The organism is Carboxylicivirga marina (assembly GCF_016612505.1).
GTDB lineage: Bacteria > Bacteroidota > Bacteroidia > Bacteroidales > Marinilabiliaceae > Carboxylicivirga > Carboxylicivirga marina.
This window is the reverse complement of sequence record NZ_JAENRR010000011.1, coordinates 57,672-115,342: the sequence shown is the minus strand read 5'-3', so window position 1 is coordinate 115,342 and position 57,671 is coordinate 57,672. Positions and strand designations below refer to the sequence as shown.

Sequence of the window (57,671 nt, the reverse complement as noted above, 5' to 3'; positions counted from 1 at the left end):
ATCCCCATTTACGGGTCATCCGAAATTCAGCAGACAAATCAGGCAAATTAAATTTCGGTTCAACATCATCCATTTCAAAATATCGAACATATTTCCCTTCATCGGCTGTAGCTCCGGGGTTTTCAAGTGCTATCGCCAGTCGATTCCGTCCTTGTATAGGAATATAGCGAAACTGAACGGCCTTACATAATGATAGCCCTACAGGCCCCCAATACTCAATAATATTAGGATAACAACCAATATCACAAAACAAACTCCAATTATGACCGACTCCTACTTTACCTATTTCTGCATAAGCTACTAACATATGAAAAGCTGTTTGACCTGTATTAGACCCAACTCCGAACAAATCAAACAGAAAGTCAATTTTCAAATCGCCTTTTTTTGTGGGCTGAACCACTTCTATACCTAACATGGTTTGACGCACGCTGTAGAATAAATTGCCATCGACTCCATATTGATTTTCATAAGTAGGTAATTGCGAAGGACGCATCACATCAAAAAAGTCTGGATTCGCCTGATGAAAGTTATATCCGGCATCGGTCATTACATGACCATAAATATTAAATGAGCCTTTACTTTCTTCTTGGGCGAATGATGGCATCAACATAGAAAGCAACAGGGCTATTGATACTAATTCTCTCATAGTTAAATCAATTAAGGGTTATAGTGAATGTAAATATTTAGCATTACATAGTGAGAATAACCAATTTAGGGATTTTATTAGTACAAATCCACCCCGAATATTCACGACTACTTCCTAGGAAATCTATTTCTTAGAATCTTAATTATTCAATCCATTAACAATATCAATTCTACATTGTTACTAGCTATGAGAAACCCAAATTCCAACCAGTATGAAAAACAAGGGTATAATAGCACTAATGATGATTGGCTTGGCATTAATAAGCTGCCATGACAAAAAAGCAAATGGGCATAGTACGCTAAAAGGGAATGAGCTATACGACAGTTATTGCATAGGCTGCCACAATGAACATAAATCGCCTTTCACCGAACGTCAATGGCTGTTTGGAGGCAGTAAAGACGAGATAATAAACAGTATAAAATTAGGTCGGGTTTCGTTTGGAATGCCTTCTTTTAAAGAAGGACTTAACGATGACCAAATCGAAGAATTGGCTGACTATATTCTTCTGTTGGCCAAACAAAAAACGCTCACTACAGATAAAACAGCTTCTTCTGCTATTCACCAAAGCGAAGTGCAAACATTCAAAGTTGACACTGTAGTCAGGGGCCTGGATGTACCCTGGGGATTAGAATTCCTACCTGATGGCTCACTGCTTATTTCCGAAAGAAATGGTGATCTTCTTCGTTATTCTTCAGACAAGCAACTCATTAAAATACTACAATCACCAGAAGTGATGGCAAAAGGTCAGGGTGGATTGCTCGATTTAGAATTACACCCAAACTATCAACAAAACGGTTGGATTTACCTGGCTTACTCCTCTCCTAATGAAAATAACAAAAACATTGCCAATACAGCCATCATGCGCGCTCGCTTACACAATGATCAATTAATTGATAAAGAAGTCATATTTAAAGCTTCGCCTGAAACAAACAAACGTCATCATTACGGCTGTAAACTGGAATTTGATACAGAAGGCTACTTATACTTCTCAGTTGGAGATAGAGGTAACAGAGACAAAAATCCCCAATCTCTTGATAATGATTGCGGAAAAATCCACCGTATTTACGACGATGGTAGCATTCCTGAAGATAATCCATTTATTAACGTTAAAGGTGCTAAACCATCCATATATTCCTATGGTCATCGCAATCCACAAGGAGTTTGCATGCACCCTGTTACAGGTCATATCTGGACCGATGAACATGGACCAAAAGGAGGTGATGAAATTAATATTGTAGAGCCTGGTAAAAACTACGGATGGCCAATTATATCATTTGGTATTAATTACAATGGTACCACCTTTACCAATGACACCGCCAAAGTGGGTATGGAACAGCCATTGCATTACTGGGTACCAAGTATAGCACCTTGCGGAATGACCTTTGTAAAAGGTGAGCGTTATCCACAATGGAAAAATGATATTCTCACTGGTTCACTTCGTTTTGAATACCTTCATCGTGTTGTACTTGAGGGTGAAAAAGTCATTCATGAGGAAAAATTACTGGAAGGTATTGGTCGCGTTAGAAACGTTGAAGTAAGTCCTGATGGATATATTTATGTGGCCATTGAGAAACCCGGTAAAATCCTAAGATTAATGCCCCTGTAAATGCGACCTAACTTGCGCCATTTAGTTATTGCCATAAGTTTATTAATTGGTTTAACTACATATTCACAAATTAATCGAGGCGAAATATCGGATACCATTCAGCCAAAGCACTTGTTACTGAATGAAGTTTCGGTGAATGCCCCCTTTAGCATTTGGGCTTTAAAACAGTGGAGCGGAAGCATATCAATAATCGACTCATTGTCTTTGGAAAACGGCAACTCATATCAAATTGCCAATCAGCTTAATGCCATACCTGGTGTATTTATGCAAGAAGGTACATTGAGCACAAGCCGAATCACCATACGGGGCATTGGCTCGCGTACTCCATACAATAGCAATCGCATCAAAGTCTATTGGGGCGATATTCCTATGACCGATGGTGATGGCGTGAGTTCCATTGAAGACATAGGTTTTAATGACATCAATAACATAGTGGTATTAAAAGGCCCGGCATCTGCCCTTTATGGAGCCGGATTAGGAGGAGTTATTGTTATAAACCCATGGGAATTAAATAATAATTCGTATCACCTGAATCTTAAAAGTGAAGTAGCAGCTTATGGTACTTTTTCCAACCAAATATCAATACTACTGTCAGCTAAACGAGGCAAAACCTGGCTCACTGCCGGGCAACTTAAAACGGACGGTTATAGAGATAACAGTGCTTATAAAAGATACAACATCACGCTCAAAGGAAAATATCGATTAGGCAAGCATCATATGCATTATCTATATAATTTTCGCCATTTTAATGGTCAAATCCCCAGCTCATTAGACAGTACTGACTTTCATAATGAGCCAAGCAAAGCGGCTGATTCATGGGCTGCCATTTGCGGCTACGAAAATTCGAATCGACACATTTTTAATATAGCACTGAGCTCAGCATTGAATCAAAACTTAACGCATTCGATCAATCTTTTCAGCATCATCACCAATCTGGATGAGCTTCGCCCTTTTAATCAGCTTGACGAAACAAAACTTGCCATTGGCATACGCGATAAGTTGAGCTACCAATTCGAGAAAATAAAAATGGAAGGTGGTATTGAAGTTATGTTTGAAAAAAACAAGCTCACGCTCCTTGGAGTTAAAGAACACAACAAGGGCACACCATTGAGTAAAAACACTATTGAACGGACATACATCAACACCTTTGGTTTAGCTCATTACTTCTTAACTCCTGAATTAAGTATCCAGGGAGGTTTCAATGTAAATCTCACACAATATAATAACACAGATGAGTTCAACGATTTAAAAACAAGCCATCAATATCCTATTGTTTTTTCACCCAGAATAGGAGCTAACTACCAACTTTACAAGCATTCTAACATTTATATGGCAGCTGGGCATGGTTTTTCCCCACCATCGGTTGAAGAAGCTCAGTTACCTTCTGGAGGGTTTAATGACGAAATTAAACCAGAAGAAGGGTATCACGTCGATTTCGGATACCGTTTTTCATCATCGAGTGGAAACACCAATGCCGAACTAACTGCTTATTGGATGCAGATGAAAAACCTCCTGGTCACAAAACGTGAAAGTGAAGCAGTGTTCTATGGTGTGAATGCTGGTAAGACCGATCATAAAGGAATTGAAACCAGTATCAATCATCGTCTTTTATGGCATGCAAATTCATTGACTCTATCCGGTACGTTTGCCTACTCAATAAACAAGTTTAATGAATTCATCGATGATGGTATTGATTTTAGTGGCAATCATTTGCCAGGTATCCCTCAGTATTCTCTTTTCACACAAGCCACTTACCAAGCAGCAGGTAATACTTTAATATTAAACTACCGCCAGTATGGTGAACAATTTCTAAACGATAGTAATAACAAATCATATACTCCTTTTGGTGTATTAAATGCAAAAGTAAGTCGAAAACTTAAATGGAAATCCTTGGCAGCGAACATCTATTTAGGTGCTAACAACCTTCTGAATACACATTATGCTTCAATGCTACTCATAAATGCACCATCTTTTGGAAACAATCAGCCCAGATATTATTACCCTGCATTGCCGTTTAATCTATACGGAGGTTTTAGCATTACCTTATAAGAACCCCCTATTATTCAAGAGAATTTTCTTTAATCAATTACTGATTTTTTTCTTTATAAATCTTTTAACACCAATAAATTAGCCGCACTCAGCTTCAATATTGCTTAATAATAGCTAATTAACTGTAAGTACTCCTCCTTATTTTAATTCATTCTAAATACAAATATCTTTTAACATATGCGACAATTCCATTACTTCGCTACATTTGTCACCCTACGTATATGGCAGACTTAGATTACATAGAGCATGAAGGCATAGTGACAGAGCTTAATCCTCAACACATTAAAGTGAGGATTGTGAACGAATCAGCTTGCGCATCGTGCCATGCTAAAGGCTCGTGCACAGCAGCCGATTTACAGGATAAACTCATTGACATCTATCAATCAGAAACCGGCTTTCAAACGGGTCAAAAGGTAATGCTCATGGGTAAAAAGTCCTTGGCTCCTAAGGCGGTTCTTTTGGCCTACATCTACCCTATACTTTTAATTTTAGCAGCCTTAATAAGTACATTTTTCATAACAGGTAATGAATTATTAGCTGGCGGTTTAGCATTGGCTATTTTGGTTCCTTACTATGCTGGTATTTATCTGCTAAAAGATAAACTAAAACGAACTTTTTCATTTACTATAAAACATCAAATCAACTAAATATGAATGTTGTTCTGATAACTATAATCTCGTTAGGTGTGTTAGGGGCTTTGGCCGCTATCATACTTTATTTTGTAGCACAGAAATTCAAAGTTTTTGAAGATCCCCGGATTGATCAGGTTGAAGAAGCTTTACCTGCAGCCAACTGTGGTGGTTGTGGCTTCCCCGGTTGTCGGGCCTTTGCTGAAGCGATGGTAAAAGCGGATGACATTTCTGACTTGAACTGTCCGGTTGGAGGTGCTGATACCATGAGTGCTACCGCTGCCATCTTAGGCAAGGAAGTAGCAGCTGCTGACCCAATGGTGGCAGTTGTTCGCTGTAATGGCACTTGCGAAAACCGCCCACGTATTACTGAATATGATGGTGCAACCTCATGTACAATTGCGTCTTCACTCTATGGAGGTGACACAGGTTGTTCCAATGGTTGTTTAGGCCTGGGAGAATGTGTCGATGCTTGTGATTTCAATGCCATGTACATGGATGAAAAAACAGGACTACCTGTCATCATCGAAGACAATTGTGTATCGTGTGGTGCTTGTGTTACTGCTTGTCCGAAAGACATTATTGAGTTACGCAAAAAAGGGCCTAAGAGTCGTCGCATCTTTGTTTCTTGTATTAATACAGATAAAGGTGGTGCTGCTAAAAAAGCATGTTCGGCTGCTTGTATTGGCTGTAAAAAGTGTCAGAAAATCTGTCCTTTTGATGCCATTGAAGTGGAAAACAATCTGGCCTACATCGACTACAACAAATGTAAGTTATGTCGCAAGTGTGTAGCTGAATGCCCAACCAATGCCATTCACATGGTCAATTTCCCACCTCCAAAACCAAAGGTGGAAAAGCCAGTGGAAGAAAAAGCAGAATAGAAATGCTACTAGCGCTTAATCAATAGCGTATATAGAGATAAGAAAAATGATTAAAAACATTATAAAATAGGAGGACCAATCGTGTTAAAAACATTCTCATTAGGAGGGGTTCACCCGGCAGAAAACAAATTCTCAGCCGGACAAAAGATTGAGATCTTGCCCGTTCCCGAGCAAGTTTCGGTTCCTATTGCCCAACATATTGGAGCACCTTCAGAGCCTGTTGTTAATAAAGGCGACGAGGTAAAAGTGGGTCAGTTAATTGCCAAGTCAACTGGTTTTGTATCAGCTAACATCCATTCACCTGTTTCAGGAAAAGTATTTAAAATAGATGAGGTACTAGATGCCAGTGGATACAAACGTAAAGCCATCATCATCAAAACGGAAGGTGATGAATGGGACGAAAGCATAGATCGTTCTGAAGATTTAGTAACAGAAATCACAGCTACACCCGAAGAAATAGTTAAGAAGGTAGGAGAAGCAGGAATTGTAGGACTTGGTGGTGCTACTTTCCCGGCCCATGTTAAGCTTTCAGTGCCTCCAGGTAAAAAATGTGAGGTACTAATATTAAATGGTGTCGAATGTGAGCCTTACTTAACTGCCGACCATCAATTAATGATGGAAAAAGGTGATGAAATGATGGTGGGTACACAAATATTAATGAAGGCTCTTAAAGTAGACAAGGCCATCATTGGTATTGAAAACAACAAGCCTGATGCCATCAAGCATATGAAAGACCTGGCATCTAAGTATGAAGGCATCAGCATCCAACCACTTAAAGTACAATACCCTCAAGGTGGCGAAAAACAATTAATTGACGCCTGTATTCAACGTCAGATTCCTTCAGGTAAATTACCGATTGAAGTTGGCGCAGTAGTACAAAACGTTGGCACGACAGTAGCTGTATATGAGGCTATTCAGAAGAATAAACCTCTGTTTGAACGTGTGGTTACCGTTACTGGTAAATCAGTTTCAAAACCTTCTAACTTCATGACTCGTGTTGGAACACCTCTAAACCAACTAATTGAAGCAGCTGGCGGTTTACCTGAGGACACCGGCAAAGTGATTGGTGGCGGTCCTATGATGGGTAAAGCACTATCATCAACAGAGGTGCCAATTACCAAAGGAAGTTCAGGGGTACTAATTATGCCTGATAAAATCGCCAAGCGTCCGAAAATGGAAGCTTGTATTCGTTGCTCTAAGTGTGTTACTGTTTGCCCAATGGGACTTTCGCCTTACTTGCTAAGTACGGTCTCTGATAAAGCTATTTGGGACAGAGCAGAAGAGGAAAAAATTATGGACTGTATTGAATGTGGATCGTGCAGCTACACATGCCCTGCCGGACGTCCACTATTGGATTATATCCGATTGGGCAAAGGCAATGTCGGTCGAATCATGCGAAGCAGAACTAAATAACTAAGAATAAAATAATACGATATAAAATGAATAGGTTAACCGTATCACCATCCCCGCATGTACACAGTGGCGACTCTGTGAAAAAGAACATGTATGGGGTGATTATAGCCCTGGTTCCTGCACTGGCAGCTTCGTTGTACTATTTTGGCCTGGGCGCTGCAATAGTTACAATCACAGCGGTATTGTCGTGTGTATTTTTTGAGTGGGCCATTCAAAAGTTCCTGTTAAAAACTGAAGCCACCATTATGGATGGTTCAGCTGCATTAACAGGCCTTCTACTCGCATTTAACATGCCAAGTAATTTACCAATATGGATTATCATCATCGGTAGCTTGGTAGCTATTGGCATTGGTAAAATGTCATTTGGCGGATTGGGTAATAACCCTTTTAACCCGGCATTGGTTGGTCGAATATTCTTACTTATCTCCTTTCCGGTGCAAATGACCTTGTGGCCTAAACCAATTGCCTCGCAAGCACATTATTTAGATGCAGAAACAGGAGCTACTCCTCTATCTATTATGAAAGAAGGTTTAGCTAATGGCGAATCAGTGAGCAGCTTAATGAACCACGTTGATATGCCATCGATCAGGGAATTATTTTTTGGCCTGTCGGGCGGTTCGGCGGGTGAGGTGGCCGCAGCAGCTTTACTAATTGGCTTAATCTTTATGCTCATTCGTAAGATTATTACCTGGCATATTCCTGTTGCAGTCATTGGCTCAATAGCTGTCTTCACAGGCATTCTTAATCTGGTAAGCCCGGAGCAATTTGCAGGTCCATTATTCCACTTATTAACAGGAGGTGTAATGCTAGGGGCTATTTTTATGGCAACCGACTATGTTAGCTCACCAATGGCCAACAAAGGAATGATAATATATGGAATCGGAATTGGAGTCATCACAGTTGTGATTCGTGTATTTGGTGCTTATCCCGAAGGTGTTTCATTCGCCATCCTGATTATGAACGGATTTGTACCATTAATTGATAAATATGTGAAACCTAAGCGTTTTGGCGAAGTTGCAAAACCAGCTAAAGCTTAATGCAGGAAATATAAAAATCATGGCAAAAACAGAATCGACGCTTAAAAATATGGTTTTAACCCTGCTGGTCATCACATGTGTGGCAGGGGCTTCGCTGGGCGGTATGTATGAGCTCACCAAAGGACCTATTGCAGCGGCTAAAATGGCTAAACAGCAAGCCGCAATTAAAGAAGTAGTCTCAGGATTTGACAATAACCCTGGTGACGAAATGTATGAACTCACATCAAAAGAGGGATTTGTACTAAAATTTTTCCCAGCTAAAAAAGGCGATGAATTAATAGGTGTAGCTATCGAATCTCAAACCAACAAAGGATTTAGTGGCAACATCAAAATTATGGTTGGCCTAAAGCCTGATGGCACAATCATTAACTATCAGGTGTTGGAACACAAAGAAACACCGGGGCTGGGAACAAAAATGGCTGATTGGTTTAAAACCGACAAAGGAAACCAGAGTATTTTGGGCAAACACCCAAAGAACAACAAGCTTACCGTGAGCAAGGATGGTGGTGAGGTAGATGCCATTACTGCGGCAACTATTAGTTCGCGTGCCTTTTTAGATGCGATACGCATTGCTTTCGAAACATATACTGAAAACCAAAGCAGCCTGCCGGTTGCTTCAAATACCTCAACTGAGGAAGGAGGTACAGAATGAACCAGTTAAAAAACTTTTCAAAAGGCTTTTTTAAGGAGAACGCGGTATTCACGCTTCTGCTAGGAATGTGTCCGACGCTTGGTGTGACTTCATCTGCCATTGACGGATTAGGAATGGGATTGGCAACAACATTTGTTTTAGTGATGTCAAACCTTGTAGTGGCTTTAATCAAGGATTTCATTCCAGATAAAGTACGTATCCCTTCTTTTATTGTTGTAATCGCTACATTCGTAACCATTGTTGAAATGACGATGCAAGCCTATGTACCAGCTCTATTCGATTCATTGGGATTATTTATTCCATTAATCGTAGTGAACTGTTTGGTATTAGGACGTGCAGAAGCGTTTGCATCAAAAAACAACCTGGGCTCATCTATCGTTGATGGATTAGGAATGGGACTAGGATTTGCCATGGCTTTAACCATGTTAGGTTCTATTCGTGAATTATTAGGTAGTGGTAAATTATTCGGAACAGCCATTTTCCCTGAAGACTATGGTATGCTGGTATTTGTATTAGCACCGGGTGCATTTATTGCCTTAGGTTACCTTATCGCTTTTATTAACCACGTTAAAAAGGAGGCATAAGCATGGAATATATTTTAATCGTTATATCGGCCATCTTTGTTAACAACATTGTACTGAGCCAGTTTCTGGGGATTTGTCCGTTCCTTGGTGTTTCTAAGAAAATCTCTACGGGTATTGGAATGACCGGTGCCGTAACTTTTGTAATGGTAATTGCTACCATCGTTACCTTTTTCATTCAAAAAGCAGTATTGGAGCCGTTTGGTGTACAATACCTGCAAACCATTACCTTTATTTTGGTAATTGCTTCATTGGTACAATTGGTAGAAATTATTCTTAAAAAAGTAAGCCCTCCTTTGTATCAGGCGTTAGGAGTATTCTTACCATTAATTACCACTAACTGTGCGATATTAGGTGTGGCAATTTTGGCCCTTGGCCTGGAAGACACCAACATTGTTAAGTCGGTTGTATTTGCTATATCACACGCCATTGGTTTTGGATTGGCATTAATCACCTTTGCCGGAATTCGCGAACAATTAGATTTGATGGACATTCCTAAAGGTATGAAAGGCACTCCAATTGCTTTAGTGGTTGCCGGACTATTGGCATTAGCTTTTATGGGCTTTGCCGGAATTGTATAAAAACAATCAATTATCAGAATATATAAAGAGAAGTTCAGTTGAGCTTCTCTTTTTTTATTTCAAAGTTTTAGGAATCACAAAACTAAAGCGTGTTCCAATCTCTCTTTGCGACTCCACTTTTATATGACCTCCAAGCAACTCGACGTAGGCTTTGGTTATAGCTAGCCCCAGGCCTGTACCACCGCGCTTCACATCCGAATCTTTAGCCTGCCAAAACCTATCAAAAATAAACTCAACATCATTGGTATCAATTCCAATGCCTGAATCTTGCACAAACAACTCAAGTTCTACCTGATTGACAATTGAAAAACCAAATACAACCTCCCCGCTCGCGGTAAATTTAATGGCATTGGAAATTAAGTTCGTTAATACTTGTCTTAGTTTAACTTCATCAGAATAAATTTCAAATTCATGTTTATTACTATGCTCAAAAACCAAATCAATTCCTTTGCCAGTTGACGAATCAAGAAAGAATGCATGTAAATCATCACCTAATCGAACCAAGTCAAAATAGCCTGAATGAACATCAATCTGACCCGATTCAATTTTCGAAATATCAATTATATCGTTGATAATATTCAATAACTGACTCGAACTTTGATGAATTAAACGTACATACTCTCGCCTATCGTCAGGAGTTAAACCATCAAACTGCAGTAATTCAGAAAAACCAACAATACCGTTCATAGGTGTTCGAATCTCATGCGATAGGTTAGCAAGAAAAGCAGACTTTAAGCGATCACTCTCTTCTGCATTCTGCTTCGATTCACGTAATTTCTTCTCTAAATGAACATGTTGATTAATTGTTTTGGCCAATTTCAAATTCTTATAACCCATGGCCGACAATTCAATGGTTAGTACATTTAGCAGGTTAAGTATTTTCTCGAAGTGGTCTGGAGCTATTTCAACTAAATTCCTAAAATCACTGATAATCCCTTCGTCTTCCAATCCTAATTTTCGTGTATATTCCAGTAAATGTTCCAAATCTAAATCATCAGGCCTCACTTGCCCAATCAGCCAATTGCCAATATGATGACCATCAACGATAATAGGAGAAGCTGCATCAATGAAACCACAGGATAAACATGGGCTTGACACGGGTTTAAGCACTGCATTTGCTCGTTCGCCTAAATCACGACTACTTTCCATACACATTTGCTGTCCTTTGGCTGTCGAACGAACTTTAGCACAAACATGATTTGAGAAAGACATTCTGGTCATTGGCTTGCCATTGACGTCAGTTATCAAGGATGATATCCCCATTGCAAACGAAAAAGCATCCTGCATTTTCTGCAGTTGATCCAACTCAAAAACATTTAATAAGGTAAGCTGGCTACTGTCTTCTACTGGACGAACAATGGTATCTATCTCCTTTTTTAAAATACGCTGATTATCAATTAAGTCACTCACTGCACGCTTATACTCACTAACATCTCTAAAGATGCTAATCACCAAGCGTTCATCACCTCTTTTGAAGCTATTTAAACTTATCTCAGCATCAAATTCAGTTGCATCAAAACGCTTTAATCGCCAGTCAAAGGTTTGTGGAAATCCTTTCTCAGCTTCACTTACATAAACATTTGAATAGGTAGGAGATTTTCCATTGGGTTGCATGGTAGCAGATAATTCTACAGTGGTTTTTCCAACTATTTGTGCCAATGAACAACGCATCTCTCTTAGTGCTTTAGCATTAGCATCAATACAAACACCATTTTTAAAGACACCAATTCCCTCATTGGCTGCCTCAAACAATGTTTGATACATGTTTCTATTATCAACGATTAATCGTTCATTACGCATTCGAACCAATAAATTGGCAAACGTTCTTGCTAACAACTTCAGATTCGATACTTCACTTTTTGTCCATTCTTTTGAAATATGAACGTGATCGAGCCCAACAAATCCTATTGGTCGTTCGCCTTCACTAAATGGAATTAATAAAATAGACTGGATACCCTCTTTTGCAAATTCTTCACGCTCTTCAATAGCTTCTGGCGGCAAGGTATTGATATCATTTAGGCAAACCAGCTCCATTTTCAGCAAACGTTTCTTCAGGTATGGAAACGAATTGATTGGTATATTTTGTAAATCATCAATGTATGGGTCTACTCCGCTGGCACACCATTCGTTGATGTTACTCTTAAATTTTAAATCTTCGCTATACTCAAAAACATAACTTCTGTCGCAAGCAAAGTAATTACCAACCATCTCAAGCGATTGGTCAATTATTTGGGGTATATCAATAACATTTACATTGGTATTATAAGCCAACAGTTTATCGAGCATTTCTCGATAGGCAATCATATTATCGAGCTTCAGAAGGCTTTCTTTAGGAAGGGTATTATCCCTAAACACAACTAAAACATAATCGACTCCACCATTATTCACTAATTGAATATAAGCCGATAGCCAATGTACTTCACCTAATCGAACAGGCCAGTCTCTTTGTACTGGCTGATTATACTCAAGATTATCAAACACTTCCAAAGCCGCACTCTGATTAAACAAATCAGCCCTGCTACAAAAAGAACGTAATGAATAGTTGTGTGATTTTTCGAAGCCAAAAAAGTCAAATGCCTTGTCATTTAGAAGTGCTACGTCATAACCAGGTCTCTCAAAGGCTACCGTAGGTTCAATGGCAGTTTGTAATATTAAATCTATACTATGTTCCAGATGCTTCATATTAATACAAAGAGGACCTTCAATGTATTAAATAAATTACCATTAACCAAACAAGGTCAAACAACTAAAGTTTCACAACGCCGCTACACACTGATTAACAAAACATTTTGAGCTATTACTATATTTATAGTCATAAAACTATATAAATAATTTGCTGACTATTTTTATAGTTATATATTTGTAGCAAACATTTTGGGAAAATGATTGAATTAACGAAAGCAGAAGAACAGGTAATGCAATATCTGTGGAATATAGACAAAGGTTTTTTAAAGGATATAGTCGAACAATATCCCGAACCTAAGCCAGCTTACACAACCGTTTCGACTGTTGTACGCGTTTTAGTTAAAAAGAAAGCTATTGGCTTTAACACCTACGGTAAGGTCAATGAGTATTTTCCTCTAATTAAAAAAACGGCTTACTCAAAGCGATACATGACTAACCTGGTTCAAAACTTTTTCAACAACTCACAGCAACAATTTGCCTCTTTCTTTACCAAAGAAAGTGACCTCTCCGTTTCTGAATTAGAAGAACTAAAAGCATTGATTGACCAGAAAATTTCAGATAAGAAAAAATAATGGAAGAAGTTGGTTTATATCTTTTAAAGAGTAGCGTTGTATCAGGTATCTTTTTCCTGATATACTACCTATTGCTACAAAAAGAGTCATTTTTTAAGCTGAGTCGGTTTTACCTGTTAGCAAGCTTATCATTTTCATATATTTTCCCGTTTATAAGGATAAATATTACCAATAGCACAGTCGAACCACTTCCGATTATTGAAACCCTGCAGTCAACTGTTAATCAATTCAGTTTCATTGAAGAACAAAGTATTCCAACAACAGTTGTACAAGAACCATCGCTTATAGAGCATTATTGGTGGTTAGTATTTCCTATACTTCTATCTTCAGTTTTCTTATACAGATTTCTTAATAACATTATTCATTTATTGAAAACGATTCATGCCAATGAAAAAGTAAATCAAAATAAATTCACCCTGGTATTATTTAACCAGCCTCATGCCTTTTCTTTCTTTCGTTATATCTTCATTTCCCCGAAAGTATGGCGTTCACCCAAAGGGCACAGCATTATCACACACGAATTGAGCCATTTAAAACATAAACATTCGCTCGATCGTCTGCTATTGGAAATACTGCTTATCATCTTTTGGATGAACCCGTTTATTTATCTGTACCGAAAGGCTTTAGAAGAGGTTCATGAATTTCAGGCAGATAGTGATGCCACTCAAAACACTTCTATTAAAGAGTATTTTAACCTGGTATTACAGCAATCATCTGCCCACAACTATTCGCCTCTAATGAGTCCTTTCTCTTATAAACTCATTAAAAAACGAATAAAAATGGCAAAGTATAAATCAAATCCACTTATCAAACTGGTATTAATCATCCCAATTATTATAGGAGTTGCAATAGTTTCTACATCAGCTATTAAGATCAAACCTCTACAATTTGAGATGAATGAGTATGCATTAAGTGATAAAGTAATGACACCCAACGATTCATCAAACACAAACTCTACTACGTTCATTATTCCTATCAATAATTACAAAAGAACTGCTAGCGGATGGGGCTACAGAATCCATCCTATTCATAAAACTAAACGATTTCATCCCGGTTTAGACTTTACAGCAAACATGGACACCCCGGTACTCGCAAGTCAATCAGGCAAAGTGTCAAAAATTTCAACAGATGCTGGTTATGGAAAACGAATTGAAATTCAACACTTCAATGAATACAAGACTGTTTATGCACACCTTAATAGTTTTAATGTAGCAGAAGGTCAGAGTGTAAATCAGGGCGACGTTATTGCTTTCGTAGGTAACACAGGTAAAACCACAGCTCCGCATTTGCATTTCGAGATTTATGAAAATGGGAAAAATGTTAACCCAAATAATTTTCTAAATTTTAAAGCAACAAAACAAAGAAAAAAAGATAATACTATTGAGTTTGATTCTCCCATAAAAAAAGAAGATTTAACAAGAATTTCATCAGGCTTCGGCATACGCAAACACCCCATAACCAAGAAGATGAAGCAACACAATGGTGTTGACTATGTAGCCCCTTTAAACACAAAAGTCTTAGCTATTGGTGATGGAACAGTACGTAAGGTTAAACACGAATTTATCGATGGCAAAGGCCATGGCCGTTTTGTAATAGTCGACCATGAGAATGGATACTCTTCACTATACTCGCAGCTTAATGCCTACAAGGTAAAAGAAGGACAAAAAGTAAAGCAAGGTGATATAGTTGGATTATTAGGCAGCAGTGGTATTTCAACCGGATCGCATTTACATTTAGAGATTAAAAAAGATGGAAAGTTTGTTGATCCGGCAACAGTTATAAAATAATAATTGGAGAAGAGTCGAAAGACTCTTCTTTTTTTGTCTTTTATACAAACATTTTTGATTTACTGGCGTAGTACTACTACCTGCCACACATCAATAAATAATACAGAGTGTTAATAAGTAATGCGGCACGCTTTTTGGTTTGTATGAGCTAAATTTTAATTTTGGTGTCCATTGAAAAATTTGAGAAAGAGAGAGGTTATGAAAGCGAGTTTTTTCACTAAGTTATTATCCGTTTCACTGGCAGTTATTGCCATCATTATGGTGTCACAATTATTTATTCATTCTTCAGAGCCTGCTGTTATTATTGAAGATGAAAGTTCAAGTGAAAGCAGTTATGCAATCTCATCTCTGGATATCCCTACAGCTATTAACTTCGCGGGCGAACAAGCTCCAATCTCACGTTACGATGTAAAGGAAAGCTTCGATCGTGAGTTATTGGTCAACACCTACTGGCAATCACAAACCATCTTATTTATCAAACGCGCTAATCGCTATTTCCCAATTATCGAACCCATACTAAAGGAACAGGGTATTCCTGACGATTTCAAATACCTTTCGTTAATTGAAAGTAACTTTATGCCTCGGGCCAAGTCACCTGCCGGAGCCGTTGGTCTTTGGCAATTTATGAGAGCTACTGCCCGCGAATATGGTTTAGAAGTTACAAAAGAGGTTGATGAACGATACCATATCGAAAAATCAACAGTGGCTGCTTGTAAGTATTTAAAGAAAATGCACGACTACTATGGTAGTTGGACATTAGCTGCTGCGGCTTATAACGCAGGACGAACAGGTGTTAATCGCCAATTGGATCGTCAAAAAACCAAAAGCTATTACGACCTGTTATTAGGTGAAGAAACAGGGCGATATGTTTATCGTATCCTGGCAATTAAAGAAATCCTATCACATCCCGAGATATACGGTTTTCATGTCAAAAATGAAGATTTATATCCAGGCATTCAAACTTCTAGCATCGAAGTAAAAACAGGTGTTAAAAACTTCGCTGACTTTGCCATCGAACACGGTACAACATACAAGGAATTAAAGGATTTAAATCCTTGGTTACGCGAGGCTTATCTTACTAATTCAAGTAAAAAAACTTATGTACTTGATTTACCCTCTAATTCGGTTCAAAGTATAAATAAGAATCTTACAAGCGACAAAGACAGTATTTAAAAGCATTGACATACATAATTGAAAAGCAACCTGATTTCAGGTTGCTTTTTTTTGCTAGAAATTATCATGCGTATTCCTTGACACATCCCATAGCATAGTATAAAAAACGATTGGCATAGATATTGTTTATCAGCAAGCTCCATCCCAAATCTTCATATTAATAATTCATGGTTTCAATCTCACAATTGAAACCATATCGAATAACGAAGAAGAGGTGATGAAAAAAACATATACTCGCCCAAGCATAACAACCTTTTACAATGACTTATCAGTATCCATTGCGATGTCATCGGATTGGAGTCCGGGAGATGGCAAACCTCCTTGGTCCGGAGGTGGTGACAACGGAGGTCGACCCAAACAAAAGGAAAATTCACCCTTTGGTGGCAACAGCCCGTTTACGGATACTCCATTTGATTCAAACCCATTTTAGCCAATCATTTGACATAAAAGTCACACTCTAAAGCGCACTTTAAAAGAAGCCACTCTAACCATTCGAACTATTCATTATCTTTGGGTGTTTTTTTGAAAACATAGAATTCACCGCTATTATCTGCATAATGAAGGACGAAGGAATAAGAACCATTGAGCAAGTAGACGAAACTGAAAGAATAGATGTATTAGGTGCGCGTGTGCATAACCTTCAAAACATTGATGTATCAATTCCGCGAAACAAACTGGTAGTCGTTACTGGTTTAAGTGGAAGTGGTAAATCTTCATTGGCCTTCGATACTATTTATGCCGAAGGGCAGCGACGGTATATTGAAACCTTTTCAGCCTATGCCCGACAGTTTTTGGGCAACATGGAACGTCCTGATGTTGATAAAATAACAGGCTTAAGCCCTGTAATCTCCATTGAACAAAAAACAACAGGTAAAAACCCACGCTCAACGGTTGGCACTATTACAGAAATATATGATTTCCTTCGTCTGTTTTTCGCTCGTGCAGGTGAAGCTTTCTCCTATAACACTGGTGAAAAAATGGTCAAATATACTGATGACCAGATTCTGGATCTTATACTTGAGCAATTCACCGGCCGAAAGGTATACATTGCAGCTCCTCTCGTAAAAGGACGCAAGGGACACTACAAAGAGTTATTTGAGCAGATAAGAAAAAAGGGCTTTTTGCACGTTCGCATTGACGGTGAAATACAGGAAGTGGTGCATGGCATGAAAGTCGATCGATACAAAAACCATTTTATTGAAATGGTAATTGATCGCATTGCCGTATCAAACAAAGACACAAAACGACTAAAAGAGAGTATCCGACTAGCCATGCAGCATGGCAAAGGCATTATGATGCTTGTTGACAAAGATTCGGATGAGCAACGCTTTTACAGCCGCCAATTGATGTGTCCTTCATCTGGCTTATCATACAATGAACCGGCTCCTCACTCCTTTTCTTTTAACTCTCCACAGGGAGCTTGCCCTAAATGTAAAGGACTGGGCACTATTGACGAAGTAGACTTTGATAAAATAGTACCTGATGCTAACTCAACAATTAAAAAAGGCGGCATTGCTCCATTGGGCAAATACAAAAACAATCTGATATTTTGGCAAATAGAAGCTATTGGCGAGAAATATGGATTCTCGGTAAACACAGCCATTAAAAACATACCCGAAGAAGCGTTGGATGTTATCCTGCATGGCTCAAGCGAACCTTTAACACTCAAAAACACTCCACTAGGCAGTGCTTCAAACTACTACCTAAGTTTTGAAGGGGTAATTAAGTATATACTTGAGCAACAAGATAATGACACCTCGATGAAAGCCCGTAAATGGGCCAATCAATTTATTAAAAACAATACATGTTCAGAATGTGAAGGTCAGCGTTTAAACAAGGAAGCACTTCATTTTAAAATTGATAATAAAAACATTGCCGAATTGGCCGATTTAGACTTAGGCCTTTTGCATGAATGGTTTCAAGGACTCGAAGATCGAATGAGCGAAAAGCAAAAAACCATCGGTTATGAGGTACTAAAAGAGATTCGCAATCGACTTGGCTTTTTAATTAATGTAGGACTCGAATACTTATCTCTCAATCGCAGTGCCATGACCCTTTCAGGTGGTGAGAGTCAACGAATAAGGCTAGCTACTCAAATAGGCTCTCAACTGGTTAATGTACTGTACATACTAGACGAACCGAGCATCGGCTTGCACCAGCGCGATAACCACCGCCTGATTAATTCACTTTGCCAATTACGCGACACGGGTAACAGTGTTTTGGTAGTCGAACACGACCACGACATGATGATGGCTGCAGACTATGTAATAGACATGGGGCCACATGCCGGACGACATGGCGGTGAAGTGGTAGCTCATGGTACACCTTTGGAAATATTGCAGTCAAACTCACTAACAGCCGATTACCTGACTGGCAAAAAGAAAATTGCAATACCAAAAGAACGTCGTAATGGAAATGACAAGATCATCTCTATAAAGGGTGCAAGTGGTCATAACCTTCAAAATATCAATGTCGATTTTCCACTTGGCAAACTTATCTGTGTAACTGGCGTCTCGGGCAGCGGCAAGTCAACCTTAGTTAACGAAACCCTATACCCAATTCTGAATCAGCACTTTTACAAGGCAGTAAAAGATCCACTCCCCTATAAATCGGTTAGCGGCATTGAGCATTTGGATAAGGTGGTGGATGTCGACCAAAAACCTTTGGGCAGAACACCTCGTTCTAACCCGGCAACATACACTAAAATATTTGACGAAATCAGAAAGCTGTTTGCTGAACTGCCTGAATCAAAAATAAGAGCCTATAAACCTGGGCGTTTTTCATTTAATGTGGCTGGCGGACGTTGCGAAACCTGTAAAGGAGGTGGCGTGCAAGTGATTGAAATGAATTTCTTGCCCGATGTAATGGTCGAATGCCCCGATTGCGGCGGTCGACGATACAATCGTGAAACATGTGAGGTACGCTACAAAGGAAAATCTATCAGCGATGTACTGGATATGACCATCAACCAGGCTGTTAATTTCTTTGAGCATATACCAAAACTATCGAAAATACTCAAAACCCTTCAGGATGTAGGCTTGGGATATATCACACTCGGGCAACCATCAACTACGCTATCAGGTGGTGAAAGCCAACGTGTTAAACTAGCTGCTGAACTGGCCAAGAGAGACACTGGTAAAACCATTTACATATTGGATGAACCAACCACTGGTCTTCACTTTGAGGACATCCGGGTGCTATTGGATGTATTGCATCGCCTGGTAGCTAAAGGCAATAGCGTTTTGGTTATAGAGCACAACCTAGATGTTATTAAAGTAGCTGACCATATTATTGACATTGGCCCCGATGGCGGACGTTTTGGTGGTCAGTTAATGGCAGCCGGAACGCCCGAAGAAGTAGCTAGAAAGAAAAAAAGCTATACAGCAAAGTATTTGAAGGAAGAGTTGAAAAAGTAATAAAATACTTGCCTGGCATCAACAAGAGACTAAGAGAATTCATAAAAAAGGATGTCATCTTTATCTGTTAATACAAATAAAGATGACATCCTTTTTTTCTTCAGCCTTATAACTAGCTAGTTCTATTATAAATTACGGAACAAGTAATCTGCTTTCATTCGATATAAGTGATTACGTACGTTACCTCCATAGATACTATGTTTACGGTTCGGGTAAGCAAACATATCAAACTGCTTACCTGCCTGTACCAGCCGGTCTACATACTCCATCACATTTTGAAAATGCACATTGTCATCTGCTGTACCATGAATCAGGAATAAGCGTCCACTCAAATTATCAACATGATTAATTGGGCTATTATCATCGTAACCTTTAGGGTTTTCCTGTGGTTTACGCATATAACGCTCAGTATATACCGAATCGTAATAACGCCAGTTGGTTACCGGAGCAACAGCAATACCTACTTTGAACACATCTGACTTACTTAAACACAGTGAAGTCATAAAACCACCATAACTCCAACCCCATATTCCAATTCTTGAAGCATCAACATAAGCTAAAGAACCAAGGTATTTAGCCGCTTCAATTTGATCGTCTGATTCGTATTTACCTAGCTTACGGTAAGTACACTTACGAAACTCCTCACCCCGAGCACCTGTTCCGCGCGGATCAACACAAGCCACCATGTAACCTTCGGCTGCCAGATATTGCTCCCAACCCACACGCCAGTTATCAAGCACTTGCTGTGAATTTGGTCCACTATATTGTGTCATCAAAACCGGGTATTCTTTATTTGGATCGAAGTTTAAGGGTTTTACCATCCAGCCATTCAACTCAACACCTTCACTTGTTTTGAAAGAGAAGAATTCTTTAGGACTCATTTCAAAACCCTCAACTCTGGCTTTTAAATCTTTATTATCTTCCAAAACACGAATCTGCTTACCATTACTATCGTGCAAAGTAACCAAGGTTGGAGTTGTTGTGTTTGACAGGTAATTGATATAATATTTAAAGCCTTTACTAAAATCAGCTTTATTGGTACCTGCAACAGTAGAAAATTGCAGACTCTTTTTACCATCGTTACGCACAGCGTATACTTCGCGTTGCATCGGCGACTTAGCAGCTGCCTGATAGTAGAACATGCGGGTTTTAGCATTATAACCAAGGTAATCGGTCACATCCCACTCCCCTTTTGTAATCTGACGAACCTGCCGTCCAGCCATTGTGTAGAGGTAAATATGATTGTAACCATCCATCTCACCAACATACACAAAGTGCTTTCCATCTTCGAGGAATTGAAGGTTATCCAACACGTCCTGCCCAATATAACGCTCATTTCTGTCAGTAAATACAGTATTACAAACACCTGAATTGGTATTGGCAATCATCAACTCCATAAAGTTCTGATGACGATTCAACTTAATAATACCCAATTTACCACCTTCGTGAGTAAAGCGCACACGTGGGATATAAATATCGGTTTCTTTACCAATATCCATGGCTTTCGTCTTGCGGTTTTTAATATTATAAACATGTACACTAACAATTGAATTGTCTTGCCCAGCCTTAGGATATTTGAATTTATACTGTCCGGGATACAAACTATACGCTTCGTTATTTGGGTACGATGCCTCATAAATTGGGAACGCAAATTCTTTAACATTCGTTTCATCAAAACGAATAAAAGCTATTTCCTTACTATCGGGCGACCAGTCATAAGCCTTATTAAAGCCAAACTCCTCTTCGTACACCCAATCAGGCATTCCGTTTATTATCTCATTAAACTCTCCATCATCAGTAATGGCACTTTCAGTACCAAATTTAAGCTTTGATAAGTGTAAGTCGTTTTCACGAACAAAGGCCACCATTTCACCATTTGGTGAAAAAGAAGCAATCTGTTGCTTACCTCCTTCTGACAATGGCTTCAACTCTTTATACTGAATGTCATACACATAATAATCAGCTTTAAAAGAGTGACGATATATATACTCCGCATTGGTATAAATCAATATTTTTGTTTCACTGCCATTAAACTCATATCCTTCAATGGTTTTAATATCTGATTCCTCTTTCAATGCCTCCAAATCAAAAACATCAGCCACTTTTTTTCCCGTTGAATACTGATACTTCACAATTCTTTTACCTCCTTCAAGGGTTGTATAATGTACACCATCAACCATTGAGCGCAATCCTCTAACCGACTTAGCGTTAAAAGTTCCTTTCGCAGTAATATCCTCCAACGACACTGTCTGCTTTTGTGCAAATACAACTACTGATATCAACAGCAGTGCAGATAAAATACTTAAGTGCTTCATTTGTAAATTGTTTATCGTATTAATCTATTTCTATTCTTTTAAACCTGTATATAATTTATCTTTGAGCAATTAAATTCACCACTCTGACAATGTTGATGCCAATATGATTGCTATCTGAAGATTTCTTTAGCAATGTGCTCACCAAAATTTATCTTAATTATCAAACCTAAACAGCTTCATAAAGTCAAAGCTAACAAATTACATAGCTATAAAACAATGGAATTTGACAGCATTTTAAAATTAGCATTAATTTAAAGTAAAAAAAGCAGCTTCCCACCTTTGTTTTAGTGGGTTTTATATATCTTTGCATGTTTTTAAAATCTAAGCGATAGTAGCATGATAAATATTACCTTTCCAGACCAGAGTGTCAGAGAGTTTGAAGCAGGCGTAACTGGTTTAGAAATTGCGCAAAGTATTAGCCCACGCTTGGCTAAAGAGGTTTTATCCATTACGGTGAATGACACCTTAACAGATTTGACGCGCCCAATAACCACAGATGCCAGCATTAAATTGCACAAATGGGACGATGAGGAAGGAAAACATGCTTTTTGGCATTCATCAGCTCACCTTATGGCTGAAGCTATTGAGGCTTTATACCCTAGTACCAAGTTCGGTATTGGCCCCACCATTGAAAATGGCTTCTACTATGACATTGATACAGGCGATCAGGTTATTAAAGACTCCGATCTGCCAAAAATCGAAAAGAAATTTAAAGAGCTGGTTAGTCAGAAAAATGCCTATGTCCGAAGTGAAGTTTCAAAAGCAGAGGCTTTAGGTTATTTCACAAAAAAGAACGATGAGTACAAGTTGGAGTTGATTAATGAACTGGAAGACGGTACTATCTCATTCTATAAGCAGGGCAACTTCACAGATCTTTGCCGTGGACCTCACTTGCCATCAACTTCACCAATTAAAGCAATTAAGTTACTGAGTGTAGCCGGCGCTTATTGGAGAGGTGATGAAACACGGAAGCAGTTGACTCGCATCTATGCCATATCATTTCCAAAAGCCAAGTTATTGGAAGAATACCTGGTATTGCTTGAAGAGGCACAAAAACGCGATCATCGTAAAATTGGTAAGGAATTGGAATTATTTGCCTTCTCACAAAAAGTAGGACAAGGCCTTCCGTTATGGCTACCAAAAGGAGCCAAACTTCGTGAGCGCTTGGAAAACTTCCTGAAGCGCGTACAAATGAAATATGGTTACGAGCCAGTTATCACGCCTCATATTGGAAACAAAGAGCTTTATGTGACTTCTGGTCACTACGCTAAATACGGTAAGGATTCATTCCAGCCCATTAACACCCCGGCTGAAGGTGAAGAGTTCTTGTTAAAACCAATGAACTGCCCTCACCATTGTGAGATTTACAAAACAAAGCCTCGTTCATATAAAGATTTACCAATTCGTTTTGCCGAATTTGGTACAGTATATCGTTATGAGCAGAGCGGTGAGTTGCATGGATTAACTAGAGTACGTGGTTTTACCCAGGATGACGCTCACTTATTCTGTCGCCCGGACCAGCTAAAAGACGAATTCAAGAAAGTAATTGACATTATATTATACATCTTTAAAGCACTTGACTTTAAAGACTATGTCACTCAGGTATCATTGCGCGATCGAAATGATCATTCAAAATACATTGGTACTGAAGACAATTGGAATAAAGCTGAACAAGCAATTATTGAGGCATGCGAAGAAAAAGGCATGAACACCATTGTTGAATATGGTGAGGCCGCGTTCTATGGTCCTAAGCTTGACTTTATGGTTAAAGATGCCCTTGGTCGCAAATGGCAACTAGGGACCATTCAGGTTGATTACAACTTACCTGAGCGCTTTGAGTTGGAATACATAGGTAGCGACAACCAAAAGCATCGTCCGGTAATGATTCACCGTGCTCCATTTGGCAGTATGGAACGTTTCGTCGCCGTCTTGATTGAGCATACAGCAGGTAAATTCCCGTTGTGGCTAACACCTGAACAAGTGGTTATTTTGCCAATCAGCGAAAAATATAATGATTACGCAGAAAAAGTTTTAAATTTCCTAAATAATTCCGATATTCGTGCCGTTCTAGACGACCGCAATGAGAAAATCGGTAAGAAGATAAGGGACAACGAGTTAAAGCGAATTCCATATCTTCTAATTGTAGGAGAAAAGGAAGCAGCGGAAGGCAAAATTGCCGTTCGCAAGCAGGGAGAAGGAGATAAAGGCGCCATGACTCAACAAGATTTTGTTGATTTTATTAATCAGGAAGTAGAAAAAATGCTTTCTGAGATCGAACAATAAGTATTAATTAATCAAAGGAGGGTTTAACAATAGCTAGACCAAACAGAAGGCATGTGCGTCCGGTAAAACAGGAGCCTGCTCACAGAATTAACAGAAATATTAGGGTACCTCAGGTTCGACTTGTTGGCGACAATATCGAGAACCCAGGCGTTTACCCTACAATGGAAGCCATTAAGATTGCTGACGAGTTAGACTTGGATTTGGTAGAAATTTCACCAAATGCAGATCCACCCGTATGTAAGATAACGGATTACCAAAAGTTCCTTTATCAACAAAAACGCAAGCAAAAAGAGCTGAAAGCCAAAGCTGTTAAAGTTGTTGTTAAGGAAATTCGTTTCGGCCCAAATACTGATGATCATGATTATCAGTTTAAATTAAAACACGCTGAGAAGTTCCTTGGAGAAGGTGCAAAAGTAAAAGCGTTTGTATTCTTTAAAGGTCGTTCGATCTTATTTAAGGATAAAGGCGAGATTCTTTTGTTACGTTTCGCACAAGACCTTGAAGAGATTGGCAAAGTTGAGCAATTACCTAAGTTAGAAGGTAAGCGCATGACCATGTTTATTTCGCCAAAGGTAAGCGCCAAGAACAAATAGCTTATTTTTTATAACTAAATATATAGGAATAATGCCAAAAATGAAGACAAATTCCAGTGCTAAAAAGCGTTTTACAATCACTGGAAGCGGAAAAATCAAGAGGAAGCATGCCTTCAAAAGTCACATCTTAACTAAGAAGACTACGAAGCAGAAGAGAAATTTGACGTATGCTGGCACTGTTCATAAAGCTGATGAATCAAACATCAAGCTATTATTAACAATGAAGTAGACCATTTCTCAACGAGGAGAAGGAAAGATTTTTTATTTAACCAGAGTGAATTAGCTGTAAAGATTCCCGAAGGGGGCGCTAACCATTCGAAAATGATTTTAAAATGCCAAGATCAGTCAATCATGTAGCGTCAAGAGAACGACGCAGAAAGCTTTTAAAGCAAACCAAAGGTTACTTTGGACGTAGAAAAAATGTATGGACAGTTGCTAAAAACGCATACGAAAAAGGTCTTTCATACGCTTACCGCGACAGAAAGAAGAAAAAGAGTACATTCCGTGCATTATGGATTCAGCGTATCAATGCTGCTGCACGTCTTGAAGGTGTATCATACAGTAAATTAATGGGTATGTTACATGCTCAAAACATTGAAATCAACCGTAAAGTTCTTGCTGACCTAGCAATGAACCACCCGGAAGCTTTCAAAGCTATCGTTAAGAAAGCAACAAACGCTTAATATTTAATTAAGCCAAAAATACAGAAGGAGACCAAACGGTCTCCTTTTTTATTATCCATACTTTTTGATTCAGGCTTATTTACTATCTTGTGTGCTTTACATATGAAGCATGAAACAACTCAACCTGACTACACAAATAGAAGTATACGAAAACAGCAAAGAACTCAGTCAGCCAGAACAATTACTAATTGATTCAGCTAAAGAGGTTTGCCTTAAAGCTTATGCACCATACTCCGAGTTTAAAGTTGGCGCTGCCGTTCTTCTTAAAAATGGCAAGATAATTACTGGTAGTAATCAGGAAAATGCCGCTTACCCCTCAGGACTTTGTGCTGAACGCACAGCGATGTTTTATGCCAATACCCAATACCCGGAAACTCCGGTTGTTTCGATGGCCATTATCGCCATGAATAAAAATGGCATTTTAGAAAATCCGGTTGCTCCATGCGGGGCATGCCGTCAGGTTTTACTAGAAACAGAATTGAGATTTAAGCAAGCTTATAATATCCTACTAGTTGGTAAGTCATCTATCCAAAAAGTAAAAAGCAGCAAAGATTTGCTGCCGTTATCATTTGTTGGTGAAGGTTTGTTAAAGTCCGAAGACTAACAGATTACCCATTCACATTACGAAATTCCTTCCACAAATTCTCTGTCTCAGGTGTAGATGCCACAATGGTGATTGGTTCCTTTTTAACAGGATGTTCAAATTCAATTTTACGCGCATGTAACGAAATGCTTCCATCCTTATTAGAACGAGGGAAACCGTATTTTAGATCGCCACGAATAGGACAGCCTATTTTTGCTAATTGACAGCGAATCTGATGATGACGGCCCGTCTCCAAATTAACCTCGAGCATGTAATAGTTTTTCAAACCTGAAACTAATCGGTAATTCAAAATAGCTTCTTTAGAGCCATTACGAGGCTTTGGAAAAGCATAGGATTTATTCTTTTCTGAGTTTTTAAGAATGTGATGAACCAATCGACCAGTATCATTAGCAGGCAATTCAGCAACCAAAGCCCAATACGTTTTCTTAATGGTTTTTTCCTGAAACATCTTATTAAGTCGGCTCAACGCCTTGCTGGTTCGAGCAAACAAAACAACTCCACTCACAGGCCTGTCTAATCGGTGTACAACTCCTAAGAAAACATCACCAGGTTTGTTATATTTCTTTTTAATATAGGCCTTTACCCTATCGCTTAAAGTCTCATCACCCGTTTTATCACCTTGCACAATATCTGACGACGACTTATTAATCGCAATAATGTGATTATCTTCGAAAAGTATATCCAGTTTCTTCATTTTATTAACTTCCTTATCGGCCTACATTTAACTCACTTATTATTAGGCCGCAAAAATACAACTTATACTAGCAACAACAGCATATTTATTGCATTATCAATCACACAAATAATTAATACTGCTCTCTTTCATTAGGGAAGTCAACACTTTTCACATCTTCAATGTAATTTCCAACAGCCCCTCTTACCTCAGCAAACAAATTATGATAGCGTCGTAAAAAACGAGGTGAGAACTCCTGGTTAATACCTAGCATATCGTGCAGCACCAACACTTGGCCATCTACCTGATTACCTGCACCAATTCCAATAATCGGAATCTTAACTTCTTTTGCAACCTGCCCGGCCAAAGACGCTGGAATTTTCTCCAAAACAATACCAAAGCACCCGGTATCTTCCAATAAGTGTGCATCTTGTATTAATTTTTCTGCTTCCTCCTCCTGCTTGGCTCGTACCGTATATGTTCCGAACTTATGAATTGATTGTGGCGTAAGTCCTAAATGCCCCATCACAGGTATACCAGCTGATAAAATGCGCTCAACAGATTCTATAATTTCACTTCCGCCTTCTAATTTCACCGCATCAGCAGCCGTTTCTTTCATTATCCTAATTGCGGAAGTTAAAGCCTCTTTGGAGTTTCCCTGATAGGTACCAAATGGCATATCAACCACCACTAAGGAACGCTGAACCGCTCGCACAACCGAAGCGCCATGATAAATCATCTGATCAAGCGTAATCGGAAGCGTGGTTTCCCAACCTGCCATCACATTTGAAGCGGAATCACCTACTAATATGACATCCACACCTGCACTATCAACAATCTTTGCCAATGAATAATCATAAGCTGTGAGCATGGCAATCTTTTCATCACGCATTTTCATCTCACTCAAAACATGAGTAGTAACCTTCTTACGTCTCTCTTGTGCTACTGACATAACTATGTTTTATCAAATAGGTGAATAATTACAAATAGACATTGTATTCTTAGTATTGATAGCATTTTCATCTATCAAAGGCGACAAAGTTAATAATTTGTTATGAGCAAAACAGAGTAATCAATGTTCAAAATCAATAATAAAACATGAATTAGAAACACATTTACAGCTCTACATCATTACACAACCCATCCTTATTTACTTACAATGAGCAGTACATATATAAATAGCCCGCACCACTCTTCGTCTATAATTAATGGTTACAATCAAAATAAAAACAAAACGGGCAACTACTTATACACAATAGCACTCTGATTTTGTCAGATGGCCAAACGACTAATTCTCAAATTATATGCACCAACAAGCATCCTTTGACACCAAGATGAAAACATACATCCCAACATTGAAGTAGATTATCGAAAAATCATTGCTGTTTTTTAATAAAAATGACACTCACACACGATTTCAAGCCTTTTTTAAATGAACTTTCAAAACTCAAATCATCGAGCATAGCAATTGCATGATACTTTCAGTAACTTTATTAACCAGCAGAGTGATGTAAGTTATGTTATTATCTGGATATTTATCAATCTAAATTTGAATAAAAAACACAACATTTGCCATCTCATAAAACACTAAAAAATGTCAACCTCAAAACAAGATGCCTTGCATTACCACGAAAATGGAAGGCCTGGAAAAATAGAAGTTATTCCAACCAAACCGTACAGCTCTCAACTGGATTTATCTTTAGCATATTCACCTGGTGTAGCTGAGCCGTGCAAAGAAATCGAACAAAACCCAGATGATGCCTATCGTTATACAGCCAAAGGAAACTTGGTAGGTGTGATATCAAATGGAACTGCAGTACTCGGACTGGGAGATATTGGGGCGCTTGCAGGTAAACCGGTAATGGAAGGCAAAGGATTACTTTTTAAGGTATTTTCCGATGTTGACGTATTTGACATTGAAGTAGATGAAAAGAATGTAGATGACTTTGTGAAAGTTGCCAAAGCTATAGCTCCCACTTTCGGGGGTATCAACCTGGAGGACATTAAGGCTCCTGAATGCTTCGAGATTGAAACCCGACTGCAGGAAGAACTGGACATCCCGGTTTTTCATGATGACCAGCACGGAACAGCCATTATCTCAGCTGCCGGCCTTCTTAATGCTGTTGAAGTCGCGGGCAAAAAACTGGAAAACATTAAAGTGGTAGTTAACGGCGCAGGTGCCTCAGCCATTATGTGTTCAAAACTTTATATCAGCCTGGGCGTTAAGCGTGAAAATGTGTGGATGCTTGACAGTAAAGGCTTGATGACCAAAAGCAGAACCAACCTGAACAAATATAAAATTGAATTTGCTCAGGACAGTGAACTGTCAAACCTTGAAGATGTGATTAAAGGAGCTGATATGTTTCTTGGCTTATCAAAAGGGAACATCCTAAGTAAAGATATGATCAAAAGCATGGCTGCCAATCCTATTGTTTTTGCCTTGGCCAATCCGGTACCAGAAATCGATTATGAAGATGCCATTTCGGCAAGACCCGATATAATTGTAGCAACAGGCCGTTCTGATTACCCTAATCAGGTGAACAATGTTTTGGGATTTCCTTTTATATTCAGAGGAGCATTAGATGTAAGAGCTAAAGCCATTAATGAAGACATGAAAAAGGCGGCGGTGTATGCATTGGCCGAATTAGCAAAAAAAGACGTACCAGATCAGGTTAATGCAGCTTACAAGAGTCAGAACCTCATCTTTGGCAAAGACTACATCATACCCAAACCTCTTGATCCAAGACTAATAACAGAAGTAGCTCCGGCTGTAGCTAAAGCCGCCATGGAATCAGGTGTGGCTCGTCTTGACATTGTTGATTGGGACCAATATAAGATTGAACTGATGAAGCGCATGGGCATCTACAATAAGCTTGTTCGTGACATTAGAACACGCGCTAAATCTGATAAAAAACGCATCATCTTCTCGGATGCCGACAACTTTAAAGTTCTTAAAGCCGTTGAAGTGGTTCGCTCACAAAAGATTGCTGAGCCGATTTTATTAGGTGATCGTCAAAAAATTGAGGAGATTGCCAATGAAAACAACCTCAATGTACTTGACTTACCAATTATTGACAATAAAGCAAAAGAGCAGGCCGAGAAAAGAAGAGAATACGCTGAAATCCTCTATCAGAAACGTCAGAGGAAAGGATTAAACAGAGAAGAGGCATTGTATCAGATGCTCGATCGGAACTACTTTGGTACCATGATGGTTGAAGTGGGTGAAGCCGATGGTTTTATAGGTGGTTTTTCCAATAAGTATGCAGACACCATTCGACCTGCATTACAAATATCTGGTACTAACAATACACTGAACCATATTGCAGGCATGTACATAGTAATGACCAAAAAAGGGCCTTACTTTTTTGCCGACACAACAGTAAACTATCAACCAGCAACACGCACTTTGGCAGATACAACACTACTGACTGTTAATGAGGTTAAGAAGTTTAACATTGAACCTGTTGTAGCCATGGTTTCATATTCGAATTTTGGTTCAACACGCGAAGGAAGCCCTAAACGTGTTCGAAATGCTGTTGATTACCTACATGAAAATTATCCGGATATATTAGTAGATGGAGAAATGCAAGCCAACTATGCCTTTAATGCCGAATTAAGAGCTAAACGCTTTCCTTTTTCTAAGTTAGGAAATAAAGAGGTCAATACCGTTATCTTTCCGAGCTTGAGTTCTGGTAATATTGCTTATAAAATGATGCACGAATTAGGCCAGGTTGAAATTATCGGCCCTATCTTGCTTGGTATCAGAAAACCAATTCACGTGCTACAACAGCAAAGTTCGGTACGCGAGATTGTTGACATGGCCGCCATCACAGTAGTTGATGCACAAACCAAAGAAGACAAAATTATTGAATTATAATAAAAAAACTGAGCTTAAGTAATTACTTAAGCTCAGTTAAATTCCCTATCTATTATTTTTAGTCCAGTGCCCTAAAGCTACTTTCGATTTCAGCCGATACGCGCCCCATCACATCTTCAAAACAATCTGTACCGTTCACGACGGCAACGTCATGAATTTCTTTATACTTCTCAATTACCGGAATCGTTTTGTTGGTATGATCTTCTAGCCGCTGAACGATTTTAGCAGTACTCGAATCGTAAGGCATGCACTGATCAGTTTTACTGCGATTATCAAGCCTTCGAACCAATTCAAGCGTTTCTACATCCAATTCAATAATCTTATTTATAATGGCATCGTGCTTCATTAAAATACCATCCAAGATATAGGACTGCACCAGGGTTCGCGGATAACCTTTAAAAATGAAACCCTTGGCATTATTCGACTGCTTCATTTTTCGCTCAATCAACTGAATCACAATCTCATCAGAAACCAATTGCCCATTATCATACTTTTCCTTAACCTGCTTTCCCAGCTCCGTTCCTTTTGATATCTCCTCATCCAGCATGTCACCGGTCGAAACAAATTCAAGGTTGTATTTTTCAGCAATCGCTCTTCCTAATGAACCACGACCAGAACCCGGCGAACCAAACAGCACAATATTCAGCTGCTTTTTCTCTACTTCCTTATTGACGGCAATACTTATTTCGGTGGTTACTTTTTTAATCTCCTGTACACCATCTATCGCTTTATAATTTCCCTTCTCTCGGTAAAAATCTAATACCGGCTTGGTTTTCTCATCATATTCTCGCAATCGATTACGAATCACCTCATCGTTATCATCTAAACGACCAGAAGTTTCGCCACGCAACAACAAACGCTTAACCGACTCCTCTTCCGGAACCTCAATGCTAATCAGCAAATCTAGCTTTGTATTCAACTTAATCATCAAACCTTCAAGTATATAAGCTTGTACGAAAGTTCGAGGGAAGCCATCAAACAAGAATCCATTAGCGTCAGGATTATTCTTAATCGTTTTTTCGATTATCTGAACGATTATCTCATCAGATACCAGGCCTCCGCGTGCAATAATGGTCTTAGCCTCAAGACCCAGCTTTGTTTCTTCAGCGAGTTCCTTACGAAGAATATCACCTGTGGAAATGTAGAAAAGATTATACTTTTTAATTAAGAATTCGGATTGAGTGCCTTTACCCGCACCCGGTGGGCCAAAAAGAGCAATGTTTAGCATAGCACTGATTTTTAGGATGTACGTGATTAAAATTGAGACACTTGAATATATTAATTTATTTTGACGCAAGCAAGACAACTGTAAGTTGAAAGTTTACGACACTCAATTTTGGGTAAAGAATGCGCTACGATAGAGCTATTATGGCGATAGTCGATGTGTTTTTACTTAGTACGTAGTTGACAAAAAAGCCTGATAAAAAAATGCTTTACTCCCGGGCTTTAATCAGTCTGACTTTAGGGATTACTTATTACTTAACCTGACAGCACTGGCTTTAATGCAAATTAGAACCATCCATCAAGCTCTAAAAACGATTATATGGATTACGAGGGAACACCATGGGCGTAAAACCAGGAGTAGGGTTGTAAAATACCGGGTTCTTACTTACACCAAAGGAAACCTCTGCTCTAAAATTATCGGTAAAACGATACCCCACATAAGTAGAAGCCCCATAATTATTTAAACCTTGTAAACTAGAGTTATTGCTTTCGGGAATGTTCGTATTAAGAAAAACAGCAGCTCCTGCATACACTTTATCGCTAATAAGGTAAGTTCCTTGCGCATAAACACCGAACTGCAACATGGTCTCGTCTAACGTTAGCTTTGTAGCATCTACCTGACCTAATGCCGGAATGTTATAATAATTGGTTCGACTAAGGTAAGGCATTATATCTACCTGAAATTTTTTAGCGGGCATAATTGACCACTGCGGTGCCAGGTATGTATTAAAACCATACATGCCTTCTAAATTCGAAAATGCACTTATACCTACATTCATACTAAAATCAGCAACAGGCAATGAATCTTTACTTAATTGCAGTTCATCAGCAGAAACACCAAGAAGCTTATTATCAAACTGCTCTTCTTGTGCACTCACCAAGCTAATCAATCCAAATAATATTATTCCAATGAAGCTTAATCGCATGTGTTACTTTCTTTTAAGAATTGAGCCATAAACTTACAAAAATCACACCAAGCACCAATTATTCAGTTGTAATTTTCAAACCCGAATCATCCAATCCAAAATGAAATTCCGACATTTATTTCTACTATTATTCACGTCACCCTGTTTTATTCATCTATCTATAGTATATTTTTTGTTTTTTTATCCTCCCTACCCTATTTGTATGCTTAATAACATGTTCATTTTTCATCATTACTGACTTTCATCATCAAATACAGATTTTTCTATTAGCATCTTGCATGCATCAAAATATTAATAGACAACCATGAATCGATCAGTTACTTTAAATCCCAATCCTCTTGCCAGATATTTACAGAAGTCAGCTTCTGAATTTACCAAAGAGGACATTATACAATATATGGAGGCCAACGAAATAAGAATGCTCAACTTCAGATATGTTGCTGAAGATGGACGTTTGAAAAGCCTCAACTTTGTTGCTTCAAGCCGCGAACATCTTGACGCTATATTATCAGCGGGTGAGCGTGTTGACGGCTCAAGTCTGTTTTCATTTATGGAAGCAGGCAGCAGTGACTTATATGTAGTCCCACGCTACAGAACAGCCTTTCTAAATCCATTCTCCGAAATTCCATCAATTGAAATATTATGCTCGTTTTACGATCATAAAGGCCAGGCCTTAGAGTCAGCCCCTGAAAACATTCTGCGGAAAGCCCACAAGCACTTCATGACTTCGACAGGCATGAGCATGAAGTTCTTAGGCGAATTAGAATACTACGTCAATAGCGAGCGCACCAGCAACTTCCCCGCATCTGATCAAAAGGGATATCACGAATCAGAGCCCTTTGCCAAATTTGAATCCATGCGTAAAGAAGCTTTGAAGCTGATTGCCCAATGTGGTGGTCAAATTAAGTATGGACATGCCGAAGTGGGCACTTTCACAGCTGGCAATGAAGCATATGAACAACACGAAATAGAGTTTCTGCCAACAGAGCCTGAGTTTGCAGCCGACCAAATGTTGATTGCCAAATGGGTACTGCGTATGTTGGCTGAGAAACTCAATGTTGAAATTAGTTTTGCACCTAAAATCACTGTTGGTAAAGCGGGTAGCGGACTACACTTCCACATGTTGGTTGAAAAAGATGGCAAAAACATCATGCTGGCCGAAACAGGTCTTAGCGACGTGGCCCAAAAAGTGATTGCTGGAATTTTAGATATGGCTGATGCCTTAACAGCCTTTGGTAATACCATTCCTACTTCATACCTACGCCTTGTACCTCATCAGGAAGCGCCAACGAATATTTGCTGGGGCGACAGAAACCGTTCTGCACTTGTTCGTGTACCACTCGGGTGGACTGGCGGTGTTGAGAAGATGATTTTTGATGCTAACCCTAACATTGATTTAAAACCAGCCGATACAGACAGCAAGCAAACTGTCGAGTTTCGTGCTCCTGATGGTTCAGCCAATATTCACTTAACCATAGCAGGCCTGATTACTGCCGCTGAGCATGGTCTTAATTTACCAGATGGATTAGAAAGAGCCGAAAAACTATATGTTAACGGTAACATTTTTAATCAGATGCCAGAAGGCGGCTTGGAGCAATTACCTACATCGTGTTTTGAATCGGCAGAGCGACTTGAAGCTAAACGTCAGCTATTTGAAGCTAACAATGTATTTCCTGAACGTGTTATCAGCCATACTATTGAAAAGCTAAAGCAATTTGATGATAAGGACTTGAGTGAGCGCTTATATGGAAAAAATGATGCTATTAAAGAATTAGTATTGGAGTACATTCATTGTCAATAATAAAACCAGAATCTTTATATATTCCGCATTGCGAGGCAATGCTTTATTTACTTAGTATTTGCACAACTAAACCTGTTGAGGGTCGGGAAATAATTGCCCGACCCTTTACATTTTTATAGCCTAATGAAGGATGCCAAAAGACGAAAGAGAGAAGCCCCTGGCCATTAAGTATTCTACTACCCTACCTTAAGCTAAGTAACTCTTGCCACCTTAACTTATCAACTCATTCCAAAATACACTATCTTTGATTGCAACCTTAAAATTATTACAATGGCAATTATTGGCACACTAGCAACACTGAACAAACAAAGTTCCGAACACTTTCGTAAGGCACTCAACTATCTTGAAAATACCGATTTGGATGCCCTATTCAATAAGGTAGCAATTGATAAACCACTGGAAGTAGAGATTGATGGCCGCTCTGTTTTTGCCATCTTTCAAACCTACGAAACAAAAGGTATAGAAGAGGCCAACATGGAAGGTCATCGGAAATACATCGACCTGCAATACATCCACAAGGGCATTGAGCAAATATTGGTGTCACCAACTAGCCGAATGGTCAAAGAAGGCCCATATAGTGAAGACAAAGATCTACATTTTTCAAAAGTGGCCGATTACTCCAGCTTCAGACTAAGCAACGGCATGGGTTGCATTCTTTTTCCGGAAGATTTGCATGCTCCCTGCATTAACATTGATGCACCAAGTAAAGTAGAGAAAATTGTGATAAAAATTGCTATTGATAAATAAAAAGAAAACCCGGTAAGCCATTACACTTAACCGGGTTAATATTATCAGCCATAAGTGCAATTAGCGATAATCGTCCTACTTATTAATGCAAACCTTTAGTTTTTCTCTGGGTAAGAAAACACAAATAAACTCACATCACATTAATAAAATCATGACATTCGTCACAGACCACTTGGTCGCCCTACAGCCACTGCGATAGAACAACATAAGCAACTCACATTTTTTCCTATCGCACAAAATTGGTGTATATTTTCGCTTCTTGTTCGGGTGCTTCAACACTTGCTTTACCCGCCTCAATCAGTTTTAAAAGATAGGCCATATTCTTACCCAACACGCGCATTATCTGAACACCTTCTTTATCTTGCAACACTTCCCCGGGCGTTGTTCCGTGAATCACATTCCAATAGTTGGAAGTTGGAATGAACATTTCGGCATAATTAAGGAAATTATTCATCTCATTAAACGTAGGCAATCCGCCTGAGCGCCGAACGGCTGCTAGACTGGCTCCCACTTTATGACGAAACAAGTTACCGTTTGAACCGGATACATAAAAAGCACGATCGAGAAATGCTTTTATATTAGCACTTAAGGCAGCATAGTGCACCGGCGAGCCAAAGAGCATTCCATCAGCATTTTTCATCAACTGAATCCATTCATTTACACCATCTGTTTTGATGATGCATTTTTCATCTTTATTCTCGCGACACTTGCCACAGGCCAAGCAGCCTTTAATACCTTTATTGCCCAAGTGAACAATTTCTGTTTCAATACCCTGCATCTCCAACTGCTCACATACAATTTTTAAGGCGTGATAAGTATTTCCTTCCTTCTTGGGACTTCCGTTAAATGCGACTACCTTCATCATTTTGTTTGGTTAATTGATTAAACACTAACTATTCAATGCAAAATTAGAGATTAATAAACGCATGTCAAATAATAAGGCACCAATGGATAATAGCTAATCCCTAGTTAATCAGCTAAGGGCAATGTAAAATAGAAGCCCGAACCTTCGCCAACAACTGATTCTACCCATATTTTCCCTCCCATCAATTCAACATGTGCTTTTGAAATAGCTAAACCTAAACCCGTGCCACCATCATTATCGCCGTAGTTTATTTTACTAAAACGATTAAAAATTAGCTTATGACTTTCAGGCTCTATACCCCTTCCACTATCTTTCACAAAAAACTTCACCATCCCATCCTTCGGTTCACAAACACCGAACTTCACATATCCTTTTTTAGTATTCTTAAGTGCATTGCCTATCAAGTTAGTCAAGACCTGCCTGAGTTTAACCTCATCGGTATGCATCAATAAAGCACTGCCTTGCTTACACTCATATGACAGCTCTATTTCCTTGTTATAAAACTGCACCTTAAAGGCAGCTATCAATTCTTCCAGCATTTTGTTTATATCTACTTCACACACCTCAACATCTACCATGTTAGCCTCAATCTTTGATATATTCACCAAATCATTAATAATGGAAAGCAGCTGATTGGCACTACTCAGAATAAGACCAAGGTATTGCGATTGTTCTTCCCTGCTAAACATATCATGCTGCAGGACTTCTGAAAATCCTACTATACTATTCATTGGTGTTCGAATCTCATGACTGATATTAGCCAAAAATGCCGATTTTAAACGATCACTCTCCTCTGCTTTTTCTTTCGCCCCTATCAATTGAACCTCTGCTTCTTTGCGCCTCTGAAGCTCTAAATGAAGCTCTTTGATTTTTTTATTGACCATGAGTTTTAATGACCAGGTCCATAGGCTCACCAGCAATACAATAGCAATTAATACAGCTATCGTTATGTAGTAAAATCGATAATTTTGTTTTGGTGAGAAGCGCAACCATTTATTTTGAATCTCGAGTCGTTCCTTTGCCGATATCTTATTAATTGCCTTGTTAAGTATATTCAATAACACTTCAGAATCGTTCCTGACTGCTATACGAGCACCTGCTTCAGCAGGCTCAACAAAGGCGACCTTCAAATGGCTATAACCCTGAGATGATATAATATGGTAGAGTGGTGCCAGGTCGTCATAGATGCCATCGATTTTTTTGGCCGATAAAAGCTCAATCCCTTCATCTAGAGTTTGAATGGGGATTACAAGGTGCTCTGGAATTTTATTACGAATAGCGATTAAATGCTGACTCCCACGCTTGGCCGCGATACGCTGATATTGTATATTATCAAAATTCTGAATTGTATTTTCCTTATAAGTGACCAGAGCTAAGGGATCTTTAAAAAAGGCATCCGTAAAGTTTAGCCTGCTTTTTCTTTCCTCTAACGGCGTGGCATTAATCACACCATCAACTTCATGATTCATGGCTTTACCTAAAGCTTCATCCCAGGTAGAACCCTCAAGTCTGATTTGAACACCAATATGCTTTTGGATAAGTTGAATTAAATCAATATTCAATCCTTTTAACTGACCATCATTATCCATATAATTGAGTGGTGCATAGGTATTATCCACAGCTAGTACAATCTCATTATGCTGTTTGAGCCATTTCTGCTCCTCATCGCTCAACTTTAAAGCTCCCTTCTCCCCTGAATCACAGGCATACTGCACACCAACAAGAATCAAACACACAACAAGAACCGTCTGACTAAGTCGATTGAATATCATTTTTCCAGTTTTTTTCATGAGACGTACTGAACATACTAACAATATCAATAAAATCAAAGCCTTAGCTCATTTTTCCCTTAAAATGAATTGTTGCAGAAATGTTTTGAAATCAGCATTCAATTCTGAAGAGCAAAAGGACATGAAGACGAACACCGAATATAATTTAACACTGCTGACTGAACAACACATAGCGACTCAATACAGATGATTACCTGATACATACCTACACAACACACCATCAACAACCTTGCTATACCAGCATGACTTTGAACTGGTTTTCTACACGAAAGTCTCACCAAAGCCATACACTACCAACGTTAGTCAAACAAAATCATATTTTTATCAAAATATTAGAGGCGTTAATCAAGGTAAGCCAAATCGATATTAATATTTATTGTTAATTTAATAATCAATAAAAAGCACGAATCACAGCTGCCCTTCGGTCTGCAAACTATCCGGTCAGCGTGGTTCGCGCTCATTGTAGAACTGTAAAGATAAATAAAATGAAAAACATGCATGACGAAAGCATCCCGAAGGATGTGATTGATCAGGTTAAAGTAAAAGTAGAAGAGATTCAGACCTTGATGAGTCCCTTCTTTATTACCCTGACTACTGAACAAAGACAGAAAATGTTAAAGATGGGCGAAAAGGCTTTGAGCTTTGTAACTAACGCCAATAGCTTAAGTAAAGAGCACCCTGAATTGATACCATCGTTTATTACTCAGGAAGATTTTGACATTGATGTAGCAGACGCAACAGAGTTGCTACCCCTGGAAAATAATTTATTAACGCTGGCCAGTCAGGTTAACGACACAGCCATGATTGCAGGTAGCGAAGCCTATAACAATGCCTTGCTATTTTATAACAACGTAAAGCTGGGCGCTAAAAACAATGTACCGGGCGCCAAAGAAGTTTACGATGAATTAAAAACGCATTTCCCTCGCCGAAAGCGTAAAGTTGAAACCGAAGAAGTTTAAGTAATTAAATCCGGAAGCAGACCTCCGGATTTTTTTGTTTTATACCAATTGTATTTTAAAAAACTTAGTGCTAGTGCGAATTTGTAATTCGTGCTTATTTTGAAGAAGGCACTGATTCCAAATCAGCGCTAGCAGCTTATCTCACTCCTTGCAACTTTTATCAATACCTCTTTATAAGCCCATAAGTCATCTTGGTGCACTATTAAACAGACGAAAAACCTGACATGCTCTTACTCAACCAACATCAACATATAGGCTATTGAAGCTGACATACGACCTTACTTTGACCAAAATTTTATCCACATTAGCATCAACCAAGATGCCATTTTAGCTCAAAGTTGAACCTAAAAAGACCAAATTATTTGCTAAGAAGATCAGGTTTACCTCATCGAGGCTATTGGAATTATATCTTGTGAAGGTCAAAGTAGGGGTTATTACCCATCAATCGTGAGATTATACAGCATCAATCTTGAAGCAAAACCTGACAAGCATGGTGCAACTACACAGACTCTTGAATTTGCAGGGGATATAAACTGGCCATGCCCTACATCACCACTGAACTTAAAACAGATTGATTTCGAACGTAATACAGTCAGTACTTTGAGCTTAACCAAGACTGTCACTGAGCTTTTGAAAGAGTACTATGTGGACACCAGGGGTAAAGTTCACTCCAATCAATATAATAAAATCCAGTTCACATTTTGCTAATCGGATACCGACTTCACGGCAATCGCATTTAAAAGGAATTTATTTTTTGTATTGTATAATACCGACATAAGCAGCGTAGTTTGGGCCCCATTGACATAAACGGAGGGAAGAAAAATTTGATGCCAAGCTGTTAATCTTTAAATTTTTCCCGTAGAGTTGTCATAATGGGTAAACGAGTGCTTCGGTCGGCGGCTTTTTTCTCCCCTTTTTTGAGCTGGAGGGAAAAAGGGGAAGCCTCAACGGCTTGAGTTGTAAAACAATTTCTTAAATGCGATTGCCGTGATACCGACTTTGCCAACCATGTATTAGCAGATGGAACACTATAGTTTTGAACGGCATATAATTTAGGAAAGATCAGTATTGAGTCTAAGGGGTATTTGTTCTTTACTCTAAAAAACCTTTAACTATCTGGCATCACCATCACATCTTTTTAAAAGTGAAAAAAGACCAGTTCAACAGTCTTAATAAATCGTATATTCATGCATCATTTACTAAACTCAGAAGAAAAATATAAACATACTATCATGAAACAGTTTTTAATACTATCAACACTCTTTTTATTAGTTTCTGCATCCTACGCACAAGAGAAGAAACCATTGACCTATGATGATATTCTTAAGTGGAACAGGATTACGGAAAAATCAATCTCTAATGATGGGAATTATATAGTTTATAAAGCTGAACCATGGAAGGGTGATGCAGTTTTAAAAATTATTGATAAGCTTGGTGCTGAACTGAGCGCGGTTGCTGGAGGAAACGATGCTGCCATTAGTCATCATTCAACGCATGTTGCTTTTAAAATTGAACCCGAAAAGGATGTGGTAAGAGACTTAAAGTTGAAAAAAACGAAGAAGGATAAGATGCCGTTGAATAAGCTGGGCATCTACAATCTGAAAACGAAAGCATTGGACACCGTTCCAAACTTAAAATCCTTCAAGCTACCAAAGCAATGGGATGGTTTTATGGCTTATCAAACCCAAACGGAAATTTTGAATGACACAACTTTACAGGAAGTAAAAGAGGAGTCGAAGGAAAATGGCTTTATGCTTAATGTCAGAAATCTGACAAGCGGAGAAATAATGCAGTTTCCCTATGTCACAGATTATATTTTTGCCAAGCACAAAGAAGTGATTGCTTTTGTGTCGACAGGCGCTGACAACGAAATGGAACCAGGCATCTACTATTATAACTTATTGGATGCAGTTCAAACAGCCGTCTTAACCGGAAAAGGAAAATATAAACAGCTTACTTTAAATAAAACGGGAAGTAGCCTGGCATTTTTAGCGGATACAAGCCAAAGCAAAAAGCCAGCTTATCAGCTGTATTTATGGAACCAGAATGACGGTTTGAACGAATTAGCATCAACCAATACCAAAGGCATTGAAGAGGGGTGGCAGATTAGTGAGCATGGTCAATTAAAAATTGCCGATAAAACAAAGCGCGTTTATTTTGGCCTTGCTCCGGTTAAACCTGAAAAAGATACAACGAAATTGGATGAAGAAATTCCTGAATTGGACGTATGGCACTGGAATGAACCCATATTACATACCGAACAGCTTACTACTAAAAAAGATGATTTAACAAAATCCTATTTAGCGGTTTATCATCTGGATAATAATAAGATCGTTCAGCTGGAGCAAAAATCAGATTCTGATATTGAATGGATTAACGAAGGTAATTCCGATTACCTGGTAGCCTATTCGAATTTGCCATATGCAGTACAAAGAATGTGGGAAGGTTACCCTGAGCATAACGACTTCTACCTGGTCAATATCAATACCGGCGAACGGAAAATGTTTAAGCAAGATGTCAGAGCTTATCCAAGTGCTTCTCCAAACGGCAAGTATATATATTGGTACAATGCCATGGATACAACATGGAATACTTATCATATCAATAAGGGCATTGAGTATAAAATAAGCACAGCAAATGCTATTCAGTGTGCTGACGAAATCAATGACATACCTAATCCGGCTAGCAGCTACGGCACTGGTGGCTGGTTAGTAAATGACGAAGCGTTATTGCTCTACGATAGATTTGATATCTGGAAGGTTGATCCTGAAAATAAAACGGCACCTGTAAACATAACTGTTGATGGCGGAGAATCTAAAACCTCCTATCGATTGATTGATTACGATAAGGCCTATCACGGTTTAATTGATGAAGACTATAAAGGCATTGATGTTTCTAAACCGCTTTATTTAATAGGCCATAATGAAGTTTCAAGAGAGGATGGGTTTTATAAAACAACTATTAAAAACAGAAAATCGCCTAAAGTTCTTCTATCGGGTCAATATCGATTAACAGCACCAACCAGGGCGAAAGATGCCAATGTCTTAGTTTATACAAAAGAGGATTTCCAGGAGTTTCCAAACCTTTCAGTGACTGAAAATGACTTCAAGAAATCAAAAGCTGTCAGTGATGTCAATCTAAAGCAAAAAGATTTCCTTTGGGGCACAAAGGAATTATACACCTGGACATCACTTGACGGACAACAACTGGAAGGCTTATTGGTAAAACCTGCCAACTTTGATCCCAATAAAAAGTATCCGTTGATAGTAAATTTCTATGAAAAATCATCGCAACGCTTGTATCATCATCAGATTCCTGAAGCGCATCGCTCAACCATCGATTATCATTACTATGCGAGTCATGATTATGTGATATTTAATCCGGATGTTTATTATAAGGAAGGGTATCCGGGAGAATCGGCTTTCAACTGTGTGATGCCGGGTATTTCGCAATTAATAGCAGAAGGGTTTATTGATGAAAAAGCCATAGCCGCTCAGGGACATAGCTGGGGAGGTTACCAGGTCGCTTATCTGGCTACCAGAACAAACCTGTTTGCAGCCATTGAATCAGGTGCGCCGGTTGTTAACATGTTCAGTGCCTATGGCGGCATACGATTATGGACAGGCAGGAACCGTTCGTTCCAGTACGAACACACACAAAGCCGGATTGGTAAATCAATCTGGGAATCTCCTCTAAGATACCTTGAAAACTCACCTTTGTTTACAGCTGATAAGATTACAACGCCCATGTTAATCATGCACAATGAAGACGATGGCGCTGTCCCATTTAGCCAGGGTGTTGAGTTTTTTATTGCTTTAAGACGATTAAAGAAAGAAGCATGGCTACTAAATTATAATGATGCTGATCATTGGCCGACTTTAGTGCGCGACAAGTATGATTTCCAGGTAAGATTAGCACAGTTTTTTGATCATTATCTAAAAGGAGAACCCATGCCAAGATGGATGAAAAAAGGCATTCCGGCGGTAGATAAAGGATTGGATTTAGGATATTAGTGAGCATTCAAAGTTCTAGTAGAAAAAGCGCAGATCAATTTGATTTGCGCTTTTTGGTATCTCTTTAGGACATGTAGTTATCAATGTTGAGGAATCTCAGTGAACGGATATTTCTAGAGTTCAATATTATAACATATATTTTACTGCATAAGAGTTAGAGACCTATAAATATCATAGCATAACATTCAATCCTCAATCACACCTGATACCTTTTGTAACAAATGAGATTCCCTGTTGTCCGGTTGTTGATATCATTACAGCTTCAAACAAGGGTTCGATAGATTGATGAGTTGCGCTCCAGTCAAATAAAAAATGGTTCTGTATGGATTAGAGTGGGTAAGCCCAAGAATTACCCTATGGCCTTGGCTGGTGAGCCATAAAACAAGGTTGTATTTGACGTTTAAGAATCGTTTTCTGTTCGAACGAAGTGAGTTTAAACGATTCCAGTCATTCAACCGTAGTTTTATGAGCTTATGCAGGCGTAGCCAAAGATTTTTTTGCTTGCGTTTTTTCATCTGTGAAAAAATGAAGTCGGGGTTTGGGGTTGAAAACCCCAGAATGATAGTAAGAATATTACCCACTAAATATCATATTGAGCCAATAATTAAATCTTCAATGGGAACACGTTTTCGCGGTGCAGGCGCTTCGGCCGGATAGCCAATTGGCAAAAGCGCAACCGGAACAATGTTATTATCCCAGCCAAACAGTTGCTGAATAGCCTGTTCATTCATTAGTTTCATCCAACAGGTGCCTAGTCCGAAATCAAGTGCCCGCAGCACAATGTGCTCAATGGCAATGGCCACATTAAAAGCAACCGAATGAGAAAGCACGTTAAAACCGAGTGCCGACTTTTTATGAGTCGTTTCATTTAGTATCGTTGTTAACCTATTATCGAACACACCAATGTCTGCCAAATCCTGCACTCCTGAGGTACGTCCATCAATATAGCCTTGCACATCGGCACAAACCACAAGCACCACAGGCGCCTGTGAAACAAACTTTTGATCATAGGCCAAGGCCTGAAGCTGCTCCTTGGTGGCTTTATCTTTTACAATTTTAAAGCGCCAGGGTTGCGAATTACAACCCGACGGCGCTAAGCGTGCAGACTCTAGTAACTCCATGATGATACTATCGTTAATGGCTTCCGGTTTAAACTGTCGAATACTACGGCGACTCTCAATGGCTTCTTTAGTACTTAATACTTGCATCGTTTCTGTTCAACTGATTTGCCTGCAAAGAAAATAAAAATGAAGATGAGATGGCTTATCGTCATATAAAAACGCCAGCGCTTCAAACGAAATAATTATACATTACCATGGTTTGGAAAGACAATTTTCCATTCCGTAAACTACACTTCCATTGACAGGCTTATAAACTGGTTTTATAAATTAATTTCACTGCATTACTTTAATAGAAACTACTACGCAAGCGTATTTATTCGCTCAATATTTGGAGGCACAAGTAGTAGCTTATTAATAACCTGAGTTCGATTAAAATTAACCAGCTCATATTTTATTAAATGATTGATATACAATATAAATTTTTGAAGCATAGCGAGCTATGGTGATAAAATTTGACGCTGTAGAACAGTTTTTTATTCAAAGCGTAGCAATTCCACTTACCAACAGCAATTTTCTTCGTGTAATCGACTCAAAATAGCCCGCTATTCTTTCGTCAATGCACTTGAAACTCACTATTTGTAAGCGTTATGAGTTCAAAATTTTACGTTGAACTCAGGATAGCAAACATGCTGCAAAAGAAGTAACGTCGAAAACGAAATGTATAGTTATGTGGACGTAATGGTTGACTTTTAAAGTATATTATTCTAAAATTATATTTTACTACTACTTCTACAATTTAAATTCAACATTTTTAACTATAAAAAAATAACTATGAGACTATTAGCATTATTTATTCTAGCTGTGTTTATAACATCAAGCAGCTATGCTCAAGAAAAGCCTAACATTGTTTTAGTTTTCCTCGACAACTTCGGCTATGGGGAACCTGGTTTTAATGGCGGCGGAATTACGCGTGGAGCTGCCACTCCCAATATGGATCAACTAGCTTCTGAAGGAATGCGTTTAACCAATTTCAATGTAGAAGTACAGTGCACGCCTTCCCGATCTGCAATTATGACGGGACGCTATGCAATCAGAAGTGGAAACGCAACCGTTCCTTTGGGAGAAGGCATTTACGGTTTGGTTAAGTGGGAAGTTACTATGGCTGAAATGCTCTCAGACGTAGGTTATGCTACCGGAATGTATGGTAAATGGCACCTTGGAAGAACCGAAGGTCGATTCCCAACCGATCAGGGCTTTGATGAATGGTATGGTATCCCAAATTCTACCGATGAGTCAGCTTATACTTCGTTGGATGGTTTTGCAGAAAGTGGACTGCCGGAAACGTATGTGATGGAAGCTAAAAAAGGGAAAACTCCAAAGAAAGTAAGACCTTATCGCTTAGATTATCGTCCATTAATTGACCGAGACTTAACCAACAAGGCAATTGATTTTATGGAGCGACAAGCAAAAAAGAAAAAACCATTCTTTTTATATCTGCCTTATACAGCTACTCACTTTCCAACTATGCCACATCCCGATTATGATGGCAAAACCGGGAATGGTCCCTGGGCTGATTTGTTGACCCAGATTGATGATTACACAGGTGAGCTTTTGGCAAAGATTGATGACTTGGGAATAGCTGAAAATACCATATTTATTTTCACTGCCGACAATGGACCTGAAGCTCTTGATTTTCAAAATACAAGCATTACTCTTGAAAGTGCTATCAACGGTTCGGCCGGACCTTGGAGAAGTACTCTTTTTTCAAGTTTTGAAGGTGCTTTGCGTGTACCTTTTGTTGTGCGATGGCCCAATAAAATTCCAGCAGGTTCTGTGAGTGATGAAATAGTGCATGCCATGGATTTATTTCCAACTTTTGCCAAGATAGCCGGGGGTACTGTACCTGACGACCGCGTGATTGATGGTATTGAAATGTCTGATTTCTTTTTAGGTAAGCAGCAAAAATCCGGACGCGATGGATTTATTGTATACATGGGTAAGGATATCTTTGCAGTTAAATGGAAAAATTGGAAACTTCATTTTAAAGAACAAAGCGCATGGAACGGTAAATTAGATACCTACACCATGCCAAGGGTTTATAATCTTTATACCGATCCGCAGGAAAAAAATAATGTGCTCTTCCCACACACCTGGGTTCCAAAAGCCGCACTTGGTCAATTAACGGAACATATAATTTCTTTGAAAAAATATCCGGCAATCATGACAGGTCAAAAAGACCCATATAAGCCACAAAAGTAATCTGTAAATCCAAAATTTGATCCTATGAATTCAAATAAACTCATACTACTTCTTGTGCTAGGTGTATTTACCTTTGCACTTGGAGATGCCCAAGAAAAAAAAGATAATACAGGAACCAATCCTGCTAACTTTACCTACGATACCAGGTTTTATTCCGAAATGGCTAGCCTACCTAATTCGGCAGGTTCATACCTAACTAATTTCTTTGAGTTTCGTTGGCCCCTGGGCAAAGACTTGGCAAAGGCAGCAGGCGTTGAAAACGACCACATGCTCAACAACTTAGGCAAGAAGTTCGGAACAAGAATGCGCTTTAGGTATAGAGATCTTAATATCAATTCTCCGGAGGGTGCTTTTGGCAACTCAAACATATCGGGTATTGGCGACATGGATATGCGTTTGTTATGGATGGCTTATGCAAGTTCTAATGTGATTATTGTACCAGGACTTGAAGCAACTTTTAATACATCAAGCCATGAAGCTCTAGGTTTTGATGCCAATGTACTTGCTCCAACCTTGTTTTTCGTTTTCCCTGGCTTACTCGGAAAAGGAAGTCTTTTTGCTCCAGGTTATCAGTATTTATTCGACATGGATGGCGGAGATAATAATAAAATTAGCCGAAGCCAGTTAGATTTATACTTTGTCTGGCTTTTGGGCAAAGGAGCTAATTGGCTGATTGTTGATCCACAAATCATTGTTGATCATGACACAGACATGTTCCCTGCATTGGTCGAAGTGGAATATGGCTACATGATTAAAGCCTTACCTGGCGCTAGTGTTTATGTGAGACCTGGTGCTGGCATAGGAAGTGACCGTCCTTACGATTGGAACTGTGAATTTGGTCTTAAATTTATTTGGCGATAAATAATTCGATGTTGTTTGGTTTTATAAACGACATATACTGATGAAATACGCGAAGTGCATGAATTTCAATTATACTCAAGTATAATTGACGTTCATGCATGTTTCGTTTCTTATTTATTAAAAAAAATGACGATGAAAAAAGCCTTTAGAAATATAGTAGTGCTACTGTTTTTGATTCTATATTGTTCGAGTACAAGTATTGCTCTAGGTAAAAAACAGGATACCGTTCAAGACAGTACAGCTGTTAAAAAATACCCATATGTATTACCTATCTGGGGACAAAAGGTTGCAGATCGGAATATTGATTTACAATTGCCATTTGGCTTTAACGTTAGCTATGTATACAACCAAATGACACTAGATTTAACTCATTTTAGCATGAACTTTTATGATGGCCTAAGCGTGCAGACTCCAGTAACTCCATGATGATGCTATCGTCAATCGCATCTGGCTTAAACTGTCTAATACTGCGACGATACTCAATGGCTTCTTTAGTACTTAATGCTTGCATCGTTTCTGTTCAACTGATTTGCCTGCAAAGAAAATAAAAATGAAGATGTGATTGCCAACCGTCATATAAAAACGCCAACGCTTCAAACGAAATAATTGCACATTACCGCGGTTTGGTGAGACAAATTACCATCCCGTAATACGCACTATAATTGGCAGCCTTATAAACTGGTTTTATAAATGTGTTTCGCGGTTTAACCTTATTCGATACATTTCAAAAAGTTAACTGGTCGAATAATGCCAGTTTCCTTTGTATCAAAAGTTTTAATGTTTAGTTCTTCTAAAGTCTTCCATATTTCCTAAATCCTTGAATCGTTTGATAATATCCATAACCAATAAAAATACGCCATATATTATCCCAAATATATGTTATAGCCCTAGGATTGTAATCACCCAAGAAATTAATGCTATGAGCTGGATTTATAAAATTAATCCATAATTTAATAGTAGTTCCAATAGCCAATAATTGACTTTCAAATCCATACCAACCCCATTCAAAGTAACTATCCTTCAATACTAATAATTGTGGAAAGAATCCAATGATAGATACACTTAAAACAAACACTATTCCTACCCAAGGATTTGTTCCATGAGAGTTAGAAATACTGTTAAGAAGAAGAATCAATTTGTCTGGATTATACCATTTCCTTTTTTCTATTTCAGTCCTAAATGCATTCATTTCTAATTTGTGAAATTCCAATGCATCAATTTTGTTATTATTTATTAGCATCTGGTGCTTAAGTTGTCTAAAGACCTCTCTAGCTCCCTGTCTGAATGACACTTGATTTGTTTCAATCGTAGAATTGAAAATTGTAGCGGACAGAAAAAGCTCTCGCAAATGAACAAAACTAAGAGATAGAATGGATTCAAACTTGCATGAGTTTAACGATAGGTATTGATCATCTATGTTTCTAAAATAAACTTTGTCTTTGAAGGTTGTGTCGTAAAAAAAGAGACCTTCGTTATCATTGACTTTTGTTAGGTTAGAAAAGGTTGCTTCACCGACAAATTGATTTTCTATAAAGAATTCAACGCTTTTGTGAATTGTGATATTCTGAAAATAGAAGCCTTTTAAGCACGTCAAACGACTGATCGATGATGCTTGATGGAAAGTAACTGTTCGAAAGTCACTATTTTCTTTTAATGTCCCTCTGATACTTAATCGTTCATTGAACTCAACGATATTGAAGGATATGCAATTAGTGGACTTAAAATCCACAACAAATTGACTAGAGAAGATTGTATTAGTGCATCTCAAGAATAAAATATTTTGAAAGTGTTCATACGGAATTTCGCAATCAATTACTGCATTTTCTATCTCATAATAGATGTTTCCTCTTGAATCTTTTCTCTGGAAAAGATCATCGAAAGTAGCAATATCAAGTATAACTTTTGTCTGTGATGGCGATACTATATTGTTATGCATACTCAAATCAAGTTTGAAATTACTTAGTTTACCAAAAGTAGCTTTTGACTAAAAATTACATATGCTTATGTCTCTCAAAACCCACAAATAACCCCACCTTAAACCAGGTTCAGGAAATCAAAATAACGATATCGTCATAGAATTGTTTGACTTTACATCACTTAAGAAAAGTCAAACAATTCTATGAAATATTATAAGGTGGAATATATAATGAAGTTATGGTAAGTTATACCAAATGTATAACAAAATGATTGATAAAGCATTTTGTTTATTACATGGGTTAATATGCCGAAACAGAATCACAGATTGATTTTTTATCAATCGTTTTGATTCGTAATCGGTATTATTTAACCAGATGACCAAGGCCCACTTCTTTTAACCACTGTGGATTGAAAATTTTGCTCAGGTATTTAAAACCACTATCGGGCAAAACAGTTACAATCTTAGCAGGAGCTTCCATCCTTTTTGCAACTTCCAGGGCAGCCCAAACATTACCACCACTTGAACCACCAGCCATCAGGCCTTCCTCGCGGGCAAGCCGATGCACCATAGCTATTGCTTTCTCATCATTAAATGCAATTGTTTCATCCACTATGTCAAAATTCATGGTTGCACATAGTTTAGTCTTACCGGCACCTTCTACATGAAACGACTCAATATAAGAAAGATAATCTTCTTTGCCCTCCAGGTACGGTTTATAAACAGAGCCTTCCGGATCTGCCAGAATAGCTTTTATATCAGGATTATTTTCTTTTAATCGTTTTGCAACACCTGATAATGTACCACCTGTTGATGCGGCTGCTACAAAGGCATCAATCTCCCCATTCATATCATCCCATATCTCCTTTCCTAAGGTCATATAATGGGCCTCAGGGTTATAAATGTTGTTATATTGATCAATGTGATAGTAGTCTTCACTTTCGCTGGCCTTTATTGCTGGAAATTTTCCATATGTCAGCTCAGGCTTTACAATAACTTCAGCTCCATATGATTTAATTATTGCAATCTTCTCCTCACTGCATTTATCAGGAACAAAAATAATTGATTTCAGTCCCATAGTGGAAGCAATCATAGCAACTGAGGCACCAGTATTACCGGAGCTTCCCTCAACAATTGTCGTGTTCTCATTGATTTTCCCTTCCTCAACACCTTTCTGAATCATATAAGCAATAATTCGGTCTTTCATACTTCCCGTAGGATTCATGTACTCGAGTTTTGCATGTATCTCAACACCCGGTTTGGGATCAAGTGTTTTTAAATGCACCATTGGGGTGCTACCTATTAGATTTAAGGCTTCAATTTTTGACATAGCTGTTCTTTTCCGGTTTTTTAATAAGCCATAAAAATATAATATACATCGGGATAAACCATAAGCTATTAAGAAACAAAAAATGTTTGTGCGATATTTTGAAAAAAACATGATCAGTCATTATACAGTCATTGGTTCTGGAAGTTCCCGATATCATCTTTTATAGAATTGAATTATTATTTGAAGGTTTGTATAGGATACTCTAATAATAAGCAGGTAGGATGGGAGAAAATAGTCTCTCAAAATGTACCATTAATAAGTTGCTATCGGAGTGTGTCATGTCTCTTGTTTTTAAGTTTTATAAAGTGAGAAGGTGTTATATTGAGAAATGCACGAGTTTAAAAATTAGCAGCCTGTATTATATGTTGTTTAGTGAGAATTCCATTATTTTTTCGCTAACTTGTTGGTAGAGTCAGCAACTTTTTAAACGTTTTTTTTGTGCTACTATCAAGCTCTCGGATTTAATAATTTATTTATCCAGCATAATGAAACAGAGATTAAACTCAATTCGATGAAAAGTCTTTCCTCCGATGGTTATATTCAAAAATTAGAAAAGCAAAATGCTGATCTAAAACTAATTGTCAACGAACAACAGCGAAAAATTGAAGAAATTGTTAATGGCAGAATAAACGATCTTGAGGAGCTAATAAAAGCACGTGATAAATTCTATCGGATAATTGCACATGAACTAAGAAACCCTTTTAATGGAATTTTAGGGTTGGTAGAGTTGCTAATTAATGACTTTCAGAGTTATACATTAGAGGAAATTGAAAGCTTCCTGAAAATGTTATACCGGTCGTCTAAAATAACATACGAATTACTTATTAGCTTATCAGAATGGTTAAATGTTCAAAACGATAAGATGCCATTTAAACCGTCACGCATCAACATCTCTCCCATTCTAACCGAAGCCATCAATTCAGCGCAATTAAATGCTCATAAAAAAAAGATTACCATTCATAACTTTATCAACAAGGATATTGTTGCCTATTTAGATAGGCATATGATTGCCACAGTTTTCAGGAACTTGATTAATAATGCTATAAAATTCACTGACAACAAAGGTACTATTGAAGTTACCGCACTAACTAAGAATGATTTTATTGAAATTGTAGTGAAGGATAATGGAATAGGTTTGCATGAAGATGCTTTGCGTAAGATATTTAAGCAGGAAGCTATTCACTCGAGCTATGGTACCGCACAAGAGCCTGGAACAGGTTTAGGTTTGCTACTCTGTAAAGAATTTATTGAAATTGAAGGAGGCAAAATTTGGGTGGAAAGTAATTTGGGGCAAGGCAGCGAATTCAAATTTACTTTACCTTGCCATATGAATGGTAACAGGTAATTTTGCAAGGGGGCACATAATACCATTACTAACATGTAACAGCCCCTAATCAAAAAACTAAGAAAATATGATTCCTGAAAAGTTTAAAAATTACTATCTGGGAACAAACAAGCTATTCTTTCCTGAATATGAGTTTGTGATTAAACTAAGCTTCCCCAGTGTCTTTATTCGTTTTAAACACACTGAAGGCTATTATACTGATTTTGATAAGTTTTTCAAAAGTGTTGCTGAAGTGCAATACCTCGATGGCATTAAGCCGCAGAAGAGTGAAGAGCGTCAAATTTTAAATGAGGTCTGGGATTTTCTTACTATGGTAAAGAGTCCCAATAAAGATGACTTTTGGGCAGGTAACCAAAATGGGGATTAGCAAATAGTCATTTCAAACTACACACTCTTGATAGTTTATTTGCTTGTATTTATAATTACTCCACAGCTTACTTCTTTGAGATATATTTTACTTTATTTTTCACATAAATCAACTTATACCTGCTATTTGGACTGTCTCTTTGTTCAATCTCAAATCGGCCAATGGAGTCAATCAAAGGAGTTAATTTTTGAAAACCGTAATTTCTGGGATCAAAGTTTGGTCGTTTTTTTTGCAATAAGCTTCCTACATCACCTAAAAATGCCCACCCTTCATCATCAGAAAGATCTGTAATTGTTGCAGCAATTAGTTTTATTTCCTTTGAGGAAATTTTATCAAATAGTTCTTTCTCCGAATCTTTATCGTCTTCAGACTCTTTATCCTTAGCTCTGGTTTTTAAAATTTCGATATAAATGAATTTATCACATGCCACTATAAAAGGGGTTGGCGTCTTTTTCTCCCCAATGCCAATTACTTGCATGCCAGCTTCTCTTAATCTGGTTGCTAATTTGGTAAAATCACTATCGCTTGACACTAAGCAGAATCCATTGACTTTTTCAGAATAAAGGATATCCATGGCATCAATTATCATGGCCGAATCCGTAGCATTCTTTCCCGAAGTATAGGCATATTGCTGAATTGGAGTAATTGCATTCTCCAGTAATATCTTTTTCCAATTATTTAAATCAGGTTTAGTCCAGTCGCCATATATTCTTTTAATGGTAGGGTTTCCATATTTTGCAATTTCCTCCATCATCTCCTTTACATTGGCGGATGGTATATTGTCCCCATCAATTAGTACTGCTATATTAATATTCATCAGACTCTATTTAATGTACATCTACAAAATCGCTTGTTGACAATCTCAGTGATTTGTGAAGTTAATGATTTATAAGCCAAGACTCGAATGCAACACGATAAATCCCAGCAAAATCTAATGTCTTCACGCTAACCGCGTTCAGTATTTAGATCTACACACTGTTTGATAATGGATGATTACACTTGAACAAAGAAAAATGGGACGACAAACAAGTTGTTTCGTTGGAGTGGATGAAAGAAGTATTTAATCCGTTTATCATGGGTCACGGTAAAAAGTTATGGACTAAATGAATCTTCAGATCAGTATGTAGAATAAAAGAATATATAAAATAAATGAACCTGGCATTGCTTACGCTTCGTATTCTAAACTAGTATTATTAAATATCGGGACATGTGAGATTTATAATATTGAAATACGTTTAATCGTTGCTACGCTGAAGTAATCATGAAATCTCTTTACTCTTTCTTTGGCATTGCCCCAAAAGAAACAAAAGGCTAGCCGGAAAGAAAGCCGCCCGCTCGTTTCAATTGTTAATAATTCTACCGAAGTAAGGCCTTTTATCAAAGGCAAAGGCAAGCCTCTTCTTGGAATTATATATAACAATTGAAACTTCACCCCGCCGTTGGCCATCGCTTTCCGGCAGGCCAACGCACAAGTGCATACTAATTACATATATCTATTCATCTTAATCGAAATGGAATTTCGACAGTGGGTTGGCCTGTTCCATTTGCGAGCGGGCGATGGAGTGAATAAGGGTTAATTTAGTTGAACAATAAAGAGGCTTGTTCTACTTTGTTTGTGAAACTCATTAACCCTTAGAGCGCGGGGAAGCATAAATGGGACTAGCTTTTTCCTTCCCTTTTTGGCAATGAAAAAAGGGAAACCCGTCTGGTAAGACGAATTAATGCAAAATTGATAGCAAATAACTTGTCGTTCCTTTTTGTAAATTTCATTGAGCATCCACTACTATTAAGTATGAGCCTTTATCAATTTTAAACCTCCGCTATATCGTTGTAGTCAGTGGCAAATGGTAAAAACAGAATATGGCTTTAATTCTTGGTTAATTCGACAAATTATAAATGTTGCTCCTGATTTAAATTTGGTAATGAAAATAAATGCAGACAATAGAGGTATTTAGAAAGAAAAGTGAACACCTTTAGAGTATTTAATTAAAGAACATTTTTATGCTGAACGAAATACACTACTTATCTATACCTGGTTCAACAGAAACCATCCATAAATACATGTAAGAGTCATGACATAAATAACTAAAGCATAAACCCATTTCCCTCCAAATTTAGGTGTTGCGATTGAAGATAAGTTGAGAGCTGCAAGCAACATCAAGAGCGTATAAATTGTAATAGAAAAAATAGTTTGCGAAAACAAGCCCTCAAACAAAAATACAAATGCCAAAATAAGCACATTATTATCTAGCGGAAAACCTTTGTATGTTTTACTATCTATAAGTCCGTATACATTGAAATAAGTGAGACGAATGGCGCTGGATGCAATAATTACAAAAGCACCAGGTAAAAACCAAATATTGTAGTTGCCATAACTTAATAGGATGATAGCAGGTAAAATACCAAAGCTTACAATATCAATCATTGAATCAAGCTGGGCGCCAAATTCGCCTTGTACCTTGGTTCTTCCTTTCATGTTTCGGGCAATAATACCATCAAACCAATCGAATAGCACTGCCCATAGCACGCCGATTATTGCTGCCGGAAAGTTTCCTTGTATGGCAAAATAAATTCCTATTACAGCACTAAATAAGCCTAAAAGAGAACAAACATTTGGCAAATCTTTAATAAAGCTAAATACACTTATTTGTTTATCCCTATCCATACATAACCTCCTTTAATACAGTAATAAGCTTAATATTTTCCGCCTGAGTTCTACTGGCAATACGAAGGTATCGGTCGGCATCGGGTTGAGTTTTTCCTGCACTATCTTTTATGTAAATATTGTGCTTAATAAACAAGCGTTTTACCACCTCAGGTCCGTTTAAAGCATCACCGGGCAAACGACAATAAATATAATTTGCATCGGGTTTAAAAACGGTCATCCCATCAATTGCACTTAGCTGACTATAAAACAAGTCTCTATCTGCTTTTACTTTTTCACAGCTCGCCTCAAACTCTTGTTTATATTGTGGTAGAATTCTGAGAAATTCTTCAGCAAAGCCATTAATATTCCATATGTGAATGCCATTACGAACTGCCTGAGCAAATTCAGGATTAGCCGTTAACATATATCCAATTCTTAAGCCGCAAATGCCATAGGCTTTACTCATACTTTTAAGAATAGCCAAATTCGGATATCTATCAATATCTTGCTCCAGACTAATTTGTTCTTTGTTATCAGCAAAATCAAGAAACGATTCATCTACAACAAGCATGCACTTGCTTGGTTCAAGCTTTTTCGCCAAGCGAATTAAATCGGCTTTTGGCACCAGCATCGATGTCGGGTTGTTGGGCGTTACTACAACAGCTATATCGGCACCAACTTTAATTGCCTCATCGGCAAACTTATCAACATCAAGCTGAAATGAAGGGAAATCCAGCGGAAATTCCACCACCCTACCTTCAGGTGCAGCATTTGCATACTCGTTAAAAGAGGGAACTGGTACTATTAGTTTCTTTGCTAAACTTCCCGAAAGAATTTTTATAATCTCAGCGGCTCCGTTGCCAACAATAATTCTTTCTGTAGGTTGGATAATAATACTCCCAATAAGTTCGGCAAGGGCATCTTGCGCCATAGGATAATTCAAAACAAGGTTGTTTATATTATCTTTTAAATGGGTAAAGACTTCCTTGGGCGGAAAATATAAATTATACAAGTAAGCATGGTCGGTAAAATCATGCCGATAATATCCACCATGCTGTTTTGCTATGTATTCGTATTTTTCTTCTTGAGTGTTATAATGATTTTTCATTGTATTTTAAGCTTAATTACTACTATATTCCCTATTTCATTTATGCCATTACATTTTCATGCATAAATACCTTTTTTTCGTGCTTCGAGAATAGTAATTCCGCCTTAGCTAAATCTTTAATCGTATCAATTTCGTACCATGGTTTGTGGTCAAATGAAACCGAATTGAAAGAAAGACTATTATTATCAACCATTTCAGAAAAAACAGTTTCGTAATAACAGTTTACCCTATCTGCTAAAATATATCGGTTCAATTGTTTAATGATTGCTTGCCACGACTGAAGGGAAAAACTGTAAATATTCACTGTTTTATATCGGATATCAGAATAGGAATCAGAGCTTCCTTTTTGAAACTGAGTAACCCTATTATCCTTGTCGATGGTTACCGTTGTCCCGTTTAGCCATGGCTGCATTAGTGCTATAGCCATTCTATCGGGGTAAACCATTTCATCGAGCAAACCGGAGTTTAATACCAAATCGCTTTCAAAAAGCACAAAAGGCTCATTTATAATAGTTCGAGCCATCCAAAGCGAATATATATTATTGGTTGTTTTATATAAAGGACTATGAATGTATTCTATGGAGATATCTCCCGATTTATCACCAAGGTAATCCATGATACATTCTTTTAGGTGCCCGGTAATTATTACAAGTCGTTTAAAGCCCTGACTTTTAAAATTCGAGATAAGTCTGTCAAGAATAGATTTGTTATTTACAAGGGTAAGACATTTGGGGGCTTTTTGTGTTAATGGATATAGTCGGCTTCCGGTACCTGCCGCTAAAAGCAATGCTGTAGTTATGCGATTTTGACCACTATTATTGTCTGAATCACTATTCATATTGGATGTATTGATATCACCAAAAAAAACTAAACGCAGTTAAGCACCTAGCGTACTAAATTTTAGTACTCTGATGTTTGGATTAGTTTCCTGATAATTCAACTATAAGTATGAAGTCCGTTGATTAGATGTTTTTTGCTTCTGGAGCACATCAACAAAATTGATAGTGAATGATTGATACTAAAAGATTAGTAATCCGTTTGCAAAGATACATTAATAAATAAGAGCAACTATTTTTTCTTTATTTTCTGTTAGAGGTAGTTAGTGGTTTATGAAAAAAGTGCGAAAAGCTAACGATAGATATAGGTCATTTTACGGATGGTGTTAAATTTGGATGCTGTGACATTTAAAAAAACATTGAAATTTTTATAGATAGGTATTATAAAGTACCACATGTCCCATATTATTGCATTCAAAAGTCTCAGCAAACCCACGATAAATTTATGACAGCTCTTGGTATAGAAGTTTTCCAGATACATCAAATAATTTGAAATTTAGATAACCAAAACAAAGGATAAACGTAAATAAAGTAAGAATATTAAAAGATAATAAGTTAACGTATTTATATCCAAACACTAATTGTCGTTTCAATTTCTCAAAATAATCAAAAGAACATATTTATGAAATATATTATTAGCCTGTTATTTTTTATCGTGGCACATATTTCTTCAGCTCAGATTTCATTTGAATCAGGGAGTGTACAATTGGAATCTGATCTGAACACTATCAATGCAGGTGCCAATCTGGATTTTGGCGCTTTTAAGACCGATTTGAGTATTAGCTATAATGTATCTGAAAAGAAATTAGATTACATGCATGGTGAATTGAATATGGCAGCTGGTGAAATATACTTAGCACTTGAAATTTCAAAGTTGTCTA

The 57,671-nt window shown here is 38.1% G+C and carries 47 protein-coding genes (2 of these 47 cut by a window edge); 29 read left to right on the top strand and 18 right to left on the bottom strand.

Annotated elements, in window-relative coordinates:
* On the bottom strand, positions 1 to 646 hold the 5' portion of the coding sequence (locus JIV24_RS06920) for a DcaP family trimeric outer membrane transporter (protein ID WP_200464298.1). 563 nt of this gene lie to the left of the window's left edge; only the first 646 of its 1,209 coding nucleotides appear in the window; it begins with the start codon at positions 644 to 646; the stop codon falls past the left edge of the window.
* Positions 647 to 857: 211 nt separating this feature from the next.
* On the opposite strand from JIV24_RS06920, the gene JIV24_RS06915 reads away from it, so the two are divergent.
* The 9 genes from JIV24_RS06915 to JIV24_RS06875 all read left to right on the top strand — a co-directional run bounded on the left by JIV24_RS06915 (position 858) and on the right by JIV24_RS06875 (position 10,075).
* Complete coding sequence (locus JIV24_RS06915; RefSeq protein WP_200464297.1) at positions 858 to 2,252, top strand: PQQ-dependent sugar dehydrogenase; 1,395 nt, start codon at positions 858 to 860, stop codon at positions 2,250 to 2,252.
* Positions 2,253 to 4,301, top strand: coding sequence for a TonB-dependent receptor (locus JIV24_RS06910; protein ID WP_200464296.1), 2,049 nt, complete (start codon positions 2,253 to 2,255; stop codon positions 4,299 to 4,301).
* Positions 4,302 to 4,522: 221 nt separating this feature from the next.
* The gene (locus JIV24_RS06905; protein WP_200464295.1) at positions 4,523 to 4,948 is read left to right on the top strand and encodes a SoxR reducing system RseC family protein; all 426 of its coding nucleotides are present in this window, start codon (positions 4,523 to 4,525) and stop codon (positions 4,946 to 4,948) included.
* Positions 4,949 to 4,950: 2 nt separating this feature from the next.
* The gene (locus JIV24_RS06900; RefSeq protein ID WP_200464294.1) at positions 4,951 to 5,811 is read left to right on the top strand and encodes a Fe-S cluster domain-containing protein; all 861 of its coding nucleotides are present in this window, start codon (positions 4,951 to 4,953) and stop codon (positions 5,809 to 5,811) included.
* An 81-nt stretch (positions 5,812 to 5,892) separates the two neighbouring features.
* Positions 5,893 to 7,224 carry an electron transport complex subunit RsxC gene (gene rsxC / locus JIV24_RS06895; protein ID WP_200464293.1) on the top strand — a complete coding sequence of 444 codons (1,332 nt, stop codon included), beginning with the start codon at positions 5,893 to 5,895 and terminating at the stop codon, positions 7,222 to 7,224.
* A gap of 26 nt (positions 7,225 to 7,250) precedes the next feature.
* On the top strand, positions 7,251 to 8,261 hold the full coding sequence (locus tag JIV24_RS06890; RefSeq protein ID WP_200464292.1) for an RnfABCDGE type electron transport complex subunit D: 1,011 nt from the start codon (positions 7,251 to 7,253) through the stop codon (positions 8,259 to 8,261).
* Between the two features lie 19 nt (positions 8,262 to 8,280).
* Complete coding sequence (locus JIV24_RS06885) at positions 8,281 to 8,913, top strand: RnfABCDGE type electron transport complex subunit G (RefSeq protein ID WP_200464291.1); 633 nt, start codon at positions 8,281 to 8,283, stop codon at positions 8,911 to 8,913.
* A complete protein-coding gene (gene rsxE / locus JIV24_RS06880; RefSeq protein WP_200464290.1) occupies positions 8,910 to 9,497 on the top strand; it encodes an electron transport complex subunit RsxE in 588 nt (195 codons plus the stop codon). The genes JIV24_RS06885 and rsxE overlap by 4 nt, the downstream gene beginning before the upstream one ends.
* Positions 9,498 to 9,499: 2 nt before the next feature.
* Positions 9,500 to 10,075 carry an electron transport complex protein RnfA gene (locus JIV24_RS06875; protein ID WP_200464289.1) on the top strand — a complete coding sequence of 192 codons (576 nt, stop codon included), beginning with the start codon at positions 9,500 to 9,502 and terminating at the stop codon, positions 10,073 to 10,075.
* Between the two features lie 54 nt (positions 10,076 to 10,129).
* Here JIV24_RS06875 and JIV24_RS06870 read toward each other — a convergent pair whose 3' ends face one another.
* Positions 10,130 to 12,757 carry a PocR ligand-binding domain-containing protein gene (locus JIV24_RS06870; RefSeq protein ID WP_200464288.1) on the bottom strand — a complete coding sequence of 876 codons (2,628 nt, stop codon included), beginning with the start codon at positions 12,755 to 12,757 and terminating at the stop codon, positions 10,130 to 10,132.
* 200 nt (positions 12,758 to 12,957) lie between these two features.
* On the opposite strand from JIV24_RS06870, the gene JIV24_RS06865 reads away from it, so the two are divergent.
* The 5 genes from JIV24_RS06865 to uvrA all read left to right on the top strand — a co-directional run bounded on the left by JIV24_RS06865 (position 12,958) and on the right by uvrA (position 19,708).
* Positions 12,958 to 13,332, top strand: coding sequence for a BlaI/MecI/CopY family transcriptional regulator (locus JIV24_RS06865; protein WP_200464287.1), 375 nt, complete (start codon positions 12,958 to 12,960; stop codon positions 13,330 to 13,332).
* Complete coding sequence (locus JIV24_RS06860) at positions 13,332 to 15,119, top strand: peptidoglycan DD-metalloendopeptidase family protein (RefSeq protein ID WP_200464286.1); 1,788 nt, start codon at positions 13,332 to 13,334, stop codon at positions 15,117 to 15,119. Before JIV24_RS06865 ends, JIV24_RS06860 begins: the two co-directional genes overlap by 1 nt.
* 198 nt (positions 15,120 to 15,317) lie before the next feature.
* Entirely contained in the window at positions 15,318 to 16,292 is a 975-nt protein-coding gene (locus tag JIV24_RS06855) for a lytic transglycosylase domain-containing protein (protein ID WP_200464285.1), read from the top strand.
* A gap of 217 nt (positions 16,293 to 16,509) precedes the next feature.
* Positions 16,510 to 16,722, top strand: coding sequence for a hypothetical protein (locus JIV24_RS06850; protein WP_200464284.1), 213 nt, complete (start codon positions 16,510 to 16,512; stop codon positions 16,720 to 16,722).
* A gap of 127 nt (positions 16,723 to 16,849) precedes the next feature.
* The gene (gene uvrA / locus JIV24_RS06845; protein ID WP_200464283.1) at positions 16,850 to 19,708 is read left to right on the top strand and encodes an excinuclease ABC subunit UvrA; all 2,859 of its coding nucleotides are present in this window, start codon (positions 16,850 to 16,852) and stop codon (positions 19,706 to 19,708) included.
* Positions 19,709 to 19,833: 125 nt separating this feature from the next.
* Here uvrA and JIV24_RS06840 read toward each other — a convergent pair whose 3' ends face one another.
* Entirely contained in the window at positions 19,834 to 22,023 is a 2,190-nt protein-coding gene (locus JIV24_RS06840) for a S9 family peptidase (RefSeq protein WP_200464282.1), read from the bottom strand.
* 336 nt (positions 22,024 to 22,359) lie between these two features.
* Here JIV24_RS06840 and thrS point away from each other — a divergent pair, with 336 nt between their 5' ends.
* The 5 genes from thrS (at position 22,360) to cdd (ending at position 26,186) form a co-directional block, all read left to right on the top strand.
* Positions 22,360 to 24,306, top strand: a complete 1,947-nt coding sequence (gene thrS, locus JIV24_RS06835) for a threonine--tRNA ligase (protein ID WP_200464281.1) — start codon at positions 22,360 to 22,362, stop codon at positions 24,304 to 24,306.
* Positions 24,307 to 24,359: 53 nt separating this feature from the next.
* Entirely contained in the window at positions 24,360 to 24,899 is a 540-nt protein-coding gene (infC, locus tag JIV24_RS06830; protein ID WP_200464280.1) for a translation initiation factor IF-3, read from the top strand.
* A 31-nt stretch (positions 24,900 to 24,930) separates the two neighbouring features.
* The gene (gene rpmI / locus JIV24_RS06825) at positions 24,931 to 25,128 is read left to right on the top strand and encodes a 50S ribosomal protein L35 (RefSeq protein WP_200464279.1); all 198 of its coding nucleotides are present in this window, start codon (positions 24,931 to 24,933) and stop codon (positions 25,126 to 25,128) included.
* A 103-nt stretch (positions 25,129 to 25,231) separates the two neighbouring features.
* Entirely contained in the window at positions 25,232 to 25,582 is a 351-nt protein-coding gene (gene rplT / locus JIV24_RS06820; RefSeq protein ID WP_200464278.1) for a 50S ribosomal protein L20, read from the top strand.
* A gap of 109 nt (positions 25,583 to 25,691) precedes the next feature.
* Positions 25,692 to 26,186, top strand: a complete 495-nt coding sequence (gene cdd / locus JIV24_RS06815; RefSeq protein WP_200464277.1) for a cytidine deaminase — start codon at positions 25,692 to 25,694, stop codon at positions 26,184 to 26,186.
* 4 nt (positions 26,187 to 26,190) lie between these two features.
* Here the strand turns inward: cdd and JIV24_RS06810 are convergent, their stop codons facing one another.
* Both JIV24_RS06810 and panB read right to left on the bottom strand, forming a co-directional pair.
* Entirely contained in the window at positions 26,191 to 26,880 is a 690-nt protein-coding gene (locus JIV24_RS06810; protein ID WP_200464276.1) for an RluA family pseudouridine synthase, read from the bottom strand.
* Positions 26,881 to 26,992: 112 nt separating this feature from the next.
* A complete protein-coding gene (gene panB, locus JIV24_RS06805) occupies positions 26,993 to 27,811 on the bottom strand; it encodes a 3-methyl-2-oxobutanoate hydroxymethyltransferase (protein ID WP_200464275.1) in 819 nt (272 codons plus the stop codon).
* 642 nt (positions 27,812 to 28,453) lie between these two features.
* On the opposite strand from panB, the gene JIV24_RS22920 reads away from it, so the two are divergent.
* Positions 28,454 to 30,736 carry an NADP-dependent malic enzyme gene (locus JIV24_RS22920; protein ID WP_200464274.1) on the top strand — a complete coding sequence of 761 codons (2,283 nt, stop codon included), beginning with the start codon at positions 28,454 to 28,456 and terminating at the stop codon, positions 30,734 to 30,736.
* A gap of 58 nt (positions 30,737 to 30,794) precedes the next feature.
* Here JIV24_RS22920 and JIV24_RS06795 read toward each other — a convergent pair whose 3' ends face one another.
* Together JIV24_RS06795 and JIV24_RS06790 are read right to left on the bottom strand one after the other, a co-directional pair.
* Positions 30,795 to 31,964 carry an adenylate kinase gene (locus JIV24_RS06795; protein WP_200464273.1) on the bottom strand — a complete coding sequence of 390 codons (1,170 nt, stop codon included), beginning with the start codon at positions 31,962 to 31,964 and terminating at the stop codon, positions 30,795 to 30,797.
* Positions 31,965 to 32,265: 301 nt separating this feature from the next.
* Positions 32,266 to 32,886, bottom strand: a complete 621-nt coding sequence (locus tag JIV24_RS06790) for a hypothetical protein (protein WP_200464272.1) — start codon at positions 32,884 to 32,886, stop codon at positions 32,266 to 32,268.
* 304 nt (positions 32,887 to 33,190) lie between these two features.
* Between JIV24_RS06790 and JIV24_RS06785 the strand changes: the two genes are divergently transcribed.
* Positions 33,191 to 34,687 carry a glutamine synthetase family protein gene (locus JIV24_RS06785; protein WP_200464271.1) on the top strand — a complete coding sequence of 499 codons (1,497 nt, stop codon included), beginning with the start codon at positions 33,191 to 33,193 and terminating at the stop codon, positions 34,685 to 34,687.
* Positions 34,688 to 34,957: 270 nt separating this feature from the next.
* The gene (locus JIV24_RS06780) at positions 34,958 to 35,434 is read left to right on the top strand and encodes a YhcH/YjgK/YiaL family protein (protein WP_200464270.1); all 477 of its coding nucleotides are present in this window, start codon (positions 34,958 to 34,960) and stop codon (positions 35,432 to 35,434) included.
* Between the two features lie 226 nt (positions 35,435 to 35,660).
* Here JIV24_RS06780 and JIV24_RS06775 read toward each other — a convergent pair whose 3' ends face one another.
* Positions 35,661 to 36,299 carry a flavodoxin family protein gene (locus JIV24_RS06775; protein ID WP_200464269.1) on the bottom strand — a complete coding sequence of 213 codons (639 nt, stop codon included), beginning with the start codon at positions 36,297 to 36,299 and terminating at the stop codon, positions 35,661 to 35,663.
* 104 nt (positions 36,300 to 36,403) lie between these two features.
* A complete protein-coding gene (locus JIV24_RS06770) occupies positions 36,404 to 38,071 on the bottom strand; it encodes an ATP-binding protein (RefSeq protein WP_200464268.1) in 1,668 nt (555 codons plus the stop codon).
* Positions 38,072 to 38,574: 503 nt separating this feature from the next.
* On the opposite strand from JIV24_RS06770, the gene JIV24_RS06765 reads away from it, so the two are divergent.
* Entirely contained in the window at positions 38,575 to 39,048 is a 474-nt protein-coding gene (locus tag JIV24_RS06765; RefSeq protein WP_200464267.1) for a hypothetical protein, read from the top strand.
* Positions 39,049 to 40,280: 1,232 nt separating this feature from the next.
* The gene (locus tag JIV24_RS06760) at positions 40,281 to 43,061 is read left to right on the top strand and encodes an alpha/beta hydrolase family protein (RefSeq protein ID WP_200464266.1); all 2,781 of its coding nucleotides are present in this window, start codon (positions 40,281 to 40,283) and stop codon (positions 43,059 to 43,061) included.
* Between the two features lie 192 nt (positions 43,062 to 43,253).
* On the opposite strand, the gene JIV24_RS22850 is transcribed toward JIV24_RS06760, so the two are convergent.
* Both JIV24_RS22850 and JIV24_RS06750 read right to left on the bottom strand, forming a co-directional pair.
* Entirely contained in the window at positions 43,254 to 43,385 is a 132-nt protein-coding gene (locus JIV24_RS22850; protein ID WP_200464302.1) for a DUF3124 domain-containing protein, read from the bottom strand.
* 263 nt (positions 43,386 to 43,648) lie between these two features.
* Entirely contained in the window at positions 43,649 to 44,269 is a 621-nt protein-coding gene (locus tag JIV24_RS06750; RefSeq protein ID WP_200464265.1) for a nitroreductase family protein, read from the bottom strand.
* 684 nt (positions 44,270 to 44,953) lie between these two features.
* On the opposite strand from JIV24_RS06750, the gene JIV24_RS06745 reads away from it, so the two are divergent.
* Positions 44,954 to 46,381, top strand: coding sequence for an arylsulfatase (locus JIV24_RS06745; RefSeq protein WP_200464264.1), 1,428 nt, complete (start codon positions 44,954 to 44,956; stop codon positions 46,379 to 46,381).
* 24 nt (positions 46,382 to 46,405) lie between these two features.
* The gene (locus JIV24_RS06740; RefSeq protein ID WP_200464263.1) at positions 46,406 to 47,242 is read left to right on the top strand and encodes a hypothetical protein; all 837 of its coding nucleotides are present in this window, start codon (positions 46,406 to 46,408) and stop codon (positions 47,240 to 47,242) included.
* A gap of 373 nt (positions 47,243 to 47,615) precedes the next feature.
* Here the strand turns inward: JIV24_RS06740 and JIV24_RS06735 are convergent, their stop codons facing one another.
* From JIV24_RS06735 to JIV24_RS06725, 3 genes are all read right to left on the bottom strand, one after another.
* Positions 47,616 to 47,753, bottom strand: coding sequence for a nitroreductase family protein (locus JIV24_RS06735; RefSeq protein ID WP_200464262.1), 138 nt, complete (start codon positions 47,751 to 47,753; stop codon positions 47,616 to 47,618).
* 279 nt (positions 47,754 to 48,032) lie between these two features.
* Positions 48,033 to 49,178: a hypothetical protein gene (locus JIV24_RS06730; protein WP_200464261.1), complete on the bottom strand. Its 1,146-nt coding sequence runs from the start codon at positions 49,176 to 49,178 to the stop codon at positions 48,033 to 48,035.
* Between the two features lie 343 nt (positions 49,179 to 49,521).
* Entirely contained in the window at positions 49,522 to 50,487 is a 966-nt protein-coding gene (locus JIV24_RS06725; RefSeq protein ID WP_200464260.1) for a PLP-dependent cysteine synthase family protein, read from the bottom strand.
* 511 nt (positions 50,488 to 50,998) lie between these two features.
* Here JIV24_RS06725 and JIV24_RS06720 point away from each other — a divergent pair.
* Complete coding sequence (locus JIV24_RS06720) at positions 50,999 to 51,832, top strand: sensor histidine kinase (protein ID WP_200464259.1); 834 nt, start codon at positions 50,999 to 51,001, stop codon at positions 51,830 to 51,832.
* A gap of 67 nt (positions 51,833 to 51,899) precedes the next feature.
* Positions 51,900 to 52,199: a hypothetical protein gene (locus tag JIV24_RS06715; RefSeq protein WP_200464258.1), complete on the top strand. Its 300-nt coding sequence runs from the start codon at positions 51,900 to 51,902 to the stop codon at positions 52,197 to 52,199.
* Between the two features lie 67 nt (positions 52,200 to 52,266).
* On the opposite strand, the gene JIV24_RS06710 is transcribed toward JIV24_RS06715, so the two are convergent.
* From JIV24_RS06710 to JIV24_RS06695, 4 genes are all read right to left on the bottom strand, one after another.
* Positions 52,267 to 53,016 carry an NYN domain-containing protein gene (locus JIV24_RS06710; RefSeq protein ID WP_200464257.1) on the bottom strand — a complete coding sequence of 250 codons (750 nt, stop codon included), beginning with the start codon at positions 53,014 to 53,016 and terminating at the stop codon, positions 52,267 to 52,269.
* 1,209 nt (positions 53,017 to 54,225) lie between these two features.
* Positions 54,226 to 54,864: a CDP-alcohol phosphatidyltransferase family protein gene (locus JIV24_RS06705; protein WP_200464256.1), complete on the bottom strand. Its 639-nt coding sequence runs from the start codon at positions 54,862 to 54,864 to the stop codon at positions 54,226 to 54,228.
* Entirely contained in the window at positions 54,857 to 55,954 is a 1,098-nt protein-coding gene (locus JIV24_RS06700; RefSeq protein WP_200464255.1) for a pyridoxal phosphate-dependent aminotransferase, read from the bottom strand. The genes JIV24_RS06705 and JIV24_RS06700 overlap by 8 nt, the downstream gene beginning before the upstream one ends.
* 40 nt (positions 55,955 to 55,994) lie before the next feature.
* Positions 55,995 to 56,792 (bottom strand): phosphocholine cytidylyltransferase family protein, encoded by a 798-nt coding sequence (locus JIV24_RS06695; RefSeq protein WP_200464254.1) that lies wholly within the window; start codon positions 56,790 to 56,792, stop codon positions 55,995 to 55,997.
* Between the two features lie 620 nt (positions 56,793 to 57,412).
* On the opposite strand from JIV24_RS06695, the gene JIV24_RS06690 reads away from it, so the two are divergent.
* Positions 57,413 to 57,671 carry the 5' portion of a hypothetical protein gene (locus JIV24_RS06690; protein ID WP_200464253.1) on the top strand. The gene runs 200 nt beyond the window's last position, so only the first 259 of its 459 coding nucleotides appear in the window; the start codon lies at positions 57,413 to 57,415; the stop codon falls past the right edge of the window.

What these genes read in the sequence shown, in the direction of transcription:
- JIV24_RS06730 (WP_200464261.1), bottom strand. Translation starts at nt 49,178, where the DNA reads ATGCATAACAATATAGTATCGCCATCACAGACAAAAGTTATACTTGAT.
- rsxE (WP_200464290.1), top strand. Translation starts at nt 8,910, where the DNA reads ATGAACCAGTTAAAAAACTTTTCAAAAGGCTTTTTTAAGGAGAACGCG.
- JIV24_RS06795 (WP_200464273.1), bottom strand. Translation starts at nt 31,964, where the DNA reads ATGCTAAACATTGCTCTTTTTGGCCCACCGGGTGCGGGTAAAGGCACT.
- JIV24_RS06870 (WP_200464288.1), bottom strand. Translation starts at nt 12,757, where the DNA reads ATGAAGCATCTGGAACATAGTATAGATTTAATATTACAAACTGCCATT.
- JIV24_RS06760 (WP_200464266.1), top strand. Translation starts at nt 40,281, where the DNA reads ATGAAACAGTTTTTAATACTATCAACACTCTTTTTATTAGTTTCTGCA.
- JIV24_RS06765 (WP_200464267.1), top strand. Translation starts at nt 38,575, where the DNA reads ATGAAAAACATGCATGACGAAAGCATCCCGAAGGATGTGATTGATCAG.
- JIV24_RS06850 (WP_200464284.1), top strand. Translation starts at nt 16,510, where the DNA reads ATGAAAAAAACATATACTCGCCCAAGCATAACAACCTTTTACAATGAC.
- JIV24_RS06840 (WP_200464282.1), bottom strand. Translation starts at nt 22,023, where the DNA reads ATGAAGCACTTAAGTATTTTATCTGCACTGCTGTTGATATCAGTAGTT.
- JIV24_RS06710 (WP_200464257.1), bottom strand. Translation starts at nt 53,016, where the DNA reads ATGAATATTAATATAGCAGTACTAATTGATGGGGACAATATACCATCC.
- JIV24_RS06875 (WP_200464289.1), top strand. Translation starts at nt 9,500, where the DNA reads ATGGAATATATTTTAATCGTTATATCGGCCATCTTTGTTAACAACATT.
- JIV24_RS06735 (WP_200464262.1), bottom strand. Translation starts at nt 47,753, where the DNA reads ATGCAAGCATTAAGTACTAAAGAAGCCATTGAGTATCGTCGCAGTATT.
- JIV24_RS06905 (WP_200464295.1), top strand. Translation starts at nt 4,523, where the DNA reads ATGGCAGACTTAGATTACATAGAGCATGAAGGCATAGTGACAGAGCTT.
- JIV24_RS06790 (WP_200464272.1), bottom strand. Translation starts at nt 32,886, where the DNA reads ATGCGATTAAGCTTCATTGGAATAATATTATTTGGATTGATTAGCTTG.
- JIV24_RS06885 (WP_200464291.1), top strand. Translation starts at nt 8,281, where the DNA reads ATGGCAAAAACAGAATCGACGCTTAAAAATATGGTTTTAACCCTGCTG.
- thrS (WP_200464281.1), top strand. Translation starts at nt 22,360, where the DNA reads ATGATAAATATTACCTTTCCAGACCAGAGTGTCAGAGAGTTTGAAGCA.
- JIV24_RS06725 (WP_200464260.1), bottom strand. Translation starts at nt 50,487, where the DNA reads ATGTCAAAAATTGAAGCCTTAAATCTAATAGGTAGCACCCCAATGGTG.
- cdd (WP_200464277.1), top strand. Translation starts at nt 25,692, where the DNA reads ATGAAACAACTCAACCTGACTACACAAATAGAAGTATACGAAAACAGC.
- JIV24_RS06740 (WP_200464263.1), top strand. Translation starts at nt 46,406, where the DNA reads ATGAATTCAAATAAACTCATACTACTTCTTGTGCTAGGTGTATTTACC.
- JIV24_RS06785 (WP_200464271.1), top strand. Translation starts at nt 33,191, where the DNA reads ATGAATCGATCAGTTACTTTAAATCCCAATCCTCTTGCCAGATATTTA.
- JIV24_RS06855 (WP_200464285.1), top strand. Translation starts at nt 15,318, where the DNA reads ATGAAAGCGAGTTTTTTCACTAAGTTATTATCCGTTTCACTGGCAGTT.
- JIV24_RS06915 (WP_200464297.1), top strand. Translation starts at nt 858, where the DNA reads ATGAAAAACAAGGGTATAATAGCACTAATGATGATTGGCTTGGCATTA.
- JIV24_RS06865 (WP_200464287.1), top strand. Translation starts at nt 12,958, where the DNA reads ATGATTGAATTAACGAAAGCAGAAGAACAGGTAATGCAATATCTGTGG.
- JIV24_RS06745 (WP_200464264.1), top strand. Translation starts at nt 44,954, where the DNA reads ATGAGACTATTAGCATTATTTATTCTAGCTGTGTTTATAACATCAAGC.
- panB (WP_200464275.1), bottom strand. Translation starts at nt 27,811, where the DNA reads ATGTCAGTAGCACAAGAGAGACGTAAGAAGGTTACTACTCATGTTTTG.
- uvrA (WP_200464283.1), top strand. Translation starts at nt 16,850, where the DNA reads ATGAAGGACGAAGGAATAAGAACCATTGAGCAAGTAGACGAAACTGAA.
- JIV24_RS06750 (WP_200464265.1), bottom strand. Translation starts at nt 44,269, where the DNA reads ATGCAAGTATTAAGTACTAAAGAAGCCATTGAGAGTCGCCGTAGTATT.
- JIV24_RS06700 (WP_200464255.1), bottom strand. Translation starts at nt 55,954, where the DNA reads ATGAAAAATCATTATAACACTCAAGAAGAAAAATACGAATACATAGCA.
- rplT (WP_200464278.1), top strand. Translation starts at nt 25,232, where the DNA reads ATGCCAAGATCAGTCAATCATGTAGCGTCAAGAGAACGACGCAGAAAG.
- JIV24_RS06810 (WP_200464276.1), bottom strand. Translation starts at nt 26,880, where the DNA reads ATGAAGAAACTGGATATACTTTTCGAAGATAATCACATTATTGCGATT.
- JIV24_RS06775 (WP_200464269.1), bottom strand. Translation starts at nt 36,299, where the DNA reads ATGATGAAGGTAGTCGCATTTAACGGAAGTCCCAAGAAGGAAGGAAAT.
- JIV24_RS06705 (WP_200464256.1), bottom strand. Translation starts at nt 54,864, where the DNA reads ATGGATAGGGATAAACAAATAAGTGTATTTAGCTTTATTAAAGATTTG.
- rpmI (WP_200464279.1), top strand. Translation starts at nt 24,931, where the DNA reads ATGCCAAAAATGAAGACAAATTCCAGTGCTAAAAAGCGTTTTACAATC.
- JIV24_RS06720 (WP_200464259.1), top strand. Translation starts at nt 50,999, where the DNA reads ATGAAAAGTCTTTCCTCCGATGGTTATATTCAAAAATTAGAAAAGCAA.
- JIV24_RS06715 (WP_200464258.1), top strand. Translation starts at nt 51,900, where the DNA reads ATGATTCCTGAAAAGTTTAAAAATTACTATCTGGGAACAAACAAGCTA.
- JIV24_RS06860 (WP_200464286.1), top strand. Translation starts at nt 13,332, where the DNA reads ATGGAAGAAGTTGGTTTATATCTTTTAAAGAGTAGCGTTGTATCAGGT.
- JIV24_RS06780 (WP_200464270.1), top strand. Translation starts at nt 34,958, where the DNA reads ATGGCAATTATTGGCACACTAGCAACACTGAACAAACAAAGTTCCGAA.
- JIV24_RS22920 (WP_200464274.1), top strand. Translation starts at nt 28,454, where the DNA reads ATGTCAACCTCAAAACAAGATGCCTTGCATTACCACGAAAATGGAAGG.
- JIV24_RS06695 (WP_200464254.1), bottom strand. Translation starts at nt 56,792, where the DNA reads ATGAATAGTGATTCAGACAATAATAGTGGTCAAAATCGCATAACTACA.
- JIV24_RS06910 (WP_200464296.1), top strand. Translation starts at nt 2,253, where the DNA reads ATGCGACCTAACTTGCGCCATTTAGTTATTGCCATAAGTTTATTAATT.
- JIV24_RS06890 (WP_200464292.1), top strand. Translation starts at nt 7,251, where the DNA reads ATGAATAGGTTAACCGTATCACCATCCCCGCATGTACACAGTGGCGAC.
- JIV24_RS06900 (WP_200464294.1), top strand. Translation starts at nt 4,951, where the DNA reads ATGAATGTTGTTCTGATAACTATAATCTCGTTAGGTGTGTTAGGGGCT.
- JIV24_RS06770 (WP_200464268.1), bottom strand. Translation starts at nt 38,071, where the DNA reads ATGATATTCAATCGACTTAGTCAGACGGTTCTTGTTGTGTGTTTGATT.